Genomic DNA, 55075 nt, shown 5'->3' with positions numbered 1-55075 from the left:
CACAAGGCCGACGCCGAAGCCCTTGCCGCCCATCGGGCCTTCACGCAAGCGAAATACGCCGGCACACTTGCGCCATCCGACCCCACCTTCGACAGGCTGGCCGCCGATATCCCCGAGCTTACCCCCTACTACGCGATCGTCCGCGATGCGCTGACCGAATCCGGCGAGGAATAACCGGCGACGACGTCTTCTCACGCCTGATAATGGCGCACGGATGTTCCTTTATGAGCCGCTCGTTTCCAGGCGGCGCGCTTCCAGCGGCGCCTCCTGCCTGTATCCGTCGAAATAGCGGCCGCCATGCAAGGCAAGCTCCCGGTCGGCCAAAGCCAGGAATCGGGCGCCGTCACCCGCAGCCGCCAGACTGAACGCCGCGTCGAATTCGGCCGCCAATTGCGCGTCGAGCTCCCTGATCAGACGTGGCGCCCACTTTCTCCGGCCAGCCCACGCGCCACGTCCGAGAAGCATCAGGTCGGCGAGCTTCTGATAGAGCAGCGCCGCGATGGCGGCGATCTCTTCGGGTGGGCGCGTTCCGCGCAGATCGTCGGCCAGATCGGTGACCTGATAGCGCAGCAAGTCGTAGTCTGCCCCGGCAAGAGGCTTCGGCCCCGCCGCCAGCATCCTTGCCGCCCATGCCTGCACGACGCGGGCGTTGTCGATATCCGAGCCCAGTATGCTGCCCGTGACAACCATGTTGACCATGATGGGATAACCGCTGTCTGCATCCTGATGGAGATAATGCGCCAGCGTCTGCGGATCGTGAACGAAGGCCTCAACCGGGAAGCCGTCCTCAGTGAACGATTCCCGCCAGGCTCTTTCGAGCGACGGGAACACGACGACCAGATCGATATCCGAAAAGGTGGTGCCTTCGCCGCGCATGATGGAGCCGGCGACATAGGCGAATGCGGCCCTGGGATAGCGGCTGGCGATGCAGTGGCGGGCGACGGCCAGCGCCCGCTCCGCAAGAACATGTTTCTGGATATCGTCCACGATCTCGTCCTCGAATACGGGAAACGAGCGGGAACAAAAAACCCGCTCGTTTTTTCCGGCGGGTTGGTTTCAGCAGCAATGAACAGATTTCAGTTCACGCGTCTACCTCCCACCGCGGCGCGGTGGTCGTAGACGTCGTCGAAACTGCAAAAGTCCTGTGCATGGCAGTAACGATACCGCTGGATAGTGACAGCGTCAATGCACCGAAGTCGGACCCCAAGGACGCTTCCCCGGCGCGATGTTTTCCGTCTAAGATGGCGCAAAGACTCGTAAACAGGAAGAGCCCGCCAATGTCCGATCCCGTCACCGTCATCCCGCTTCCGCAACCGGTGCTGCTGCCGGTCGAGGGCAGCGCCGAGTGTTTTCCGGTGCGCCGCGTCTATTGCGTCGGGCGGAACTATGCAGACCATGCGATTGAGATGGGCCACGATCCCAGCCGCGAGCCGCCCTTCTTCTTCCAGAAGAATGCCGACAACCTGCTGCCGTCGGGTAAGGCTTTTCCCTATCCGCCGCTGTCATCAGACGTGCATTATGAGGTCGAGTGCGTGCTGGCGCTGAAATCGGGTGGCGCGAACATCGGGGCCGCGGACGCGCTCGACTGCATCTACGGCTATGCCGTCGGCATCGATTTCACCCGCCGCGATCTACAGGGCGAGGCAAAGAAGCTCGGTCGTCCCTGGGAAGTCGGCAAGGCCTTCGAACATTCCGCCCCCGTCTCGTCGATCGTTCCGGCGGGCCGTCTCGGCCACCCCGCTGAAGGTAAGATCTGGCTGGAACAGAACGGCAAGCGCGTGCAGGACGGCGATCTCAACCAGATGATCTGGAAGGTGCCGGAGATCATCGCCGAACTGTCGAAGCTCTTCACTCTCGCACCTGGCGATATCATCATGACCGGCACGCCCGCCGGCGTCGGCGCAGTGGCCAGGGGCGATCGCATCAATTGCGGCATCGACGGCGTCGCCACCCTATCGGTCGAAGTCATCTGAGGAGAGAGCCATGCCCGTCTATGCGCTTGGCGGATCGACGCCGAAACTGCCCGCTGCCGGCCTCTATTGGATCGCACCGGATGCCAATATCATCGGCCAGATCGAGCTCGGCGAGAATGTCGGCATCTGGTTCGGCGCCGTGCTGCGCGGTGACAACGAGAAGATCACCGTCGGCGAAGGCACCAACATCCAGGAAGGTGTGATGGCCCATACCGACATGGGCTTCCCGCTGACAACAGGCAAAGGCTGCACCATCGGCCACCATGCCATCCTTCACGGCTGCACCATCGGCAACAACACGCTGATCGGCATGGGCGCAACCATCCTGAATGGTGCGAAGATCGGCAACAACTGCCTCGTCGGCGCTAATACGCTGGTGACCGAAGGCAAGGAATTCCCCGACAATTCGCTGATCGTCGGAGCACCCGCCCGGGTCGTGCGGGTGCTGGATGAGCAGGCTGTCGAGAGCATCCGTCGCTCGGCGGAAAACTACGTGGCGAATTGGCAGCGGTTTGCGCGGGATCTCAGGCAGATCGGGTGAACCAGGCAACGCGACCGGTGGCTTGTTCTCTGACGCGGGCAAGGGTTGACGAGAGTGGTATGCCCTATATTTTGCCCCTCGCTTGCGCTCACTGCATTCGCGGCTTTGCCGCTCATCCCCCTCATCCGACCCTTCGGGCCACCTTCTCCCCGCTGGGGAGAAGAGGGAGAGCAAGTCGCTTTCGCTCGTTTCCGCAAACGGCGCAGTCAGGAAGGGCAAGACGCCGCCACGATTCCGCTTCTCCCCGGCGGGGAGAAGATGCCGGCAGGCAGATGAGGGGGATGAGCGGCGAAGCCGCGAATGCACTGAGCGCAAGCGAAAGGGCAAATAACTGGACGTACTCCGGACACGCGAGCCGCTTACCAAATTCCCGGAATCCACCGCCAGCGCACACGCTCCATGTACTCAGCATAGCCTTCGAGCCCCTTGCGCAATTCTGCCTCCTCTCCCAGCGTGCGGCCGAAGAGTACAATGATGAGCAGGCCGGCGGGGATCAGCGCGTAGAGCGATCCAAGCGACAGTGCGATGCCGACGCTGAGCACGACAGCGGTTGCGTATCCGGGATGGCGGATGGCGGCATAGGGTCCGGTATCGATTACCTTGTGGTCGCGGTCGGTCTGAATGCGCACCGTCGGCTCGAAATGCCGGTTGACCGATTGCGCCCAGGTCAGGCCGAGATAGCCTACTGTCATCAGCAGATAGCCGATGAGGACCACCCAATCTGGCTGCGGCGCCCAGTGGAAACGCCCGTCGTCGAACGCGCCGACCGGAAGTATGGCGACAAAGAGAATGATTGTCAGCGTCGCCACCACCGCGTCCCAGGGCTTGGTGCCTTTCTGATATCGGCTGCGCGCCGCAAACAGCTCCGGATTTGTCCGCCAGATCCAGATGATCGCGACACATGTCAGTGCAAGGAAGAGACCGAGAAAGATCCAGCCACGCGGCCAGTCGAGCGTGCCGGCCGGCCAGAATAGCGCGGCAAACATCACGGCAATGGTGATGGCGAGCGAGCCGAGCGATGGCGCCGTCGCTGCAAATGCGTGATTGGGCCGAGTGTTCTGCTCTGTCATGACCGCTTCCGTTCAACCGGGAACGAGCTGTCTGCATCCCAACGGATGCCGCTTAAGTCTAACACAACCGCACCGGATTGAGGAGACGGAAAGCACCCGATGGCAGCGTAGCGAACGAAAGCCGCGCTTGATCGTAGCGACGCTTTTGCATCCAGCATTCGAGATGTCGGAAAAATTCTGCCGTCGCCGCAATGATGGTTGAAGGCGGATTTCGGTAAAGAGCCGCCCTACTCGGCAGCTTCGAGAAACTGGCTGTTTCGTGAGGAAGAGGCAAGCGCCTGAACCCTGGCTTCGGCCTTGGCGATCAGTTGATAGAATTCGTCCTGTGCTTCGACATCCAGTTGAATGACGGCATTGACGTCATCAGGCGTATCGCAAACGCAGGCGACCGCAGAAATGGGACAGATGCCGCCGGGATAACGTCTGCCGGTGCCGATATAGGCGCGGCGGCCCCAACGCTCGGAATAGACCGTCTCTTCCCGCTCGAGCTGCAGGATCGTTCCCTTGCAGGCGGTCACGATAGCCGCCTTGCCGTAAGCGAACCAGTGGTAGTTCAGCCTCCGGAGAATATATTTGCCGGTGATATCTTCGCCAGCCAGTTCGGCGGGGTTTTCAATCATTCTAATCATGACGGCTTCCTCAACGTTTAAACAATATCCGTCATGTCTTCGCGCGCAGCAAGTCAAAAAACGCAGCTTTTGGAGACACTTAGTCACAAAGTGTTTCCGATTCTTACATTAACCACGCACCGCGCACCCCCTTGCGCGCACAATTCTTTGTCGAATTTCTCGTACTCTGCTACCGATTTCGTCATTGTCCGAAATGGCAGTCACGTCGATGTCCCCTTGTGTTTTTCGGCGCGGCCCCGATATGTCTCTCTGACAGGCCCGAAGACTGCGCCGTTTTCATTCGGGGAAACGGCTGGCTGTTTCGCCGGTTCGCCATGGAGCATGATGCCGAAAAGCGTAAGCCATCTTCGGACAACATCATCCTCTAACTATTTAATTTAGAATAGGATTCAGATTTTTGGGCCGAGCAAGCCTAAATCATCCTGTTCCAGCAGGAGAGCATCATGGTCGACGCGATCAACCCCATCTCCGCCACCGCCCCGTCCGAACCTACCAAGGTCGGCACCAGCACCTCGATCGGCTCCGAACCCGACAATGCCTGGGTCGCTGCCCGCCAGTCGCAGATCACGGCCGATCAGCTGGCAGCGAAGAAGTCCACAGAAAAGGAAGCCGCAAGCGGTCTCATCCCGCACGCGGATCTGATCGTCGATTATGAGCAGCATCCGCAAAAGCGGGACGGGCATGCGGCATCGGACGAAAGGGAAGAGGCCGGCGAACAGGCGGAACAGCCGGTGTTGTCAGGCGAAAGCGATCGGATCGGCACCCGCAATTTCGACGACGACACGCCCTTCGGCGAACGCGTCGCCATCATCTGATCGAAACACAGACCGGAAGCCGCCCGCGCGATCAATTCGAGCTCGCAAGCTGGGACTCGATCGCCGTCTTATCGATGACCGACCAGACTTCGACGATCTTGCCGCCGCGAAATTCGTAGATGACATTTTCGGTGAAGGAAAGGCGCCTGCCGTTTACATCGAGGCCGAGGAATTTTGCCTTCGGCCTGCAATCGAAGCCGAGCCGGCAGGCGATGTATGGCGGATCGCAAAGGAGCATCAGCACCTTGAAATAGAGATCGGGAATCTCATCGAAGTCCCGCTCGAGCATGGCGGCGTAACCCGGCAGCCCGAGGCGCAGGCCGTTATGAACTGCATCGTCGCCGACGAACTGCCCGAGATTGGGCCAGTCCTGCCTGTTCAGGCAGGCGATGTAGCCGCGGTATATCTCCGCGAGTTCGGTCTTCGTCACGCGGTCGTCCCTGGCTTGGTTACTCCGGCAAAGATAGCGCCGGGATCTGCGCCGGCCAGCGGCGAACGCGTCGCCTCGAGACTTTCAGTTCAAGAGAACTCGCCTGCACGGGGACCAGCAAGCGTCACGCGCCAGCCCGTTCGCGATTGGAAATCCTGAGTGGCCAGAAACGTATAGCCTGTCGTGCGCCAGAGCCTCACGGCGCCGGTCAGATTGTCGAGCACATAATCGCCGCCGTCCGTCCGGGCAATGAGAACGACATGGTTTTGATCCTGCGGTCCAATCACCACGGAAAGCGCCAACCTGTTCGATGGAAAACCAGCTTCGATCAGGTCCTTCATCTTCTGGAGAGCGTAGTCCTCACAATCGCCATGGCCGGCAACCGGCAGAGACCAGACATCCCTATTTCGGGAAGACGGGCGATCTTCCGCGGGAATGATACGTCCATTTACGGCGCGATTGACCTTTTGCAGAAGCGCCATGCCTGCCTGATCGTTCAGCTGTTGCGTCGCCATCCTGCCGCACAGCCACTTGTACTTGGCGCAGGCTGCGGCGAATCCCACGGGTGCGCCGATGCTTCGCGTTACAGGAAGCGATGATCCCGCAACAGCTTGAAAATGCAGAAGAATGAATAAAAAGCCAGCGAGCGAAAAGAGGCGCTTCATAGCCGATTCCTTTTATTTGTCGTGAGACGATAACATAGGCAGAATAAAAATTTAGTAAAATTTTATACTTGCAAATTTAACTGTATTAAACGATTGAGACAGATTAACCATCATCTATTCTTCGTGTTAATTGATTGTTAGTGTAGGAGTTCTCCCCATTAACATTCGGTTAACCTTCGGAGATGGATTGAAATGATCAGCAGAGCAGCGAAATTCAGCATCGCCGTTGCTTCCCTTCTGGCAAGCAGCAGCTTGGCAACGGCAGCCCCGGCAGTCGTTAATTGCAAGGCCGCAGTTCGCGGTACACTCGAATACAGGCTGTGCATGCCGACCAGTGCAATTCGGTCCGATAGCAGGTTCAATCCGAACGATAACGATCGCGGCAACCAAAACATTGGCGGCGGCAAGAAGACATCCAGCAGCGGTTCACTCGCCAGCAATGGGAATGCTGGCGATAATGACAATGGCGATGGCAACGGCAACGGGAACGGGAACGGCGACGATGCCGGCAGCGGCAATGGCGACGGCAGCGGCAATGGCGACGGCAGCGGCAGCGGCAATGGCGACGGCAGCGGCAGCGGCAGCGGCAATGGCGACGGCAGCGGCAGCGGCAGCGGCAGCGGCAGCGGCAGCGGCAGCGGCAGCGGCAGCGGCAGCGGCAGCGGCAGCGGCAGCGGCAGCGGCAGCGGCGGCGGCAGCGGCAGCGGCGACAATGGCGGAAAGGACGATCACGGCAAGGGCCATGATCATCACGGCGGCGGCAAGGGCGGGAAAGATCACGGGCACGGCAAGGACGGCCATGGCCACAGTGGGAAAGACGATCACGACGGCAAGGACCGCGATCATCACGGCCACGACGGGGGCGGAAAAGATCACGGTCATGGCAAGGGTGGCAATGACGGCCCGGGCAAGGGTGGCAACGACGGTCCCGGCAAGGGCGGCAATGACGGCCCCGGCAAGGGCGACACTGACGGCGCTGGCAAGAGCGACAACGGCGGCTCCGGCAAGGGCGACAATGGCGGCTCCGGCAAGGGCGACAATGGCGGCTCCGGCAAGAGCGACAACGACGGCTCCGGCAAGAGCGACAATGGCGGCTCCAGAACGAGCGACAACGGCGGCTCCGGCAAAAGCGATAATGATAGCTCCGGAAAGAGCGATAATGGCGGCTCCGGCAAGAGCGATAACGGCGGCTCCGGCAAGGGCGATAACGGCGGCTCCGGCAAGAGCGACAACGGCGGCTCCGGCAAAAGCGATAATGATAGCTCCGGCAAGAGCGACAATGGCGGCTCCGGCAAGAGCGATAATGGCGGCTCCGGAAAGAGCGACAACGGCGGCTCCGGCAAGAGCGATAATGGCGGCTCCGGCAAGAGCGATAACGGCGGCTCCGGCAAGAGCGACAATGGCGGCTCCGGCAAGAGCGACAACGGTGGCTCCGGCAAGAGCGACAATGGTGGCTCCGGCAAGAGCGGCTCTGAATCCAAGCCGGATTAAGCTTATCCGCACAGAAATGCAAAAGGTGAGGCCGTTCTCGCGGCCTCACCTTTTTGAATCATTGATTTGTGTATCGATCGGCAGCAAAGAAAGCGAGGAAACCAACGCGTGGATGGTCACCTTCGGGCACGCCGCCTCCCCGCCCTCGCTCATTCCTGTCCTCGGGCTTCGACCCGAGGGATGTCACAGCAATGAGGGTGGAGATGATGGCGCCCCGTCAAAGTCCCGTCGGTGAGTTAGGGTAGGTCGCCGACGGATAGAGCGGCCGCTTACGCCGCACAAGCCTTGCACAAACCGCGAATCTCGATCGTCGTCTTCGCTGGTTTGAACTTCTGCCCCCGCACCCAGCCCATCAGCCGGTGGTCGACCTCGTGATCGTGGAACTCCATCACCTGACCGCAGCTTTCGCAGATGGCGAAGGCGACTATGCCGTGGCTGTGGCAGTCGTCGCCCGGATGGGCGCAGGCAACGAAGGAGTTGATGCTTTCGAGCCGGTGCACGACGCCGTATTCGAGCAGCTTCTCCAGCGCCCGGTAGACCTGCAGGGGTGCACGAAAACCGTGGTCGCGCAGCTTGTCGAGGATGGTGTAGGCGCTGAGCGGCCCTTCGGCCTTTTCAAGCACGTCGAAGACCAGCGACTGGTTCTTGGTCAATTGCGGTGTCGTCATGAGCCTTGTCCTTGCATGACCGCGCGGTGGCGCCTGACGGGAAGCAGGCTGAGCATGAAGAGGATCAGCGCCGCGACCACGATCGAGGGGCCGGAAGGTGTGTCGTAGGTGAGCGAGCCGAACAGCCCGCCGACGACGGCGGCGGCCCCGATCAATGAGGCGAATACCGCCATGATCTCCGGCGTCGCCGAGAAGCGCCGCGCCGCAGCCGCCGGAATGATCAGCAGCGAGGTAATCAGCATGATGCCGACGATCTTCATGGCAATGGCGATGACGACGGCCATCAGCAGCATGAAAAACAGCCGAGCCCGCTCCGGCTTCAGCCCCTCGGCCTCGGCGAGCTCGGCATTGACGGTTGCCGCCAAGAGTGGCCGCCAGAGCCAGGCCATTGCCACGAGCACAAACAGCCCGCCGCCCCAGATCAGCGCGATGTCGGTGGTGGAAACGGCAAGGATATCGCCGAACAGGAAGGCGATGAGATCGATCCGCACCCAGCTCATGAAGGCGACCATGACGAGGCCGATCGCCAGTGTGGCATGCGAGAGAATGCCGAGCAGCGCATCGGCCGACAGCGCCTGGCGTTTCTGCAGGAAGAGCAGCAGCACCGACACGAGCGCGGCAACGGCAAAGACGGCCAGTGTCAGGTTGAGTTCGAAGAGCAGCGACAGTGCGACGCCGAGCAGCGCCGAATGGGCGATTGTATCGCCGAAATAAGCCATACGCCGCCAGATGATGAAGCAGCCGAGCGGCCCTGTCGTCAGCGCCAGGCCCACGCCGGCAAGGATGGCGCGCACGAAGAAATCGTCAAGCATGGCGCTCTCCCTCCGCATGCGTGTGCGGATGGGCGTGGTCATGTTCGGCATGCCCGGGGTCATGGCTATGGTCATGCCCGGGATGGCCGTGATCGTGCTCATGACCGGCATGGCCATGTTCATGGTGATGACCGTCATCGGGGAAGCAATGATCCGTCACCGTGCCGTCGGCATGCTGCACGCGCCCATCAGGCAGATGCGTATGATCGTGGTGATGGCTGTAGACGGCAAGCGTCTGCGCCGCCCGGCTGCCGAACAGGCGCACATATTCCGGGCTGCGACTGACGGATTCAGGCGTGCCGCGGCAGCAGACATGGCCGTTGAGACAGATGACGGTGTCGGTCTCGGCCATGACGACGTGGAGATCGTGCGAGATCAAGAGGATGCCGCAGTCGGTGGCGTTACGGATCGACTTGATCAGGTCGTAGAGAGCGATCTCGCCGGAAAAATCGACCCCCTGCACCGGCTCATCGAGCACCAGCAGATCGGGTTTGCGGGCAATAGCGCGCGCCATCAGCGCCCGCTGGAATTCGCCGCCGGAGAGATGCTGCACCTCGGCATCGAGCATATGGGCGATGCCGGCGGATTCGAGTGCCGAAAGAATGTCGCGCTCCGGCAGCGGCCCGGTCAGCGTCATCAGCCGGCGCACCGAAAGCGGCAGCGTCCAGTCGATCGTGAGCTTCTGCGGGACATAACCGACCTTGAGGCCGGCGTTGCGCTCCACCCTGCCCTCGTTGGGTTTCAACACGCCGATCGCTGCCTTGGCGCTGGTCGACTTGCCCGAGCCGTTTGGCCCGATCAGCGTGACGATCTCGCCGCGCGAGACGGAAAAATCGACGCCACGCACCAGCCAGCGGCCATTACGCAGGATGCCGACATTTTCAAGCGAAACCAGCGGTTCGGCCCGGATACCAGCGGGGGTCTTTGCGGGAGAGAGCATCAAATTTTCCGAAAGTGCTGTTGCGTCCTGCTATTGCACACGTTATAGCATAACGCAATTGATGTAATAACATAACAACTGCAATTCAAGCGGAGCATATTGATGAAACGCGCCCTGAGGCCTGCCCTTAAAATCCTGGCCCTCAGAATGCCGGCCCTCGCAATCCCGGTCCTGGCGATCCCCGCCCTTCTCTTCACCGGCACTATGCGAGCAGCAGACGCGCCTGTCGTCGTCACCTCGATCAAACCGATCCATTCGCTGGTGTCGGCGATCATGCAGGGTGTCGGCGAACCGGAGCTGATCGTCGATGGCGCCGCCTCCCCGCATACCTACAATCTGAAGCCGTCGAATGCTCGCGCTTTGCAGGATGCCAAGGTGATCTTCTGGGTCGGCCCCGGCCTCGAGGGCTTTCTCGAAAAGCCGCTGCAGGCGCTGGGCCGGGATGCCAGCATCGCCGAACTCGACAACGCCCCCGGCCTCGTCACGCTGCCTTTCCGTGAGGGCGGCGCCTTCGAAGCGCATGATGATGGTGACGAGCATCATGAAGCCGACGCCGCGCATAGCCCCGACGCTGACCACGACGATCACGAGCATGGCAGATTCGACACGCATCTCTGGCTCGATCCGATGAACGCCAAGGCGATGGCCAGCGAGATCACCACGACGCTGGTTGCCGCCGATCCCGCCAATGCGCTGACCTATCAGGCAAACGCCAAGGCGCTGGACGACAGGCTGACGGCGCTGGACAAGGAAATCACCGCCACCGTCGCCCCGGTCAAGGGCAAGCCCTTCATCGTCTTCCACGACGCCTACCAGTATTTCGAGCACCGCTATGGCATCCGCGTCGCCGGCTCGATCACCGTCAGCCCGGAAACTATTCCCGGCGCCGAGCGTGTTTCGGAAATCCACCGCAAGGTCGGTGAACTCGGCGCCACCTGCGTCTTTGCCGAACCACAGTTCGAGCCGCGCCTCGTCAATGTCGTCATCGAAGGCACGCGCGCCAAATCAGGCGTGCTCGATCCCGAAGCGGCAACACTGAAGGCCGGCCCCGATCTCTACTTCACCCTCATGCGCAGCATCGCCAACAGCATGAAGGACTGCCTCTCCAGCGCATAACTTTCATGCGCCGCTCCGCGCGTCCTATCGGACACGCGACGCTCCGGAGAGAGCTGAGGCGGAAAAGGCGGACAACCCCGTTCCGCCTTTTTTCGACGCATCGAATGTAATGATATAACATTAAGACAAACCTTGTGAGGCTCTCATGGACAACAGACTTCCCGTCACGGTGCTTTCAGGCTTCCTCGGCGCCGGCAAGACGACGCTGCTCAACCACGTGCTGAGTAATCGCGAGGGCTTACGCGTCGCCGTCATCGTCAACGATATGAGCGAGGTGAATATCGATGCTGCCCTGGTGCGCGACGGCGGCGCCAATCTCTCCCGCACCGAGGAAGAGCTGGTCGAGATGACCAATGGCTGCATCTGCTGCACGCTGCGCGACGATCTGCTGAAAGAGGTGCGCCAGCTCGCCGATCAGGGCCGCTTCGATTACCTCTTGATCGAATCGACCGGCATCGCCGAGCCCCTGCCCGTCGCCACCACCTTCGAATTTCGCGACGAGAATGGCCAAAGCCTTTCCGACGTCGCAAGGCTCGACACCATGGTGACCGTCGTCGACGCCGTCAATCTGCTTGCCGATTATGCCTCGGCCGATTTCCTCGCCGACCGCGGAGAAACGGCCGGTGACGGCGACAACAGAAACATCGTCGACCTGCTGGTCGAGCAGATCGAATTCGCCGACGTCGTGGTGCTGAACAAGATCGGCACGGCAAGCGAAAAGGAGCGCGACGCCGCCCGCAAGATCATCATCGGCCTCAATCCCGATGCGCGGCTGATCGAGGCGGACTTCGGCCAAGTGGCGTTGCGGGAGGTGCTCGGCACCGGCCGCTTCGACATCGACAGGGCCGAAACCCATCCGCTCTGGTACAAGGAACTGCACGGTTTCAAGGATCATATGCCCGAGACAGAGGAATACGGCATCCGCTCCTTCGTCTACCGCGAAAAACGCCCTTTCCATCCGGCCAAGCTGCAGGCCTTTCTCGACACGGCATGGCCGGGCGTGGTGCGCGCCAAAGGCTTCTTCTGGCTGGCGACCCGCCCGCATCACGTCGGCGAGATCAGCCAGGCGGGCGCGATCGTCCGCACCGGCAAGATGGGCCTCTGGTGGGCCTCCGTACCGTCCGAGCAGTGGCCCGAGGGGCCGACCTTCATGAACGCCATCGGCCCCTATCTCGACCCCGTCTGGGGCGACCGCCGCCAGGAAATCGTCTTCATCGGTGCCGATCCCATGGACGAAGCCTGGATCAGGAAGGAACTCGACGCCTGTCTTATCAGGACAGATGCCTTCGTGCCCGAGCGCTGGCGCGACCTGCCCGATCCTTTCGCCAACTGGAACAGGCAGGCGGCATGAAGGCGAAGGCAATCAAACGCACTCTCTGCGTCTGCACCGAATGCGAGCCGCTACCGCCGATCGAAGGGCTTCATCCCGACACCGTCGAGGCAGCAGGCGAACGGCCCGATCGGCAACGACGATCCGGCAGCCTGTTCCGAAGCCTCGCCGAGCACATCGTTCCCTTCAGGAAGCCCTTCTGACGAGAGATTTGCCTGCCGGCAGAGGAAAAGGGCGGTCGAAGCCGCCCTCTTCCCGTTCATCTGCCGATCAGCGACTGGCAATAACGCTGGAGATAATACCGCTGGTGACGCCGATCAGCAGGTAGTCGTGATCGGCCCTGACCCAGCGATAACCGCGTGGCGGTGGCGCCAGCCGGTAGCGGCGATAGTCGTTGACATCGGAGAACCGTCGACGCTCGCTGGTATTGACGCGGTATCCCTTTTTCCAGTGCGACCGGACGACTACCTTCTTCTGCACGGCGACGGGGGGACGGCGATGATCGTCGGCGCTAGCCTGGGAAACAATCATCGGGGAAAGAAGGAAGGAGGCGGAAAGAAGGGCTGCAAAAATCTTTTTCATGTGGGGTTCCTCGTGTTGGACACCGGGGCAAACTAGGGCCGAGAAGATGAACCGAAACTGAAATAGAAATTAAACTTTTGTAATGGAATCCAGTAGCTACATGTCGAAGCTTATACTTTAGATTAGACTTATACACGATGATCTGGCGCGGCAGGCTGGCTTCGTCCAATGAGGCCCTTCGGCTTTTGCTGCTCATCGCCTGGAAGGCGCGGCCGTGGAGGGTTGTCCCGCTGCTGGCGGCGGGCGGCATGCTCTCGATTCGATCTGGTCTCGCCCAAAGGCGCTCGGCGATTTGGCATAACGAGATGCATAAAAAAACTTGAAACGGGCGCATAATCGAGTTTCGAACCGACGCATCCTAGGAACAGGAGAGTTCTGGATGTTCCCGCGAGGGGACGATCAGATCAAGACAACGAAGACCCCAATGGAGGAAAACATGCCTGGTATCAGCATGCGCTACATCGTCGACGACGTCGACGCCGCGGTGGAATTCTACACGAGACATCTCGGCTTCTCCGTCGCACTTCGCCCCGCGCCGAGTTTCGCCATCCTGACCAGAGACGGTTTTCGTCTGTTCGTCAGCGGCATGACGGGACCTGGCGGAGCATCTCAAGCAATGCCAGATGGGCGAAAGCCGGAGCCCGGCGGTTGGAATCGCATCCAGATCGAGGTCAAGGACCTGGAAGCAGAAGTCGCCGCGCTGCGTCAGGCCGGCGCGCGTTTCCGCAACGAGATCGTGCAGGGCATAGGCGGCAAGCAGATCCTGGTCGATGATCCGGCCGGAAACCCGATCGAGCTCTTCGAACCACCCAAGCGGTGAATGGCGCGACGCCGGTCATGCGGTTGCCACGCATTTGCGGTCATCCGCAAACCGACGCAGTATTTCGATCACGGTCTCTCGCCGCGAGGCTGGCTGGAACGCCTTGCCACCAGTGTGCGAGCGTGTAGTTTCGGACTCCCATCAACTCGAAGGCAGGGAAAACATGTCCGATTCCGCCGGCGGGCTCTCCGACTATATCGGGATACTAGCCGTGTTTCTTCTCGTCGCCGCCAATGGCTTCTTCGTTGCCGCCGAATTCGCCCTGGTGTCGGTCAGGCGTAGCCGCGTCGCCGAACTCGCTGCGGCAGGCCGCATGAACGCCTCGGCACTTCAGCGCGCCGTCGATAATCTCGACTCGAATCTTGCGGCCACCCAGCTCGGCATCACTATCTCGTCGCTTGCCCTCGGCTGGGTTGGCGAACCGGCGCTTGCCCACCTGATCGAGCCGCTGCTATCATGGCTGCCTGGGCAATGGGCGACGGCGGGCGCGCATACTGTTGCCGTCGTCGTCGCCTTCGTCATCATCACAGCACTTCATATCGTGCTCGGCGAGCTCGCACCGAAGAGCCTGGCGCTTCAACGCAGCGAAGCCACTTCGCTTACCGTTGTGCGTCCGCTCGGTCTGTTCCTGGTGCTATTCAAGCCGGCGATCTTTGTTCTGAACGGCATGGGCAACCTCGTGCTGCGGGGTGTGGGTCTTCGCGCCGGAACCGGCGAATCGTCGTTCCATTCGCCGCAGGAGCTCAAGCTTTTGGTTGCCGAGAGCCAGGAGGCCGGCCTTCTCAACCAGGTGCAGCAGCAGCTCGTCGAGCGGGTGTTCAACATCGGCGACAGGCCGATCTCCGACATCATGACGCCGCGCCTCGATATCGAATGGTTCGACGCCGACGACAGCGAGGCCGAGATCCTGAAGACCATCCGCGAATGCAGTCACGAACAATTGCTGGTCGCCCGCGGCTCGATCGACGAGCCGATCGGCATGGTGTTGAAGAAGGACCTTCTCGACCAGGTTCTCGACGGCGGCAAGATCCGGCCAATGGAGGTGATCAAGCAGCCGCTGGTGCTGCATGAGGGCACCTCGGTCGTCCGCGTGCTCGACAGTTTCAAGGCCTCACCCGTTCGCCTCGCCATCGTCATCGACGAATATGGCAGCCTCGAAGGCATCGTCACCCAGACCGACCTGCTCGAAGCCATCGCCGGCGACCTGCCGGGATCCAACGAAGAGCCCGACATCGTCGTCAGGGAAGACGGGTCGCTCTTGATCGACGCGATGATGCCGGCCTTCGACGCCTTCGAACGGCTCGGCCTGCGCGATCGTCCGGACGCCGATTTCCATACGCTGGCGGGTTTCGCCCTGCATCAGCTCCAGCACATCCCCGAAGCCGGCGAGACCTTCGTCTTCGACAACTGGCGCTTCGAGGTTCTCGACATGGACGGCATGCGTATCGACAAGATGCTCGCGACGCGCATTTCCGCGGATGGGGTGGAGGCCTAGCGCATCGGCCCGAAAATCGGAATCGATTTTCGGAAAGCACGATGCGTAGATTCAAAGTGTTAGAGCGTCCTTTGTGCGTCCGAAAGGACGCACGGCGCTCTAATTCACCGCCAGCGTCCAGAGCATCCCTGCGGCCGCGCAGGCTAGCAGCGTCGCGATCACGGAAGCCTTGAAACGGAAGATCGCGATGGCGGCGGCGGCAGACAGCGCCATTGCCGCTGGCACGGCCGATTGCAGTACGGGGATATCGAGCCGTAAGCCGCCAAGGTGAACGGTCGCAACCTCAGCAAACAGCGTGTGCAAGGCAAACCAGATAGCGAGGTTGAGGATGACCCCGACCACCGCGGCTGTTATGGCCGACATCGCGCCGGCGAGCGCGATGTTGCCGCGCAGTTTTTCGATGAATGGCGCGCCGAGGAAGATCCAGAGGAAACACGGCACGAAGGTGACCCAGCTCGTCAGGACCGCCGCAAGCGTTGCAGCAAGCATCGGATTCAAAGCTCCCGGATCGCGGTAGGCGCCCATGAAACCGACGAACTGGACGACCATGATCAACGGCCCCGGCGTCGTCTCGGCCATGCCGAGACCATCCAGCATCTCGCCGGGTTTCAGCCAGCCGAAATGCTGCACGGCCTCCTGCGCGACATAGGCAAGCACGGCATAGGCCCCGCCAAAGGTGACGACCGCCATCTTGCTGAAGAACAGGCCAATCTCGGTAAAGACGCTATCGGCGCCGAAGGTTGCGTAAAGTGCTGCGAGCGGTGCGAGCCAGAGGGCAAGCAACACGGCCGAGATGCGCAGCGACCATGCAAGATTCGGGCGCGCATGCGCCGGTATGCCCTCGCCAAGCGCCGACTCCGCGTCCGACAGTGTCGGGCCGCTTCCCGCCTTGTGGCCGCCGCCCGTCCGGAAGGCGGCAAGCCCGAACCTGCCGCCGAGGAAGCCGGCAATGCCGGCGGCGAGCACGATCAGCGGGAACGGGACATGGAGAAAGAAGATGGCGACGAAGGCCGCGGCCGCGATACCGACCATGACGCGATTTTTGAGCGCCCGGCCGCCGATGCGGATCACGGCCTGCACGACGACTGCGAGCACCGCTGCCTTCAGCCCAAAGAACAGGCCGACGACGATGCCGACGTTGCCGTAAGCCGCGTAGATATAGCTGAGACAGAGGATCGACAGGAACCCAGGCAGTACGAACAGCAGGCCGGCGACGAGACCGCCCACTGTCCGATGCATCAGCCAGCCGATATAGATGGCGAGCTGCTGCGCCTCGGGTCCGGGAAGCAGCATGCAATAGTTCAGCGCATGCAGAAAACGGTGCTCACCGAGCCATCGCTTCTCGTCGACGATGATCCGGTGCATGACGGCGATCTGGCCGGCGGGGCCGCCAAAACTCAGGGCGGCGACGCGCAGCCACACCCTGAAGGCCTCGCCAAACGAGACGCCGTGATGGTGCTCCTCTCGCGCGTCGTCCTCCGTCATTTTGCCGCCGGGAGCACTATCCGTCATCTCAACCATCTCATACCCTCTTCTTTGGCGCCGGCCAATTGTGGGTTTCCTCGGTCGCATCGCGGCACCAGCGGAAAAAAGCGTCGTAGAGAAGCATCCCGGCCTCGAGTTGCTCCAGATCGTCGGAATACATCCTGGAGAGGCCGAGCGATGCCGCAAGCAGTCCCGCCGCCTCAGGGGCGAGGTCGAGCCTGGCGGTATCCGCCGCCCTGACGATACGCGCCAGGCGCAGAAGCGGTTCCGACGCCAGCCCGAACTCCTCGATCATCACGTCGAAGGTACAGAGCTCGCCGCGATGGCTCCAGAACACATCCTCGATATCGAAGGGCGTCGCCGCGAAACGCTCGCCGACGGCCAAAACCTCGGGCGCCGGCACGAACAGGAACACGGCATTCGGATCAACGAAGCGCCGGATCAGCCAGGGACAGGCGATGCGATCGATCTTCGGCCGCGCCCGCGTCACCCAGACGGTGCGCTCCTCAGCGTCGCGTTGCGGCAGCTTTGCATCGGGCACGGCCGGTCCGCCCGCGATCCAAGCCTCGAAGCCACCTTCGAGGCTTTCCGCGTCGACCCCGACATGGCGGAGATAGGCGGCAACACCATGACTGAGCTTGCCGCCTCTCTGGCAGACCACGACGACGGCTTCGGCATCGACGTCGCCAACCCAGGACACGACATCGGCATAGGCGCGCCGGATCGAGCCCGGCACCAGGCGTGGATCGAGCGCGAAGTCCTCCTCCGTGCGCACGTCGATAATGACGGGAGCCCCAGGCGTCCCGATGAGGCGGCTGAGCTTTTCAGGTGAGATTTCTAGAAATGACGGCATGACGCGTCCCTCCGTTGATCGGTTTTACTGGACGCGATTCTTCAGCATGACGCCTCGTGGGGTGATCGCGACCCCATGTCTGAACCATGCGCAAACAGACCCCATCGTGTCAAGCGCATTGCGCCATGGCGGCTTGCCGTCCGCGGCAGCGGCCTGCCATCCACCACGGCACCCGATCAGCCGGCAGGTCTTCCACCCGGTCTCTGCCGGTCGCCTCCAGGCAAGCCGGCGGGCAGATGAGAGGTGAGTGGCAAAGCCGCGAATACACGGAGTGCCAGTGAAGAGCGCGAATGAAGGTAGGAAAACCCAGTCAGTACAAGCGCTTCGGCCCAGAACGGAACAAAAAGCCCGCTTCGGCATTCTTCTCTGACCGAAAGAGGAGAAAGTACCATGACGTACGACCCCAATAATGCCAACGACCCGAACCGCCCGCTGAACCCAAATTTGGATCTGCGCACCACGCCGAGCACGCGCAGCAGTAATACGTGGATTGTCTGGGTCGCTGCATTGGCCGTGATCGCTGTCGCTGCATTCGCCTATTCGCAGTGGGGCACCCCCGGCACATCGCCGGACACGACAGCCTCCACGACCCAATCCGAGCCGGCGCCGGCCAAGCCGATCGCTCCGACCAATAACAGCGCAACGCCCGCACCAGCACCAGCACCGGCCACTCCGCCGCCGGCTGCCCCGGCACAGCAGTAATCGCTGCCCGGCCAGAAGAAGCCGGCCCAGTGCCGGCTTCCTTTCTGCTGCGAGCGCTTGAAGATGTTTAAGCAAACCCTATTTAAGGGATGCTAAATCTGTCTCTGACGGCTGACCACGGAGGTACTGGCAGCCGTTATCGAGACTGATCGAGGAAGGTCGGCGCGAATTTCGCCCGGCCTTTTTTCTTGACCTCATCATCCATACCGAACAGCCGTACTGGCAACGCCTGATCGGGATTATCTGGGAATCCTGTTATAGAAAGACTGCGGATCGTACACGCACTCGTAATCGAGGAGGCAAAGCTTGCCATTGGCATCCCTCACCCTTGCGGTGTCGTACTTGTCGCCGAGATTGCACCTGGCCGGCGGATAACGGAAGCTGCGACCGCCAAAGCCCATCCGCACAAAAACCGCCTTGTCCTTGCGGATGATCTGCGCAAGCTCTTCGCAACTGTGATCCCTGGCATTGACCTCCACCGCCTCGACGGCAAGAGCGACGGACGGAAACAGCAGTGCGACGGCCAGAACAACGCTTTTCATGGAAACTCCTGAATGTGATAGAGCGAAGTTAAGGCATCGCACCCAATGCCGCCAGTCCGCAAACCTTCCGAATTATACATCTAAGCAGCCCTGCCCTTCTGCCTCCCGGCACGCTCGATAACGGCGCGTGTCGAAACAGAAATTGTCGAATGAGCGACCAACCGCGCGGGCTCTTTGAGACAGCGAATCCAGGTGGACGGGACACTCCTTCGCTACTCCACAAGGATGTTGCCGCATCCCCATCCATTAAGATGTTTGGTCTATGCTGCCGGCCATGAAACCGACGTTTGGGCGTAGACACCTTGCAGAGCCGGAGCGGACAAGGACCGTTCCAGCACAGAAGGTCGATGCGCCACCCGCCAGAAGCTTCGATTGGCCGAAAATCAGGCGTTACGCCAAAAACGCGACCTTGGCCCTGCTGATCGCGATCAAACTTGTGGTTGTGATTATTTACGTCATCAGACTAAACGCCTCGCATTCCTTCCAGGAATACGCACCGCCCATAGCAATGATGGCGGTACTGTCGCTTTTCATCGTCGCCGCTCTCTGGCTCGCCGGCATGAAACTGAGCGGCAGCGATTGACGTAACCTCGGTTGGCGCCGTCTGAAGTTGACCGCCGCCCGCACTTCCCGCTCGCTCCCTCTCACAACGGAAGCGTCCAGAGCATGATGCCGAAAAGGGTGAGCAGTTTTCGGACGACATCCTGCTTTAACTCTTTAATCTGGAAGAGGATTCGGATTTCAGGCCGACCCGGCCTAAAATCATCCCGTTCTAGGGAAAGTTATAGGGCGACGCGGGGTCGAAGACGCAGGAATAATCAAGGATGCATTGCTTTCCCTCGCCATCGCGCAAACTGGTCGTGGTGCGCTTGTCACCCATACTGCACTGGGCGGGCGGATAACGGAAACTGCGGCCGCCGAAACCGATGCGAACAAAGACCTTTTTGTTCTGGCGAATGATCTGAGCAAGCTCGCTGCAGCTATGTTCGCTCGCTTTGACGTTCATGACGCCTGCGCCAAAGGCCGGTAACGGCAGAGACAAGGCAACGACTAGAATGACGCTTCTCATGGGACCCTCCCAGTGTGTGAGGGAAACTAGCGCGCACAGATCACTGCGACCAGTCATTTGGGCAAGGCTAGCAATATCGCCCGCTTCCAGCAGGCCGGAAAATCCGGCCTGATTTCAAATACATCAATCTTTTCAAGAGATTTGGTGGGTGATGTAGGGCTCGAACCTACGACCCGCTGATTAAGAGTCAGCTGCTCTACCAACTGAGCTAATCACCCGTTCGCGCTTGGCTGCGCGGTGTGACGGGGCGTATAAACAGGATCGGCAGGCTTGTCCAGCGCATAGGCGAAATTTCTTTGGTTAATCGCGAAGATTTTTCGGCATGGCTGAAATACAGCGCAGAAGCCCGAAAATCGGAATCGATTTTTGGGAAGGATTATGCGCCGATTCAAAGTGATAGAGCGTCCTCAGCGCCCGTGAAATCAAAGGTCGAGCGTGCCGCTGGCCAGCCGTACCGCCTGGCCGCCGATCCGCGCGTTGGAGATCGCTCCCGCGTCGACATCGATATGCAGGTGGATGAAGGACGGCCGGCCCATCTCGACGCCCTGCTCGATCATGATCGGGTGATGCCCGTCCGTCAGTCGGTCGAAATGGTGGATGGCGCCGGAGAGTGCGGCCGCCGCCGAACCGGTGGCCGGGTCTTCGACGATACCCATGCCGCTGGCGAACATGCGCGCATGGAACTTCGCCACGTGGTTGACGCCGCCGCGGCAATAGGCATAGGCCGAGGCAAGCGCGCCATCGACGAAGGGCACGATCTTTTCCCAGAGTTGCGGATCGAATTCCACTCGCTGCGTGGCGCCGACATCGTGCACCGGAATGAGCAGGAAGGGAACGCCGGCGCTCCAGACCGACGGGACGTGATTTTCGAAGCCGATCTCAGTCACCTTCAGCGATAGCGCATCGGCGATCCCGAGCTTGTCGAGCGGCATGATGGCGGGCTGCGATTTCCGCGGCAGGTCGAATTCGGCAAAGCTCGCCTCACCCTCTCTCAGCCGCACCGCGCAACGCACCGGCCCGACATTTTCCTCGAGCACCGTGACGAGATCGCGCGTCGCAGCACCGTGCACCCGTTCGGCCAGCGCGACCGCCGTGCCGACCGTCGGATGGCCGGCAAAGGGCAGCTCGCGCCCAGGCGTGAATATCCTCAGACGCGCCGCATAGGCAGGGTTGGTCGAAGGTTGCACGAAGACCGTCTCCGAGAGATTGATCTCGCGGGTGATTGCCTGCATCGCCTCGTCGCTGAGATTGTCTCCGTCGAAGATCACCGCCACCGGGTTGCCCGCAAGCTTTCGATCGGTGAACACGTCATAGACGCTGTAGCTTCGCGCCACATCGGCCTCCTTGAATCGTCATCGCGCCGCCAACCTGCCCGACCGGGCGAACGAGTGCAAGGCGCTAAAACGCGTCACGTCAACCGGAATCACATGACGCGCTTTCGATCTTTAGGTGATGCATGTCGTTATCCCGAAACGCTACATGGCTTTGGGGGGCATACATCAACTCCGCTCGGCCTTGCCGAAATACCAGTCGATCACGGGCAGCATGGCGATATTATAGGGGTGCGCCGAGTGATCGGCCGAGCGGATCGCCGCTGCACCCGCGATCTCCTTGTCCTCGGCCACGAGCATGTGACTCTCGATCCGTTCGACCATCTCGTCCGCCGTCATATCGAAGCGGAAGAGCCGCAACAGTGTCACCGTCCGGTTGGAATGGCTGGCGAAGAGCCCGTGCCCCGCCACCGAACGGCTAAGATCCAATCCGGTTTCTTCATGGACCTCGCGGCGCATGTTTGCCTCGATGTCGCAGCGCCCGTCGACGATATCCTCCGGCTCCAGCGAACCGGCGGCGAAATAGACCTGGCCGGGATTGGCTGTATGGGCGCCCATACGGATCGCCACAAGCGCACCGTCCGAGGTTTCCAGCACCGGATAGGCGAAGATGTGAATGCCGCCCTGACGCTGCGGCTGCCGGCGCCACCACATGAAGGCGGAAAAGGGAATGACGTGGCCCTCGCCCGCAATCCCGTTTTCACTGAGCGAGAGCCGCTGCTGAAACACCATGCGCCCATCGAACAGCGCCGGATTGGCGGCCGTCTCCCTGGCCCAATTCTCCCGGATCGCCGCTTGTTCGGCGACGGCGAAGGGATGGGGACCGGGCAGGATGCGCAGATCAACGCCGGCGATCGGGAAGACCGTGGCTTCCGGGGGCCAGCCGGCGAAATCGGAAAAATCGGTATTCGGAAAATTCATGTTCAAATTCGTTTTCATGGGAGATCCAGTGTCATGACGACAGGGCAGTGATCGGACGCCTTCGGCCTGTCCCAGCCGGTGCGCGGATAACGCTCCACCTCCTGCCCCGGCGGGAACATGGTGCGGTAGGGCTGGCCGCTGCGGATGATTTCGGGCAGGCGGCCGGCATTATGGGCGGCAAGTGCTGGCGAAAGCCAGAGATAGTCGAGTTGGCAAAGCCACTGCTCCTGTGGCCCGCGAGCGTGATAGAGCGTCCAGCGGTCGAGAGGTTCGCGGCGGCGCACCACATTTTCGGCAAAGCCGTCGCTACTGAAAACGTCGAGCGCGCTTTCGGACTCGTCGTGATGTTCGAAGCGATAGCCAGTGCCCCGGCGGCCGATGACGTCGACGCGCTCCTGATAGTCGTTCATGTCTCCACAGATGGCGAAGCTCTTCGTGCCGGCTTGATCCGCACCGAAGCGATCCTCGATGATGCGGCGCACGGCGCGCGCCTCGGCGCGACGGATCGGCATGGTCGATTGCCGCCCGTCCAGCCCGTCGCGCGGATTGCCCATTGACTTGAAATGCACGACGTAGAGCGAAAACGGCCGGCCGCCGATCAGAAGATCGAGCTCCAGGCAATCGCGTTTGAAGATCTTGTCGTCAATACGGTTGGTGAGCGCCAGTTCATCACTGAAGAGATCGAGATCGCGATAGGTCGTCATCGCATGGCTTCTGATATCCTTGAGCTCGATCTTCTGGCCGTCGCGCGTTTCCTCACGCATCAAGACGGCAACATCGATGCCGCGGCTGTCATTGCCCTCGACCAGGTATTTCTGGCGGTAGCCGTTTCCGACCATGCGGAAGAGATAGCCGTATTCGAAGGCCTGAAGGGCAGCCATGTTGTCGATTTCCTGCAGGCAGAGGATATCGGCGTCAGCATCGGCGATCGCGAGCGCCGTCATCTGCCGGGTATCGTCGGCGGCGGCAATCACCCGGGCCTGCTCGAGCTGCTGATAGACGCCCTCGCTCGACACCTGGAAAAGCTTGATAACGCGATCCTGGCGCAACTGATTGCGGAAGCCGGTAAAATCGAAACGGGTCAGCAGATTTTCGACGTTGAAGGTGGCGAGGCGAAGCGACATGGCAGGAGTCCGGTTGCGTGCAGTACCTTAACCGGCAATGGCCGCAGGAAAAGACGGCGGACGCAAGAAATATACGGACAAGTGCCGTCTGCGCCCTAGATACGGCTGGGTGGGCTTGAAGTGGCGCTGTCATGAGGTTGGCTGTGCCCGCCATCAGGACTGCTCGACGAGCCCCCATTGCTCGAACCGCGGTATAGGTCACTTGGGCTAAATGTGGGTTCGTTCGCCCCGCTCCAAAGATGGGCATCCCTGGAGAACGCTCGCAGCGCTTAGAAGAGCCGCCGAAAGCACGAAAACGGGTCGAATACGCTTTACTGGAGTTGGCATATTAATATGTCCTTTCAATTAATCGATTATCGCGCGCGCTTTACTCGTCCCATGCGCTTCTGCAAATTCAGTCCGTTGCTCGGCACCACGAGCCGGAAGAACTATTCAACCTTACGGTGATTCGAAAGAAGACTTGGGTAATTTTCAACTTCTATTATCGAGCTTCCATTGCTGTCATAGACGCCGACTCTCGATCTATCAAAGCCGCCAGCCCGCGCGGATGACGGCGCGCACCGTCTCGCCCGCCTCGACGACCACGCGGCTGTATGCGCGTAGCGTCTGGCCATTGCCGAGGATCAGTTTCACGGCATGGCGCTCGCCCTCGAACAGCACGGATTCGACGATTGCCGGAGGCCCCTCGCCGCCGATGATCACATCCTCCGGCCGCACGAGGATATCGGCGCCATCGGTATTGGCGGCCTGGAGCGCATCCTGCAGTTCATTCCATTCCAGCTGGCGTTCGCTGCCCATTACCGGCAGTGTCAGGATCGCGCCTCGCCCGATCAGCCCGCCGACGACGCGGCCTTCCGGCCGGGCATAGATTTCGGTCGGCGGCGCTACCTGCAGCAGGTGGCCTTCGGACATGACAGCGACATCGGTCGCCAGCGCCATCGCCTCGCTCTGGTCATGGGTGACGTAGATCATCGTTGCGCCCGAGCGCTGGTGGAACTCGCGAAAAGTCTCCTCCATCTCCTGTTTCAGATGCCGGTCGAGATTGGCGAGCGGCTCGTCGAGTAGCACCACGTCGGGTGATGTCACCAGGCAGCGGGCGAGCGCGACGCGCTGGCGCTGGCCGCCGGAGAGATCGGCTGGAGGCCGTTCGGCATAGTCGGCAAGCCGCACGATGCCGAGCGCGTCGCGCACCTTCGTCCGGTAGACCTCGCCCGAAATGCCGCGCACCTTGAGGGGATACCCGACATTGTCGGCGACACTCATATGCGGCCAAAGCGCATAAGACTGGAAGACCATCGCCATGTTGCGCTTTTCCGGCGGCAGCGACTGCGTGGCATCGGCAAGCAATCGCTCGCCGAGATGGATGGAGCCGTCGCTCGGCGTCTCGAAACCGGCGATCATGCGCAGTACCGTCGTCTTGCCGCAGCCGGAAGGCCCAAGCAGCGCCAGGAAGCCGCCCTCGCGCACCTCGAGCGAAAAACCGCTGACGGCGGCCCGGCCTGTACCAAAATCCTTGCCGAGCTGGTTGAGGGTCAGCTTCGCCATGGGACCACTCCTTTCGGCAGCCGTTTCGCCAGAATTTCGAGCAACAACATCAGCACGATGACCATGAGGACGACGAGCACCGAAAGCGCCGAGGCAAGGTCGGAGCTGCCGCTGTCGTCAAGATTATAGATGGCGACGCCGAGCGTCTGCGTGCCGGCCGACCAGAGCAGCGCGGAAATCGTCAGCTCGTTGCAGGCGATCAGGAAGACGAGGATGACCGACGCGCCGGCGGCGGGCGCAATCAGCGGCACGATGATATCGAAAAGCCGGCGGAAGAAGCCGGCCCCGGAAAGCCGCGCCGCCTCTTCCAGCGCCGGATCGAGCTGGTGGAAGGCGCTGACCACCGGCTTCAGGCTGACGGCAAAGAAGGAGGAGAAATAGGCGATCAGGATTATCCAGATCGTGCCGTAGAGCGAGACGTGCAGGATTGGAATCGGTGCTGCGAACACCAGGATGAAGCAGACCGCCATGACGATGCCGGGCAATGAATAGGGTATCTCGATCAGGCTCGAGACGATGCGGGAAGCCAGATCCCTGCGTCGTGTCAGCGCATAGGCCGCAAGCATCGTCACCACGAGGAGACAAAGCGCGGTCGCGCCGGCAAGTGACAGCGAGTTGATGAAGGCGGTGCGCGTCACCGCCTGCCGGAACAGGATCTCCTGAAAAGCATGCAGTGACATGGTTTTAAAGGTGAGCGGCACGCCATAGGCCGGCACCAGCGCGCCGGCGACCAGCGCGAAAAAGGGCGCAGCCAGCATGACCAACAGGGTAGTCCAGACGAGTGGCGTGAACACGAAACGCCAGGCGCCGAGCTCGAAGGCCGCACTCGCCCCAGATAACCCGATGACGCGGTAGTCGCGACCGCGCAGCGCCCGGTCCTGGATCGTCAACCCGACGACCGAGATGCTGGCGATGATTGCCGAGAGCACGGCGACGTCGCCAAAGGTACGGCTGGTAAAGGCGGAAAACTTGGTGAAGATCAACGTCGGCAGCGTGAAGATCGAGGCCGGAATGCCAAGAATGGCGGGAATGCCGAAATTGCCGGTGCAGGAGACGAAGGAGATCGCCGCACCCGCGATGATGCCGGGCAGCGACAGGGGCAGAATGATGTCGCGGAAAACCCGCAGGCTGGAAGCGCCGGAAAGCCGCGCGGCTTCGACCCCGTCGCGCGGCAGCGTCATCAGCCCGGCTCGGAGCGCCAGATAGACCAGCGGCGCATGCTGCACGCCATAAAGCAGCGCGATGCCGCCCACCGAATAGAGCGGCTGCGGCGAGCCGAGCGGCGGAGCGATGTGCAGCGCCTTCAACAGCGGGCTGGAGGGGCCTGACATCTGCACCCAGGCCAGCGCCGTCACCTGCGGCGGGATCATCATCGGCAGCACGAACAAGAAGCTGAGCGCCCCCTTGCCGCGGATATCGGTCAGCGTCAGCAGGAAGGCGAAGAGGCAGCCGATGACAAGCGAAATGATCGTGCCCAGAATAGCGGTGACGACGGTGTAATAGGTCGCCGACCAAAGTGACGGTTCGCTCAGAACCGTCATCACGCCGCCATTGGCGAAAGCCGCGATCCCGACCATGGCAAGACGGGCGAGCGGCAGCACGCTGAGCATCAGGACGATGATGACGACAAAAGGAAACAGCCAGGCGGGCTGGCTGTTTCGGGTTTTGATGTATCCGTGCATGAAAGGATCAGTTCGAGCGGTAGATGCCCGAGAAGGTTTTGAGATCCTGATCGGTATTCTTCAACGCTTCGGCCGCCTTGATCGGCAGGATCTTGATGGTGTCTCGCGCCGGAAAGCCTTCCGGCAGCTTCATGCCGTTGCGGGCCGGGATGTAGCCGAGCTTCAGGAAGCCTTGCTGGCCCTTTTCGGAAAGCACGTAATCGACGAACGCCTTGGCGGCATCGGCGTTCTTGGTGCTGGCAAGGATACCGACCGGCTCGGTGACGGCCGAAACGCCTTCGCTCGGAAAGACGAACTCGACCGGAGCGCCCTTGGCCTTCTCGCGGATCGGCAGGTAATCGACGACCATGCCGTAAGCCTTCTCACCCGAGGCGACGGACTTCAGCACGGCGCCGTTGCCGCCGGCCGCGATTGCGCCGTTTTCCGCGAGCGACTTGTAGAAGTCCCAGCCAAGGCCGGGAACGGCGGCGAGCGTCTGGGCGTGGATGAGGGCCGCACCCGAGGCAAGCGGGCTCGGCATGGTGACGAGGCCCTTGGCTTCCGGCTTGGTCAGGTCCTTCCAGCTCGCCGGCTTCATCGCGGCCGAGGTATTGTAGATGATGCCTGTCGTGATCAGCTTGGTCGAGTAGTAGTAACCGTCGGCGTCGTAGAGGGCGGCGTCGTACCCTGCGGCTTCCGGCGACTTGTAGGCCATGAGCTTTCCATCTTGCTTGAGGCGCTCCACCGTCACCACGTCGGCAATCAGCAGAACATCGGCAACCGGGTTGCCGGCCTGAATCTCGGCCTGCAGCTTGGCCATGATCTTCGGCGTGCCGTCGCGAACCCAGTCGACCTTGATATCGGGATTGGCAGCCATGAAGCCGTCGACCGTCGCCTGTGCGTCTTCGTTCGGCTGGCTGGTATAGAGAACGAGGTTTGCGGCGGACGCCGGAATGGCAAACAGGCTCGCGGCGAGAAGCGCTGCGGCGGAAACGATGGTTTTCATGGGGAAGATCCTCGATTTCGATACCCCTCCCTTATTAGGGGTCGTTGACAGACATGTGACAGGGCGCCGCAGCCGACGCGGGCCATTCCCACAACCTTCCTTGGTGGTTCGCCTGCCCTGCCGACAATACAGTTGATCGCCCCCCCGATTTCTGGAATCGCCTATGAACGCGGCCCGATCCGGGCCGATTCGAGGGGATGGCAAGAATGAGACGGACACCCTGGCGCGCGCGCCTGCGCTACCAGTTCGACAAGAGCATGGCCGCCGGCCCGATCGCCCTGATCGGCTGGCTGGCGGTGATATCGCTGGTTGTCATCATCGCTGCAGGTCTGCTGCTTGCGCTGACCGGTATTGCGCCCGACGGCGGCGAGCATATGAGCTTCGTTGAGGGTGCCTGGGAATCGCTGATGCGCACCATGGACGCCGGCACGATGGGCGGTGATATCGGCTGGCCCTTCCGCGGCGTCTCCCTTGTCGTCACCATATCGGGCATCTTCGTATTCTCGGCCCTGATCGGCGTGCTGAGTTCCGGCATCGAGGAAAAGCTGGATGACCTGCGCAAGGGCCGCTCGCAGGTGCTCGAAAACGACCATACGATCATCTTCAACTGGTCGCCCTCAATCTTCGACGTCATCTCCGAACTCGTCATTGCCAACACCAGCCGGCGCCGCCCGCGCATTGTCATCATGGCCGCCAAGGACAAGGTGGAGATGGAGGACGAGCTTGCCGACAAGATCGGAAATCTCAGGAACACCCGTATCATCTGCCGCAGCGGCGATCCGACTGATCTTTACGACATCAACATCGTCAACCCGCACACCTCGCGCTCGATCATCGTGCTGTCGCCGGAAGGCGACCATGCCGATTCCGAAGTGGTCAAGACGGTGCTCGCCCTCGTCAACGATCCCGGCCGCCGCAAGGAGCCCTACCAGATCGCCGCCGAAATCCGCGACACCAGGAATGCCGAGGTGGCGCGCATCGTCGGCGGCAAGGAATTGCAACTGGTGCTTGCCGACGACCTGATCTCGCGCATTGTCGCCCATTCCAGCCGCCAGTCGGGCCTGTCAGGCGTCTATTCCGAACTGCTCGATTTCGAAGGCTGTGAGATCTATACGCTCGAGCAGCCCGAACTCTCCGGTAAAAGCTTCGGCGCCGCGGTGATGATGTACGAGACCTCGACGCTGATCGGCTTCTGCGACAACGAGGGCGCGGTCCATCTCAACCCGCCGGGAAACCGCATCTTCCTGCCCGGCGAGCGCGCCATCATCATCGCCGAAGACGATGCCGCCATCAAAAGCGCCGCCGCCGAGATGCGTGTCGACAAGGAGATGATCCGGGCTCCAGTGACACGCGAGACAAAGGCGGAGCGCACGCTGATGCTCGGCTGGAACCGCCGCGGCCCGATCATCGCCCGCGAGCTGTCGCGTTATGTCGCCCCGGGTTCGCAACTCACCATCGCCGCCGACACGCCCGATATCGAAGAGGAGGTTCGTGGCCTGACGTTTGCAAGCGACAATATGGCGGTCACCTGCCGCGTCACCGACACCAGCAGCCGCGCCGAACTCGACGACCTCGATATTCCCGGCTACGACCACGTGCTTGTGCTTGGCTACTCCGACCACATGGCCGCACAACCCGCCGACACCCGCACGCTCGTCACCCTTTTGCAGCTACGCCGGATCGCCGAGAAGACCGGCCGCCACATCGGCATCGTCAGCGAGATGATCGACGTGCGCAACCGTGAGCTTGCCGCCGTCACCCGCGCCGACGATTTCGTCGTCAGCAACAAGCTCGTCAGCCTGATGCTGGCGCAGGCCTCCGAGAACGGCCAGATGGCGGCGATCTTCGACGAACTGCTCGACGAGGACGGCTCGGAAATCTACATGCGCCCCGTCACCGACTATGTTTCGATCGACAAGCCGCTGACCTTCTATACGATCTGCCTTGCGGCGCTACGCCGCGGCGAGGTCGCGATCGGCTATCAACGGCAGCGGCAGGGAGAAGCCGACGCCCGCAATCTTTCCGGCGTCGTCGTCAATCCTGGGAAATCGGATCTTCTGGCCTTTGCCGAGGCCGATCGCCTGATCATCCTCGCCCGCCAGTGAACCCGCGTGTGAGAGTTCACGCAGGCGTGAACGCGCGGCAATTTGCCATTGCCGTGCTTTGCGCTACGTCACTCACATTTCGATGAGGGAGGAATTTCAATGGAATATCGTCTGCTCGGCCGTTCCGGCCTGAAGATCTCGACTTTGACCATGGGCACGATGACCTTCGGTGGCGTCGGCTGGGCAAAGACCGTCGGCGACCTCGGCGTCGCCGAGGCGCGCAAGATGATCGACATATGCATCGATGCCGGCATCAACCTGATCGACACTGCCAATGCCTATTCATCGGGCGAATGCGAAAACATCATCGGCGATGTACTCGGCGGCAAGCGGCCGCAGGGCGTGTTGCTCGCCACCAAGGCCCGCTTCAGCATGGGCGACGGCCCGAACGACCAGGGCCTGTCGCGCTACCACCTGATCCGCGAATGCGAGGCGAGCCTCAAGCGCCTGAAAACCGATGTCATCGACCTTTACCAAGTGCATGAATGGGACGGCCAGACGCCGCTGGAAGAGACGATGGAAGCGCTCGACACCCTGATCAGGCAGGGCAAGGTGCGTTACGTCGGTTGCTCGAATTATTCCGGCTGGCACATCATGAAGGCGCTCGGCATCGCCAACGAGCACCGGTACCAGCGCTTCGTCAGCCAGCAGATCCACTATACGCTGGAGGCGCGCGACGCCGAATACGAGCTGCTGCCGATCTCGATCGATCAGGGACTCGGCGTGCTGGTCTGGAGCCCGCTCGCCGGCGGCCTGCTCTCCGGCAGGCATCGCCGCAACCAGGCAGCGCCCGAAGGCACGCGCCAGTTCGCCGGCTGGACCGAACCGCCGATCCGCGACGAGAACCGGCTCTGGAATATCGTCGAGACGTTGGTCGCGATCGGCGAAGAGCGCGGCGTTTCGGCGGCACAGGTGGCGCTCGCCTGGCTGATCGGCCGCAAGGCCGTGACCTCGGTCATCATCGGCGGCCGCACCGAAGCCCAGTTCCGCGACAACATCGCCGCTGCCGAGCTGAAACTCACGGACGACGAACGCAAGCGCCTCGACGCGGTCAGCTTGCCGCCGGTGATCTATCCCTATTGGCATCAGCTGAACACGGTTAGCGACAGGCTTGGTGAAGCCGACCTGGAGCTTTTCGGCCCGCATCTCCAGTAATAGGCGATAGCGGATCCGGCGTTGCACGGCGGAAGACAAAGCATGTCGCGCAAAAGTATGCAGCGGTTTTGCGACCGCGACATGCTCAAATCAAAGACCTAAAGTGTGGCAGGCGAATCTGAAAGATCGCGCCATACTTTAGCCGTCACAAAAGATGCGCTTTCGCCGTGTTATCGTAAGACCCCGCCACTCGCCGCGAGGTTCTCCATGCTGAAGAATTACAACGTCCTGAAGGGTACGGCGAGCGCACTCGCTCTTGACGACGACAACGATCCGCACATCGAGATCCGCATTGAGGCGAACGGCGTCAGCTACCGCATCGCGCTCAACGTCCGCTCCAAGGAATCGCCACACGACTTGCTCTACGCCAATATCGTCGATTTCAAGCACCCGGCGCTGACCGAGGCGCTCGAAGCCCTGCCGATGGGCCTGACCGACATCCGCAAGGACCGTCCGGAGCTTGCCATCGACTATGTCCGCGGCGGGCTGATCGAGCGCGAGGACATGAATGTCGCGCCCTTTCAGCTCACCGGCCCGAAGAACGACCTGCGTGACTTCATCGAGCCGATCGTCCAGGAGGGCATTGTCGATTCCGACGTACACTTCTACGCCTTCGGCGAGGCCTGGGGGCCTGAGAACAACAAGCCGGACCAATATTTCGACTTCGAACCGGGCAACGGCATCCACGACATCCACATGAACCAGGGCGACGGCGGCAGCTTCAAGGCCACCAACGGGCCGAACCAGGATGGCGCCCTGCTCGTCCATTTCAACGATACCGACGAATGGGCGGCGATCTTCCTCTGCTTCCAGTCGCAGAACTGGAACACCGATGCGATGACCGGTCATCCGCTTTCCGACAGCCGCGGCGGCCAGGGCCGCGGCGAAGGCACACGCCGGCCGCAGCCGATCGTCGCCTCGTCGCTGCGCATCGTCGCCGCGCTGATCAACCCGGTGAACGGCGAAGGCGGCACCGAGGCCGAAACGGTAACGATCATCAACCGCTCCGACATGGAGGCATCGCTCGACGGCTGGAAGCTGGAGGACGAAAACGGCAGGAGCCAGACGCTGTCGGGATCGCTTAGCGCCGGCGAGTTGCGCACCATAGCGCTCGATGCCGCAGCCGGCGGCCCGCAGCTTGCCAACAGGGGCGGCGACATCATCCTGCGCAATGCCGACGGCGCCGTGGCCGACCGGGTCGGCTACGGCAAGAGCGAGACGGCGAACGAAGGTTGGACGACGATCTTCTGATCGGCGCCCTGGCTGCCTGGTTTGCAAAACGGGGAGCCTATGGAGCTGTATGGCTTGTGCCACATGTTGCTCTTCGCCTGCGCTCAGTGCATTCGCGGCTCTCTGCCGCTCACCCCCTCAACCGGCTGCCGCCACCTTCTCCCCGCTGGGGAGAAGAGATTCGCGGCAACGCCTCGCCTCCTCGAAAGCGTTCGTTATGGAAGCGAAAGCTTACGGCTTGCTTCCTCTTCTCCCCAGCGGGGAGAAGGGGGCCCGAAGGGTCGGAAGGGGGCCGCACGGCACGCCCTCTCCTCAACCTCTCACGTCAGCCGCCGATTTCGGCCGAGATCAGCGCGCTCAGGCGGCCGATGCCGTCTTCGATCATCTGCTCGTTGGCGCAGGAGAAGCTGACTCGGAAGGTGTTGGCGCCTGAACCATCGGCGAAGAACGCCTTGCCGGGCACGAAGGCGACCTTGGCGGTTTCGAGTGATTTCGCCAGCAGCTTGGCGCCGTCCATGCCCTCGGGCAGCGTGATCCAGATGAACATGCCGCCCTCCGGCTTCGTCCAACTGGTGCCTTCCGGCATGTATTTGTCAAGTGCGGCCAGCATGCAGTCGCGGCGCTTGCTGTAGGCGGCCTTGATCTTGGCGACCTGCGCATCGAAGCCGCGCTCGGCGACATCTGATATCGCCATCTGGTTGATCGTCGAAGAATGCAGGTCGGCCGCCTGCTTCATCAGCACCAGCTTGCGGATGACGGGCGCGTTTGCGACGATGAAGCCGACGCGAAGACCGGGTGCCAGCGTCTTCGAGAAGCTGCCGCAATAGATCGTGCGCGTATCGTTGATATGGCCCTTCTCGGCGATCTCGAGCGCCAGGATCGGCGGGATCGGATCGCCGTCGTAACGCAGCGACTGGTAGGCCGCATCCTCGATGAGGGCGATGTCGAGATCTTCTGCCAGTGCCAAGACCTTTTTGCGGCCGTCGAGATCGACGGTCTCGCCGGTCGGGTTGGAGAAGTCGGCGGAAAGATAGGCGAACTTCACCTTGCCGCCGGCAGCGGAAGCGGCCGCGCGGTAGGACTCGGGCGTCCGATTACCGTTCGGCGTCAGCTGGTCGTAGGCTGGTTCATAGGCGTTGAAGGCCTGCAGCGCGCCGAGATAGGTCGGCCATGTCACGAGTGCGGTGTCATCAGGCGACAGGAAGAGCTTGCCGAGATAATCGAGACCCTGCTGCGAACCGGACACGATGAAGACATTGTCGAGCTCGCAAGGGATGCCGAGAGCCGCCATCTGCCCGACCAGCCATTCGCGCAGCGGCTTGTAGCCCTCGCTGACCGAATATTGCAGCGCCGAATTGACGGCGGCGCCGTCGAAGATATCGGCATAGGCCTGCTTGAATTCCCGATCCGGAAACAGCGCCGGATCAGGAATGCCGCCGGCAAAGGAGATGATGTCGGGCCGGTCGAGAAGCTTTAAGAGCTCGCGGATTTCGGATGCGCGCATGCGCGACGAGCGCGACGCAAACATGGTGTCCCAGTTCAGCATGGAGTTTCCTCGTATTTTCTATACCGCCGACAAATCATGCCGCGGAAATTATGTCAATAATACTGACCTATTTTCTTGTCACGGTGACAAGTGTAGACGCCATCCGATATCAAGGCGCTCGATCCAGAATTTGCTGCTCGATGTCAGCCCCATCAAGCGATTATTCCGCTGATCAAAGCCGAAACCGGCCGATTCAGACCTTTCCAAGACCAGCCCGGCGGCAGTAGTGTCGCCGCCACTATTCAATGTACTATCAAGGTGCCAGCAATGACCGCGACGACGCCCCTCCTGAAATCAAAATCGAACTCCACAAGTCTCCCGTCTCCGACGCCGACCGCATAAAGGCACTGGCGACGCCCGGCTTCGGCAAGGTCTTCACGGATCATATGGTCCTGGCACGATGGACTGCCGACAAGGGCTGGCATGATGCGAAGGTTACGCCGAGGCGTCCTCTGGAGCTCGATCCTGCAAGCGCCGTGCTGCACTATGCTCAGGAAATTTTTGAAGGCATGAAAGCCTACAAGGCAGATGATGGCCGGATCCTGCTCTTTCGGCCTGAAGAGAACGCCCGCCGCTTCATGCAGTCGGCAAACCGCATGGCGATGCCTCCCGTGCCGGAAGAACTCTTCCTGAAGGCGGTCGAAGAACTGGTCCGCGTCGACAAGGCCTGGATTCCGTCCGGCGACGCCAGCCTGTACATTCGCCCCTTCATGTTCGCCAACGAGGCGTTTCTCGGCGTTCGTCCGGCTCAGGAATATATCTTCTGCATCATCGCCTCTCCGGTCGGCGCCTACTTCAAGGGCGGCGCGAAGGCCGTCTCCCTTTGGGTCGAGACCGAATACACCCGTGCAGCCAGCGGCGGCACGGGTGCGGCAAAATGCGGCGGAAACTACGCAGCCAGCCTCGTGGCGCAAGCCGAGGCGTCGAAGAAGGGTTGCGATCAGGTCGTCTTCCTGGACGCCGCAGAGCACCGCTGGGTCGAAGAACTCGGCGGCATGAACATCTTCTTCGTGATGAACGATGGATCAGTAGTGACCCCGCCCCTTGGCGGCACGATTCTGCCGGGCATCACCCGGGCCTCCGTGATCGTACTCGCCGAAGAAAGGGGCTTGCGCGTCGAGCAGCGCCCCTACTCGTTCGCGGAATGGCAAGACGACGCTGCCAGTGGCAGGCTCGCCGAAGCCTTCGCTTGCGGCACTGCCGCGGTCCTGGCGGGCATCGGCCTGGTTCGACATGCCGGCGGCGAATTTCCAGTCGGAGACGGACACACCGGCAAGTTGACCAGCGAACTGCGCCAGCAGCTCGTCAGTCTGCAGAAGGGCGTAACGAACGATGAGCACGGCTGGACGCGCCTCATCCCGGCCTGAAATCCGGACGTTCCACACCAACGGCGGCGTCAGCACCGACATGGTGGAGGCGCGCCGCTTTCCGCCTCGCCCGGAAAGCCGTCGGGCTGGCGATCTATTCCGCCCTCGTCGGAGTTCGTTTCGATCTGCACGATACATTACGTATGTTCTTCGAGCCGACAGCCATTAAGCAATCCGCGGATCGCTTTCGAAACGGACGCCGCCCGGTTTTTTGGGGCCAAGTCAGCCGGGAAAAACCATCGTCAACTTCCCATTTGGCGACAGAAATAGTACCGACGCCAAAACGGTTCGCCATTGACCGATGCCAAGTGATTTCTTACTATCTATTAATCGATAGAGGAAAGGTAAGAATGGCAACCGCAACCCTCTCTACAAAATTCCAGATCTCCATTCCCAAGGAAGTGCGCGAACAACAACACTGGTCGGCGGGACAGGAATTCGTGTTCATTCCCAAAGGCAAAGGCGTATTGCTAATGCCGGTCCCGACGCTTGCCGATCTTCGCGGCATCGCCGAAGGTGCAGACAAGACAAACTACCGCGACCGGAACGACCGTTTCTGATGCGCGTGATCGACAGCTCCGCATGGATAGAATGGCTGACGAAAAGTGCTGCTGGAATCCAGCTGCAGGCCGAAATCCCGGAACGCGATCAATGCATCGTTCCGACGATCGTGCAGCTCGAGCTTTCCAAATGGCTGGCACGCGAAAAGGACGAGGAAGCCGTCGACAGCTTCATCGCTTATACCGCAACATGCATGGTTGTTTCTCTCGACACGACGCTTGCTCGCCGTGCTGCCGAAATATCGGCAGCCCATAAACTCGCCACCGCCGATGCGATCATTTATGCAACCTCGGAGCGCCACGATGCCGATATCCTGACCTGCGATGCCCATTTCAAGGATCTCGAACGCGTCATCTATATCGATAAAAAAGACTGATCCGCATGTGACCCAAGCCCTCGACGGCTGGGCACAACGGTTCTATCACAAACCGGGAAATGATAATCTGGCATCTGGAATGGCTGAAAACCGGCATGTGCAGGCGGCACCGAATCCAATGGCGAAAATGACGATCTCGCTTCCGGATAATCTGGCGGAATACGTCGAAAACCGTGTCGCAAGCGGCAGATACAGCAGTGCTGACGCATTCCTGACAGAGCTCATTCTGAAGGACCAGCTCCATCACAAGCTTGACGACGACGAACTGCGCAACATCCTGAGACAGGCTGAGGAAAGCGGCCCGAGCGATCGACGCATTCCCGACATCCTGTCGGAAACGAAGGCGAAGCTGCGTGACAATAGCCTATAGGCTGACCCGAAAGGCGGACGCGGTGCTATCAGGCATCGACGAATATGCTTGCCTCAACTTCGGCGAGGCGCAGGCAGACGCCTATCTTCTCGACTGGGACAGGATTTTCGTGCTTCTTTCCCATGCTCCCTCCATGGGAGAAGAGTGCGACGAACTCGGCGTCGGCCTTCGCCGCCTCCTCCACATGCGCCACGTCGCCTTCTACCGGGTGACATCGGCAGGGATGGTCGTCATTGACATCATCGACGCGGACCGGCTTCCCGAAAGACATCTTCAATCCAACCAACGCCCGCGATCGGCCGAACAGCATGCCTCTTGAGCGCACCTTTTACTTCTATGAGGAAAATGCCGAGACCTACGCCAACCGGGCGCGCGGCCTGCCAAAGCAGCAGCTCGATGCCTTTCTCGCTGGGCTTGCGCCGGGTGCGGCCATCCTCGAACTCGGCTGCGGCGGCGGGCAGGACAGCGCCTACATGCTGGCGCACGGTTTCGACGTGACGCCGACGGATGGCTCGGCCGAGCTTGCAAGAAAGGCCGAAGTGCTGATCGGCAGGCCGATCAGGGTCATGTTGTTCCAAGAGCTCGACGCCGATAGCGCCTTCGACGGAGTCTGGGCACAGGCAAGCCTTCTCCACGTCCCGAGGCCCGAGCTGCCCGCCGTCTTCGCCCGCATCCGGCGTGCCCTGAGGACTGGCGGCATCATTCACGCGACATTCAAGGCAGGCGATGCGGAAGGCCATGACGGCTTCGGTCGTTATTACAACTACCCCTCAGCCGAATGGCTGTCGGAGCTTTTGACGAAGGGCGGCTGGCGGAATATCGCCATCGGCGAAAGCGACGGCGGCGGCTATGACGGCAAGCCGACCCGCTGGCTCGTGGTGGGCGCGCAACGATAAAGGCCAGAGCTTCCGCCCTATGTTCGGCACGCAGTTCTTGGCGCCGTCGCGATTTCAGGTGAAAACGCCGCTCCCCCTCCGTCAATAGAGAACAAACCCTTCTCCTTGAGTGTGTTGGCTCCCAGTCGTTTCGTGTCGGCTGAGACATCGAGAAACTCGCGCACGATCGTCGGATTTTTCTTCTTCAGCGGGAACCGAAAACCATCAAGGGGGTTCGATCACAATCTGACGAAGCCGGCTATAGCTGAACATGCCGCAGGTATCTCAAAAGCGGACGAGGATTGGACGGGGAGATACCAAAGATCTCTTGTTGACCACCTGTCTCCCAGGATGGATTGCCCGTTCGCTCGCCAGAAGCGGAATTCACCGAATGAGCCAATTGGCAGACATGAAGAACGCCGAACTTCTCAAACTCTCGGGGATCGGCCCTCGGTCCGTTGAGCAGATACGGTCGGCTGTTAGAAAATTCAAGCGCAACCGAACACACATCTCGGCGGCGCATTCTAAGGAATGATCGACGCTGCGATTGGAGTAAGGAATGAATGAGAAAGCTCGACTGGAAAGCGACATCGCAGCCCTGAGGCCATGGTTTCACAATCTGCGAATTAACGGCGTTCAAACCGCGCCGGATCATTTCCTCGGTGACTATCCGTCCTTCAAATGGGCACACTTTCAGCAGGTTGTGCCTGAAGATCTCAACGGATGCAGCGTTCTGGACATCGGCTGCAACGCCGGGTTCTACTCGCTTGAAATGAAAAGGAGAAATGCCGGGCGGGTCGTCGGAATCGATTCCGACCCGCATTATCTCAGGCAAGCTGAGTTCGCAGCCAGAGAGACAGGTGAGGATATCGAGTTCAAGCTGATGTCGGTGTACGAGGTGGAAAAACTCAGGGAGAGATTTGACCTGGTCCTTTTCATGGGTGTCCTTTATCACCTGCGGCATCCGCTACTGGCACTCGACCTTCTGCATGAGCATGTTGTCGGCGGAAAGATGCTGTTTCAATGCATGCAGCGGGGTGAAGAGGAAGTCGCGGCACTCGAGGAAAATTACGACTTCTCCGACGCGACAATATTTGAGCAGCGCGGCTTTCCGAAGCTTTATTTCGTGGAAGAACGTTACGCCGGCGACCCCACCAATTGGTTCATTCCGAACAAGGCGGCGGTCGAAGCGATGCTGAGAAGCACTGGCTTTGTCATTCGTGCAAATCCGGAACGGGAAGTTTATCTGGTGGAACATGGGACGCGCCATCCCATGGCGGAACCGCCTCCGGCACTTTGCTGATAGAAATTCAGGTCCCAAACCGCTTCTGCAGTCAAATATCGATCAATTGGGGCAGGCGGTCCAGGTAACGTTTGATGGTGCGTTCAATGCGCGCTGTCTCGGCGCAGTCGACGCTGCCCCTAGCCTGCGACCACAGTCCTATCTGAAAACCGAGATAACAAGCCTCAAAAAACCTGAGTACATCGTCGCGCAAGTCGCAATCCGCTTGCCGAGCGACGAGATCGGCAAGACGTTCGCGCTCCTTGCTCGACAGTTCGAACTCCACGCAAGCACCCACGACGTCCCAGGCGATGTCCTGGCACCCAATCAGATCATGGGCCGCATTGTGGTCGAGCGCATCCGTTTTTATGATCCGCCCGGTGGTGCTCGTCAGCCATTCCCATGGGTGAAGCCGGTTGTCCGTATCGACCCGTCGCAATCGTCCGGCTAGCCGCTCGGGCATGCCTATTGCGCGCCTCAATATTTCTGCTGTGTTCGATCCTGCCGCTTCCGCGATATTGAAAATTGCCATTTCGCAAAGTTTCTGGATCGACGCGCCGCCGTTTCGTGCCGGGAGGTGACGGGCCCGAAAACCAAGATAACGTCCGAGGTGATCCACCATGTGGCGCCTGCCTACACCGCTATTGTCGAGGGGCGTTCCATCTATCCATTCTTCGATGATGAATCCGTAACAGGTGCCGACAATCCTCGGAATAAAGCCGGCTTCGCTCAGCAAAGAGCCTCTGCGCGCCTTGTCCACGTCGCTCCCGCAAAGCCCGGCAAACTTGACGTGCCAGGCTTCTCCTTCGGCTTCCATCAGGAACTTGCGTTTTTCCATCTGCATGTGGCTCGGCGGCCAATGCGAAGGATCGCGATACCGAACGCCGCGCCATGCGCCACCGGACAGATCCCGCCACGACGATCTCGCAACGCTAACGACATCGGCCGCCCATGTGTGCAGCCGATGTTTTGGGTCTTGGGCCTTCAGAGTAAGATCATCGAAGCTGACGACATGGCGTGGTCGGTCTCGCCAACGGGTCAGATGCGTCTTGCTCGCATGCGGACCCGGCTCACCGGCGTGACTTGGGAAAAAGTGAAGCCGACCGGACGCCACGCCATTTGCCTGCAACCAGTCCCCGACACAGCCGAACGAACTCCCCGATAGCCCCGGCCCCTCATCGACGATAGCAAAATCGGTATCGGGATGGGCAAGGATGCGCTTGGAAAAATCGGGCGTAGCATTTACCTGCCGCTCGAACGGGTGGCCCGTCGGCCGCAGCGAATAGGCAGGCTCGGCACCCAAGGCTGCGGAAACCATGGCCGCCAGTCCGGTCCCGATGCTCCGTATCCCGATGACGACCGTCTGAGGCGTTAGTTTCGAGATCGAAGCCGCTTCGATATAGCTCTCGGGATACAAAGCATAAAAGGCGTAGCCCTCTGCCCGCTTCATCCGTACCGGATCGGTGCTGTCTAAAGATTCGAGTTTGGCTGTCCAATCTTTTGGAAAGGACAAAATCCCGGCAAATCCGTCTCGCCACGACTGCATGACCTCCCGCGCCTGCATGAGCAAAAGTTTCGCGCCGGCGTCCTGAAGCTCGGACACATCGTCGGCGCCTTTTTTCCCGAATTCTAGATCGGCCAGTGCCTGGACCAATTCTCCGGTCAGGATGAACGCCTGGACTAGAGTTTCGTGGCGCTGACGGCTTGGCTGCATTTCGATACACGCCATCATCAATCCTCTGATCGATGCGCGCACCGCTGCTGCGCTCTCGATGTGCTCGACATCGCCATAGACCAGCATCCGGTCCTCCTCTTTGCCACGTTGCCTGCCCGAACTGGCTGGATGATCGTTAGTCGCAATTGAAAAAATCGGAAGAACTGGGAACCGTTGCGGCTCCCGCTTGTTAGCTTTGTAGATGCCTCAGAAAGCAGCCCCTGGAGGGAACCATGCGTTCGAAATCCATTCGCGTTGGATTGGTGGGAGTTGGCAATTGCGCCTCGTCATTGGTTCAAGGACTTACATACTATGATAACGCCCGGGAAAACGAGCCGGTTCCAGGCCTCATGCATACTGATCTCGGCGGCTATCATGTGCACGATATTGAGATATCCTGCGCCTTCGATGTTGCCGCTTCAAAGGTAGGGCGAGATGTCGCGGAAGCGATCTACGCCGAGCCGAACAACACTCACCGTTTTGCAGATGTCACTCCGATTGGCGTGGAGGTAAGGCGCGGCAGGACGATGGATGGGATAGGGAAGTATCTTCGGGATCGGATCGAGGAATCGACCGAGCCTTCAGCGAACGTGGCGGAAATCCTCAGGCAAAGCCAGACGGAAGTGCTAATTTCCTATCTTCCCGTTGGCTCGGAAGAGGCAACGAAGTGGTACGCCGAACAGGCGCTGGCGGCAGGTTGCGCCTTTATCAATTGCATTCCGGTATTCATAGCCTCCAAACCGGAATGGCAGCAGAAGTTCGCTGCCCGAAAGCTGCCGATCATCGGCGACGATATCAAGAGCCAGGTGGGGGCAACGATCGTCCACAGAATGCTCGTGAATCTCTTCCGCGAACGGGGCGTCCGTGTGGACCGCACCTATCAGCTCAATTTCGGCGGAAACACCGATTTTCTCAATATGCTGGAACGCGAGCGGCTGGAATCGAAGAAGATCTCCAAGACCCAGTCGGTCACCAGCCAATTGGATATTCCGCTTCCAGCAGACGATGTACATGTCGGACCGAGCGACCATGTCCCTTGGCTCACCGATCGGAAATGGGCTTATATCAGGCTTGAAGGCACCACTTTCGGCGGCGTGCCGCTCAACGCAGAGCTCAAGCTTGAGGTGTGGGACTCCCCCAATTCCGCTGGCGTGGTCATCGATGCGATACGCTGCGCGAAATTGGCCCTCGACCGAGGCGTTGGCGGAGCCCTGACAGGGCCGTCGAGCTATTTCATGAAATCGCCGCCGCAGCAGTTCACTGATTACGAGGCCCGCCGGCGAACGCAGGATTTCATCGATGACCTGGAGGATGTTTTGCGCGGGGCCGCGGAATGACGGTAACGTTCTTCCTGGTCCGCCACGCCGCCCACGACAATGTCGGGAATTTCCTGGCCGGCTGTACGGCCGGGATTTCGCTTGGCGAAGCCGGCCGCTCGCAAGTTCAGGGTCTCGGGCAGAGGCTGCGCCGCGAGGACATCACTGAGATCTACACCAGCCCGCGCGAACGTACACGGGAGACGGCAGAAGGTATCGCATCGGCCTGTGGTCTGTCTCTACCGCAAACAGACAATGCTTTGGACGAGGTGAATTTCGGCGACTGGTCCGGAAAGACGTTCGAAGTCCTTAATGACGATCCTCTGTGGCGGCGGTGGAATACCACACGTAGCCTCACCCGCACGCCAGGAGGCGAGACGATGCTGGACGTTCAAACTCGGATCTTCGGCCTAATGGAGACTTTGGCCAGCGGCGGTGACAAAAACCGAATAGCTCTGGTCTCTCATGCCGATGTCATCAAGGCGGGTGTGAGTCACGTCCTGGGATTGCCGATCGATGCTTGGCCCAGATTTGATATTGCGCCCGCCTCCGTCACGACAGTTGTGATCGGTGACTGGGGTGCAAAAGTGATGACGCTCAACGAAGTGACCTTATAACCCGTTCGTTAAATCCTGCCCGGGGAAGTCAAATGATCGAAGCTGCAATGATCTGGAACGAGCCGAACAACAAATCGCACTGGGATCCGGAAATCGATCCTGAATGGAGCCTATTTGCGCAAATGGCAATCCTCGCCGCCGATGCCATCGGAGCCAAGAATCCGGAACTGACGAAGGTACTCGGCGGGATATCTCCAATCGACCCCCTCTTCATCAGCCGCATGAAAAATTACGGCGTGCTCGATCACCTCGATGCCGTCGCGCTGCATGGATTCCCGCTCGACTGGAACCTCTGGCAGATCCATGAGTGGCCGGAGAAGATCAACGAAATTCGCGCTGTCACCGATCTGCCGATCTGGGTCAGCGAAGTGGGTGTCTCGACATTCGGCGCCGAGGAAGTGCAGTTGTGGGGTTTGCAACGAACTGCCGAGTTGCTCAAGGGTAAAGTCGAGCGCTTGCAATGGTACAGCCTCTACGACCTCCCCCGATCATGGGAGGCAACCACCCGTCATCGCGAAGCCGAAGGCTCCTCCTATTACCGGCACTACTATATGGGCATTCTGCGTGAAGACGGAACGCCCAAACCGGCGCTTGAGGAGTTTGCCAAACACACGCCGGATTTCGGGCTGGTGCAATGGTTCCACTTCGAAGACCCGCGGCTGGATGAAGCCGCCGCCTGGATGAAGCGCTTGGGAGTAAAATCTGTGCGCACCGGGCTTTCCTGGGCGGACCGATTCCGGCCCAATGCCCTCGACTGGTTCGACCGGCAGATGCGTGCCCTCGAAGACTTCGACGTAACGGCGACATTCTGCTTCACGCCCGAGCATAGAGGTATCGCGCCGCACCATACGAGTCCGCCTCTGGTGCCCGAAGAATTTGCCGGGTTCTGCGAGGAAATGGTTGAGCGCTACGCACCGCGCCAGGAAAGCGGACATATGTCACGCGTTGCCAAGTCAGCTGCCCGATTGCTGGGCCTCGAATCACGTGCGTCCCTCGGAGCCGGCTAAACCCAGGCTCCGGGCTATCCTGCCGATCGGCCCTCGGGAATAAGCCACCCCCTGATAGCATGCCAAGGCCGCACGAGCCCACAGGATGTAAAGTCTGGGGCTGCGTAGGAAACGGGCGATTGAAAAGACCCGGTGACTCCAAAAGCTGATCCAGTAGCGCATGATGTAGACCGCCTTGCGCTGCGAAGACAGACTATGGCTGCCGGCACGGACACGTTTGCGCGGGCGCATACCCTTACGTGGCCAGGTCAAACGGAATGAGAGGCCCTCGCGACGCTGACGGAATCCCGCAGCTTGGGTCGCTACAACAAAATCGGCGTCGACGTGAGACAGTGCGATCCTCTTGTCATCTATCCCCGCAAAGATCGCATCCAGAAGGGCCTTTGAGCGGACGATAACCACATTCGTCCCGCGTCCATCCGAGGAATAGGGCTCCTTCCAGGCATCCCCGAAAGCGATATCGGCCGTTTCCGCAACGACGTCGTCGCAGAAATTGCAGGCGGAATTCTGAAAAAAGCCCGCCCCCCAGTCCCCATCGGCCAGATGCCACCAGTCTTGGGCACGCGTATCTCCGTTTTCGAGTGTCAGTTGCGTCCGATACCAATTCGCAGGTCGATCCGGGGACTTTATCCTGTAGTCGAGCCGTTTAACCTTTCCGATATCCTCACCCATCTGCCACGCGAAGCTTTCAGCCATGCGCGCGCTTTTCATATGGCCGCAAAACAGCCCAAGCGTGAAGGCAATGCGCTCCTTCAATATTGGGTCATCGGCACAGGCTAGTCGCACCGCCTTGATGAAACAGGGAATACCAACCACGGCATACCGGCCGGGCGCCTCGCGAATGGACTGAAGCACTCCGGAAAGTTCGACTGGATAATATCGAGATTTGGCGCCGGCCTGAAGTTCCTGCAGATTGCGTGACAGCAAATAATGAAACAGGCGCCCTTCCAACAGCGGATCATCGCTCTCCTTGACGTGAGCCACACCGTCAACCAGCCCCAGGCGCAGCAGCTCCGCCGCCACCCAGGTGACCATGCCCCCGGAACTGCCCTTCGAACGGTATTCCCCTTCCTCGACATGGCCGACAAAAGCAGCCTCGAAACGACCCAGTAGAGGGTCTTGGTTTTTCGCGCGGGGAAAATATTCGGCCGCCAATTCGTCCTCGTCGCGAGCCATTGGCGAAAACGGGCAAATTCGGGCAAACTCTTCATCACCGCCCTGCAACCAAGTCCGTGGGGCTGTGGGCTTCATCTGCCCGTATCGGTCGAGTCCCATGCGCACATCAGGCCGTGCTGACTTTGCGACGCAGGAGCCGCAGCCGATGCAGAGGCCGGAGGCCGCAATATCCCCGGGGCCGATGCCCGCAGTGAGATGATCCTGCTGCTGGGAGCTATTGCAAGGCATGGCTGAGATAGGCGGTGGATCTATGACGCAAGGAAGTTATTTGTTGCGAGATAGCCGCGGGAAGTGGGTTATCAAGAATAACATCTAGATGCGATGGAATCATATCCTCGGTGAGGACATGATGCTCGGCGCGGACAAGCTGCATCAGATCGCGAATCTTGTTGGAGCGATAATCGGAGAGGACGCATGCAAACGGCTTTTCGTTGACAAGCGAAAACACGCACCCATGAAAGAAGTTCGTCACGACAGCCTTAGCGTCGGATATGAACCTGGCGAAGTCCTCCGGCCCGGCATCGATCCATTGCTCGTCGGCCCAATCGTTCCGATAGCCGATGCTGACGAGCGGGTAGCCCCGATCTCCTGCCCACCGGCGCACCGCATTTTGGAACCAGGTTGGAAAACTGTGCCCGTAAACGGCTATATAAGATGCCGCATCCCCGTCATCTCTGCTCGCAGTCTTCATCTGCGGAAATTGCAGACACGGGTCGAGAACGAGTTCTGGCTCCCGTCCCAACGTCTCGCGGATGATCCGCTCCGAATGGAGATCCCGGACTGAAATATGAGAAAACTTTCGCAACTTTTCCGCCCAACCCTCCAGCCGCTCCGACGATGCCAGACTTCCAAATGTCGCGGCATAGGAGATAGTGCGCCCGCATCGCAGGCCCTCACCATAAAACACTGGATACCCGCCATACCAGGGATGGCGAAGGTTCCACACCTCGTCGCTGCCGACGACGACGAGCGAAAACTCGTCCATTGCGGCCGGATTCTCCAAGGGAAAAGGCGATGAAAGAGGTAAGCTGGCAAAGGAGTGAAAGAATTTCCGGATCTTCGCTTTATAGAGCGGGTGGTCTTCCTTCGGCGTTGCAACAGGAAGCAGCGGTTGCAGCGCGCATTGCCATTCGGCGCGGTTCACGCGATCGGACATGTGTTCCAGGAGAACGGCTTCGACTCCCATGGACGCGAGGCCTTCGGCCAGACAGCGTGCCTGCCAATAGGAGCCGTAGTTTATGCAGCGATGAAAGGTAAGAATCCCGACCTTAAGCATTTGGTCCCTGAAGCATATCGAATACCCTCCGATAACCGTTCAGTTCCAGTTCCGTTCCCAACAAACCGAAGCTCGCCTCTTGGTCCGCGACGAGAAGTTCTCCTGAGAGCGCCAATTCGCATCGAACCGGCGGAACCTGTCGCGGCGTGACGTGACCAGCCGGTGCGCGATTGCCGCCTGTTCGGGAGCCGTTTCTTCTGCATGTCGCGATGAAGTAGATAACCCCCAGCTCAGCCGGGGGTTGTCAGCAGTCTGGAGGCCGGAGCTTTCACTCCGACTTTCTCATTTTATGTCACAGGACCGCTTAGTTGACCGACTTGTCGACCAGCTTGTTCTTACCGATCCAGGGCATCATGCCGCGCAGCTTGGCGCCGACTTCCTCGATCTGGTGGCTGTCGTTCAGGCGGCGGATGCCCTTGAAGCGCGAGCCGCCGGCGCGGTATTCCTGCATCCAATCGGACGTGAACTTGCCGGTCTGGATGTCCTTGAGGACACGCTTCATCTCGGCCTTGGTCTCGGCGGTGATGATGCGCGGACCGGAGACATATTCGCCCCATTCGGCCGTGTTGGAGATCGAGTAGTTCATGTTGGCGATGCCGCCTTCATAGATCAGGTCGACGATGAGCTTCACTTCGTGCAGGCACTCGAAATAGGCCATCTCAGGCGCGTAACCGGCTTCAACCAGCGTTTCGAAACCAGCGCGGATGAGCTCGACCAGACCGCCGCAGAGAACGACCTGTTCGCCGAACAGGTCGGTTTCGCACTCTTCGCGGAAGTTGGTTTCGATGATGCCGGAACGGCCGCCGCCGACACCGCAGGCGTAGGAGAGCGCCAGTTCAAGCGCATTGCCGGACGCGTTCTGGTGAACGGCAACGAGGCAGGGAACGCCGCCGCCCTTCTGGTATTCGCCGCGAACCGTATGGCCCGGGCCCTTCGGTGCGATCATGACGACGTCGACCGAAGCCTTCGGCTCGATGAGGCCGAAATGAACGTTGAGGCCGTGAGCGAAGGCGATGGCTGCACCGTCACGGATGTTGCCGGCGATGTCAGCCTTATAGATGTCGGCCTGCAGTTCGTCCGGGGTGGCCATCATCATCAGGTCTGCCCAGGCGGCAGCTTCGGCAACCGTCATGACCTTGAAGCCGTCGGCTTCGGCCTTCTTGACGGTCGGCGAACCGGCCTTCAGCGCGATGACGACGTTCTGGGCGCCGCTGTCCTTGAGGTTCAGCGCATGGGCACGGCCCTGCGAACCGTAGCCGATGATGGCGACCTTCTTGGCCTTGATGAGGTTGAGATCGGCATCACGATCGTAATAGACGCGCATTTGAAGTTCCTTCCCTTTGCTTGTCTTGTTGACTGTCATTAAAGCGGAATCAGCCGAGAACCGGCATCTCCGCCAGAACCTTGTCCGTGCCATAGAGCCTGAGGAAGGCGGTCACCGCCCTCTCCGCCTGGCGCGCGGTATCCTTGAGGCCCGGTTCGCCGAGCAGCATGCGCACATGCAGGTCGGAAACAACAAGGCCGTAAAGCGTGTGATAAGCCTCGTCGGCATCGGAAAAACGCAGGAGCCCCGCCCGCTTCCCGGCATCGATCAGCGCCATGGCGCGCCGGTCGATCTGGCGGCGGCCGCGCTCGAGCAGCAGCTTGCCGAGTTTCGAGCCGTCGCGGTTCGACTGGCCGATCGCCAGCCGGTTCAGCGCCAGCGAGACGTCGCCGGCGAGCACTTCCAGCAAGTCACGCGCAAAAATGACGACATGGTCGTGCAGGCTCGCCGCCGTCAGCCGCTCGCCGTTGCGCTCGAAGGTGCGCACCTTGCTCGCCTGGTAGGCGATCATCGCAGACAGCAGCCCGTCGCGATCACCGAACCATTTATAGAGGCTTTCCTTCGAACAATTGGCGGCGCGCGCCACACCCGAAGTCGTCAGCGCCTTCTCGCCGCCATCGACGAGCAACTGCAACGCCTGCTCCAGAACGGCGTTCTGGCGCGGCGAAAATTCGCTCGGCTCTGCGGTATCGACGGACACGATCATGGCTCCCATATACGTACCGTACAGTACGGTTCGTGAGGTTTATGCGATAAACCGATCAGCTCGTCAAGAAGTCCTGATTGATTTTTTTAATAGGGGAAACCGCGATGAAACACCAGAATTGGATAGGCGCGAATCCTCGGCGATCGCATAATGTCGCGCTATACCATTTGCCCGGAGGCTTCGATGTCACGCCTGTCTGCAGCTCTTCTCCTACTCGGAGCAATTCTCCTTGGCGGCTCAGGCGCTTTCGCGCAGTCCAACAGCGACGTCTATAACCGCATCGAGGAACTGCACGGCGATGCCGCGGGCTTCGACCGGCCGCTGCGCCAGCTTGTCAAGGCGATGCGCTCAGGCGACGCCGAGACCATCGCCGGCCTTGCCGAATACCCGCTGACGATCAAGGCCAACGGCGAGACCTACGATGTCGAGAACGCTGAGGATTTCATCGACAATTTCGACGATCTCGTGACGCCGGGAACGCGCCGCGCCGTCGGGCGCCAGCAATACGAGGATCTCTTCGTCAATAGCGACGGCGTCATGCTGGCCGGCGGCGCCGTCTGGATGGGCGCGGTCTGTGAGGACAACAGCTGCGAGGCGAGCCATTGGGCGATCATCGCGATCAACAATTAAAATCCGGCGATGAGGAAAAGCCGATGAAATACCAAATAGCCGCCGCGGTCATGATTGCAGCTCTTGTCGTCGCAGCCAATGCGCGGGCCGCCGAGACCCGCTGCGGCTGGATCGAGAATCCGACGCCCGCCAACTGGTGGCTGGAGGACGCGGAGAACACCTGGACGATCATGACCCAGGGCGACGATGCCGGCGAGGTCGAAGGCATGGAGCTGATCCCCGACATCTCCGAACATGATTATGTCAGAACCAACGGTACTTACGGCTACGCCTGCGCCTGCGTGAGTGTGGAAACGGATGGCAAGGACCGCATCACGCGCATCCTCTCCTTCCGCCAGCTAAAGCTCGCCAAATGCCGTGCCGACAGGGCCCTGAAATTCCCCGGCTAACCAGCGCCTCACCCGAAAGCCGGATACGGTTTTCGGGTATGCGCCGTTTCAAAGTGACGGAACGTCTTGGGGTCCTGCCGCCGCGCGCGGCCTCTATTCCGCCGCCATGACGTCGCGGGCGCCGTCGACATCGCGAGCTGGCGAGGCGCCGTAGAGGCGGCTGTATTCACGGCTGAACTGCGACGGGCTTTGATATCCGACGCGGTGGCCGGCCGTGCCCGCATCGAGGCGCTCCACGAGCATCAGCCGGCGTGCCTCGTGCAGGCGAAGCTGCTTCTGATACTGCACCGGCGTCATCGCCGTGACCGATTTAAAGTGATGATGGAAGGACGACACGCTCATGCTGACGCGGTCGGCAAGGTCTTCGATGCGCAGTGGCCGCGCGAAATTCTCCTTCAGCCATGCGACGGCGCGCGCGACCCTGTTGCTGTGGCTGTCTGCAGTGGCAATATTGATCAGCCGCGCGCCATCCGGCCCGGTCAGCACCCGGTAGAGGATTTCCTGCTCGATCAGCGGCGCCATGGCAGGAATGTCGCCTGGACGATCGAGCAAGCGCAGCAAGCGGACGGCAGCATCCAGGAGCTCCGGTGGAGCGACGTTCACCGCCATCCCGCGCTGTCCGTCAGTATCGGCGGCTGGGCGCGGAATATCGATCCGGCTGAGCAATTCCAGCAGTTTTTCCGAGTCGATTGCCAACCCCAGGCAGACATGCGGAACCTCAGGGCTTGCCTCCGTGACGCGCCAGGCGACCGGCAGGTCGAGCGAGGTCAGCAGATAGTCGCCAGTCCCGTAGCTGATAAGTTCCGTGCCGAGGCGCAAGCTCTTGGCGCCCTGCAGGACAAAGGCAAAACAGGGCCGGTAGCTGCTGTGCAGCGGATCGCTGGGCTTGGACCGACGGCTGATGTGAAGATTGCCGATATCAGTCGCAAACTCGCCGTCACCAGCCGCGAAGCGCATCGCGATATCGACAATTTCCTGATAGGGGCTGAAGGGCAAAGTCATGCGGCAACTCTTTCTGTCAATTGTCTGACGCCGGCGATACCGCTCTTATCTAGAGTGCCTTGGCCATTTCACAAACAGGCCGGCGCCTCACTTTTGCAGGATCGTGCAAAAAGCTGAGAGGATCGCTCTAACTCTCTGCCGCCGTTCCGGGCAATAGTCCACCATCTCTTTCAACCCCCACCACAATCGAAAAGGATGGTTCCCATGCCTATTGCAAGAGGCTACGCCGCGACCGACGCTTCCAAGCCGCTGACCCCTTTCACCTTCGAACGCCGCAACCCGAACCCCGACGACGTCGTTATCGACATCAAGTTTGCCGGCATCTGCCACTCGGACATCCACACTGTCCGCAACGAATGGAAGAACGCCGTCTATCCGATCGTGCCGGGCCATGAGATCGCCGGCATCGTCTCGGCCGTCGGTTCCGATGTGACCAAATTCAAGGTCGGCGATCGCGTCGGCGTCGGCTGCTTCGTCGATTCCTGCATCGGCTGCGCCGAGCGCGACCTTGATCGGGAACAGTATATGCCGGGGCTCGCCGGCACCTACAATGACTTCGAAGCCGACCGGAAGACACGCACCCAGGGCGGCTATTCCGACTCGATCGTCGTTCGGGAAGGCTATGTCATGTCCATTCCGGACAATCTGCCCCTCGATGCCTCCGCGCCGCTGCTCTGCGCCGGCATCACGCTCTACTCGCCGCTGCGCCACTGGAATGCCGGCCCCGGCAAGAAGGTTGCGATCGTCGGCATGGGCGGCCTCGGCCACATGGGCGTCAAGCTCGGCGCCGCCATGGGCGCCGATATCACCGTTCTCTCCCAGAGCCTTTCCAAGAAGGAAGATGGGCTGAAGCTCGGCGCCAAGGAATATTACGCCACCAACGACCCGGAAACATTCACGAAGCTCGCCGGGACTTTCGACTTGATCATCTGCACCGTCAGCGCCGAGATCGACTGGAATGCCTATCTCGGCCTGCTGAAGGTGGATGGTTCCTTCGTGGTGGTCGGCGCCCCGGAAAACCCGATCCCCGTGCATGCCTTCTCGATCATCCCCGGCCGCAAGAGCATATCAGGCTCGATGATCGGTTCGATCAAGGAAACCCAGGAAATGCTCGACTTCTGCGGCGAGCACAACATCGTCTCCGAGATCGAGAAGATCAACATCCAGCAGGTCAACGAAGCCTATGAACGCGTCCTGAAAAGCGACGTCCGCTACCGCTTCGTCATCGACATCGCCTCGCTGGCGGCTTGAAGAATGGGCGGCGACTCCTTCGGGAGCCGCCGCCGGACAGGCGACTAGATCGGCCTCCAGCGAAGCCAAAACCTACGGCCAGGCGACTGGATCCAGATGGCGATGAGGTGCGCCGCCAATAATGACAACGGCAAGAGGAACACGGCCAAGGAAAGAGCGTCTCGGCTGCATTCGCCACCCCACGAGGTATTTCCGAGCCCGAGATAATTGCGCAGAGCAAAACAATCACCCACTCCGAACGTTGCGAGCAAGATCAGTAGCGGTACGTGCGCGAGGTAGAGCGGGTAGGAAATTTCACCCATCCAGGTGGCGAAGCGTCCGAGCCGCGCGTTTCTTGCCAGCCCCAAGCCGAACCAGATGATCATGGGGTGAGCGATAAATATCAGAAGCAGATAGTATTTCCTCTCGGTGAGGATGAACCCCGAATAAAGCGCCGTGAGCGCGGCCACCAGAATCAAACTGGCCGAGGCGGCAAGCCTGATGCGGAAGCCTCGTCGCCAAAGATGACTGATAAGTACGCCGCCGTAAAAAGATACCAGCACCCGTGGAAAGCCTCCGAGAATATCGCCCCAGACGGAGCCCGGCGGGTACCGAAAGTGCCATAAAGCAAGGACGAATGCTGGCGCTGACAGCGCGACGATGAAAACAGCCACTCGGAGACGCGCCGCAGTAACAAGAAAGACCACGTTGGCCACGACTTCAAAAAACAACGACCATGCCGGTCCGTTCAAGGGCAGAATGCCGAGGACGGTGTCAGACGGCGCCGGAAGCATGAGCAGGCTGGTAACGGAGGAAACGGCAAAAGTGTTGATGCTCCAGTTTTCGAGATGGCCAATCAATGGGAAAACCGAAACAGCGCCCAGCAATGTGCAGGCGAAGTAGACGGGATACAGTCGGGCAATGCGGTGATTGATGAAGTCTCGGCGGCCGCCCGCCTGTAGCAGGCTCTCGCCGTATCTTTCCGCCAAAACGAAGCCGCTTAACATGAAGAAAAGATCGACAGCGGCATAAGCAACGGGAAACGCGTTGCTGGAATGATAAACGAGTACAAGTATTGCAGATGCCCCACGCAACAGATCGAGCATCCAGAAACGATGCTTTCCCTCAGCTGCTACGTCACTTGTCATGCAAAAATCTCACGCTCTATTCCAAGCCCGCGAGCTACCATTATTCGATGCGAAGACATTTGGCGAGGGAATAACCGTGCATCAACGCTCACTATACACCGCCGAACCACCTCCAGATCAGGGCTGTACTCAAATGGGGACACCCCGCAGACGCAGCAAATATTCGGCACCGTTAAACGGATCGGGGCCGGAGCGCTCACGCAAGCGCGGCTGGCCGGCAACCGGGGCGTAGTGATCGAAAGAGGTTTCCATGGTTCCGGCCCCGCTTGTCAGGCCCGGCAATTGCTGCTGAACGCTTTGGATCACCTGAGACGCCACGGTGCCCTCGAGCCGGGCGACGCCATCGGCGATCGCCGAATCCATCATCGCCGCTGCCGATTTCGCAAGCAAAGTGAGCACACCGCTCAAGCTCTCCGCGGGCGCTTCGAGATGAAAGCGGTCGATCGGTTCGCATAGGACGGTTTGCGCGGCCGACAGTGCATCTGCCAGCACCCAAGGCGTGAGTTGCCGGAAATCGGCGGCGGTGCTTACAGGCGAGCTGTGCCGAGCTGCCGTCATCGCCACGTGGCAATCAATAACCTGCCAGCCGAAAATCCCCTGCTTCAGGGTTTCGAACACGGTCTCCTCGACCGCTCGATAGAAGGCTACAGGCATCTGGCCGACATCCACTTCGAGCGCGAAGCTGTTGCCCGCCCCGGGAGGGCGCGGCTCGACGCGCAGGCCGACGGTTGCCAGGAAGGGATTGGGCTCCTTGAAGAGGACCTGCAGGCTTTGCCCGGTTCCTGCAAGCCTTTCCACTAAGATGACGGTGCTTTCCTCGAACCCAGCCTCGAGACCGAAATCCGTCAGCAGGGTCGATTGGACGACCTCCTTCTGCACCTCGCCATAGAGCGATACGAAGATTTCGTCGGCATCATCGTTCCGGCGCAGATTGATCAACGGGTCCTGCTCCGCCATCTGGTTCAGCGCCAGCCAGAGGGCCGCCTTGTCGGAGGGCCGCCGGGCAAGGACGCGGGTTTCGAGGCTGGGCGGGGCAAACTGCGGCCGCCCACCCGCGAGCAGGTCGCCGCCCACTGCATCCCCGATACGGGCGCCGGCAAGGCCGCTGATGCGCGCGATCTGCCCGGCGCGGAAGCTTGCGGCGCCATGAACCCGGCCAGCCTCGAAAACCTCGATCGCGGTCACTCTTTCCGGGCCTTTGGGCAAATCCAGATGTTGCCGGAGCCGGACCGTGCCCGACGTCAGATACATATAGGCCAGCTTTTCACCACCCCAACCGCGTTCGATCTTGAAGATTTTTCCGGCAATCGGCCCGTCCGGATCGAGGCGCCGGCCGGGCAATATCGTCGCGATGGCCGATGTCAGGGCCGGCACGCCGACGCCAGTCGTTGCCGCACCTGCGAAGACAGGATGCACCAGACCGCTCGCGACCTGATCGGCCAGGCAGCGTCCAAGCCTATCCGCCGTCAGGCGATCGGGCGCCAAGACGTAGTCGTCCAGCAGCGCCTCGTCATTCTCCGCGAGTGCTTCGCAGAGCGGCGTGAAAAGCGGTTCGCATCCGGGGGCCAACGCCTCCACTCTGGCAAGCCTGCTGCCGGCATCGATGACGGAAGACATGGCGATGGGGCGAACGAGCAATTGGCTGGCAAGAGCCTTCAGCACGTCCTCATATTGGGCGCCGAGACGATCGACCTTGTTGACGAAGAAGATGAAGGGAACGCCAAGCCGCCGCAACGCCCGCACCAGCACCCGCGTCTGGGCCTGCACGCCTTCGACCGCCGAAACGACGACGACCGCGGCATCCAGCAACCCGAGCACCCGCTCGACCTCGGCGATGAAATCCGGGTGACCGGGCGTGTCGATGAGATTGACAATCCTGTCGCCGACCGTGAACGACACCGCCGCGGTCCTGATCGTGATGCCGCGTTGCCGTTCGAGCTCGAGAGTGTCCGTCTGTGTATTGCCGATATCAACGCTGCCGAGCTTGTCGATGACGCCGGCGTCAAAAAGCAGTCTTTCGGTAAGGCTAGTCTTGCCTGCATCCACGTGGGCGAGGATGCCCAGATTCAAAGTGCGCATGAACCACCAACTTCTCAGAATTTCGAATGTGATTTTCGTGAGAAGTGAATCGGCGCATTGGAACCTCTACCTGGTGATGGCGACGGCTGGATGCAGAACCCCCGGTGTTCTTCGGAGGACGCGGGCGGAATGGTAGAGGCGTGTCGGGAGATATGTCAAGCTTGGGCGTATGACGTTCACGCGTGGCTGGTTTCCTGGACCGGCGTGCCGTGGCCGCCCCCCTCTTGACTGCGCGCAAACGGCTTCCCAAACAATCAGCGATTCAGCTCGGCTTTACATTCAAGATGCAGGAAGGTCATGCCACTTGTGATCTCCCCACCTGTGGGGGGTTCGAAGGACGGGTCGAGCCACGCGTCTCGACCCCAGGCCTGGCAGGACAGAGGGGGGTGCCCCCGCGGCATGCCCTCTCCTGCTGTCCCCAACATGACCCGAAAGAGAGTTTACCCCTCCTCCCGCATCGTCTCCCGCTGTGTAATCAGCCGCGCGCTGTGCTGGCCGCTCAGATAGATCCACAGCCAGCTCCAGGCGACGGAGAAGCGCGAGCGAGTGCCGATCAGGAAGTAGATATGAGCAAGTCCCCAGATCCACCAGGCGATCCAGCCCTTCAGCTTGATCCGGCCGAAATCGATAATCGCCGCACTCTTGCCGATCGTCGCCAGGCTGCCCTGATGCCAATAGCGGAAAGGCGCCGGCGCCGGTTTGCCGGACAGGCGGGCGCGGATCACCTTGGCGACGTAACCGCCCTGCTGCTTGGCGGCAGGCGCAATGCCCGGCACCGGCTTGCCGTCCTCGCGCATGACCGATGCGGTATCGCCGACGACGAAGACATCGGGCAGGCCCGGCGCGCTCAGATCCTTTTCGACGATGACGCGCCCTGCCCGGTCGGCCGGCACGCCAAGCCATTGCGCCGCCGGCGAGGCGGTGACGCCGGCTGCCCAGACGATCGTCCGGCTGGCAACGAAGGTCTCGCCGATCTTC

The 55075-nt window shown here is 60.7% G+C and carries 58 protein-coding genes and 1 tRNA gene (2 of these 59 only partly in view); 29 read left to right on the top strand and 30 right to left on the bottom strand.

Annotation, left to right across the window (positions count from 1 at the left end; translation table 11 throughout):
- Positions 1–174, top strand: the end of a protein-coding gene (locus tag ACS4RR_RS11195; protein WP_260296532.1) for a CHASE2 domain-containing protein. Its footprint begins 1809 nt before the window's first position; 174 of the gene's 1983 nt are visible here — the last part of the coding sequence; the start codon falls outside the window, past its left edge; its stop codon occupies positions 172–174.
- A gap of 48 nt (positions 175–222) precedes the next feature.
- On the opposite strand, the gene ACS4RR_RS11190 is transcribed toward ACS4RR_RS11195, so the two are convergent.
- Positions 223–987: a nucleotidyltransferase domain-containing protein gene (locus ACS4RR_RS11190; RefSeq protein WP_456190089.1), complete on the bottom strand. Its 765-nt coding sequence runs from the start codon at positions 985–987 to the stop codon at positions 223–225.
- A 290-nt stretch (positions 988–1277) separates the two neighbouring features.
- On the opposite strand from ACS4RR_RS11190, the gene ACS4RR_RS11185 reads away from it, so the two are divergent.
- Complete coding sequence (locus ACS4RR_RS11185) at positions 1278–1973, top strand: fumarylacetoacetate hydrolase family protein (RefSeq protein WP_017964955.1); 696 nt, start codon at positions 1278–1280, stop codon at positions 1971–1973.
- Positions 1974–1983: 10 nt separating this feature from the next.
- Positions 1984–2514: a gamma carbonic anhydrase family protein gene (locus tag ACS4RR_RS11180; RefSeq protein ID WP_017964956.1), complete on the top strand. Its 531-nt coding sequence runs from the start codon at positions 1984–1986 to the stop codon at positions 2512–2514.
- 359 nt (positions 2515–2873) lie between these two features.
- Here ACS4RR_RS11180 and ACS4RR_RS11175 read toward each other — a convergent pair whose 3' ends face one another.
- Positions 2874–3584, bottom strand: a complete 711-nt coding sequence (locus tag ACS4RR_RS11175) for a methyltransferase family protein (protein ID WP_222291443.1) — start codon at positions 3582–3584, stop codon at positions 2874–2876.
- Between the two features lie 227 nt (positions 3585–3811).
- On the bottom strand, positions 3812–4213 hold the full coding sequence (locus ACS4RR_RS11170) for a hypothetical protein (protein ID WP_032985118.1): 402 nt from the start codon (positions 4211–4213) through the stop codon (positions 3812–3814).
- Positions 4214–4656: 443 nt separating this feature from the next.
- On the opposite strand from ACS4RR_RS11170, the gene ACS4RR_RS11165 reads away from it, so the two are divergent.
- Positions 4657–5028 (top strand): hypothetical protein, encoded by a 372-nt coding sequence (locus ACS4RR_RS11165; RefSeq protein WP_017964960.1) that lies wholly within the window; start codon positions 4657–4659, stop codon positions 5026–5028.
- Between the two features lie 31 nt (positions 5029–5059).
- Here ACS4RR_RS11165 and ACS4RR_RS11160 read toward each other — a convergent pair whose 3' ends face one another.
- Together ACS4RR_RS11160 and ACS4RR_RS11155 are read right to left on the bottom strand one after the other, a co-directional pair.
- Positions 5060–5458 (bottom strand): ester cyclase, encoded by a 399-nt coding sequence (locus tag ACS4RR_RS11160; RefSeq protein WP_222291445.1) that lies wholly within the window; start codon positions 5456–5458, stop codon positions 5060–5062.
- Between the two features lie 89 nt (positions 5459–5547).
- Positions 5548–6123 (bottom strand): transglutaminase-like cysteine peptidase, encoded by a 576-nt coding sequence (locus tag ACS4RR_RS11155; RefSeq protein WP_017964962.1) that lies wholly within the window; start codon positions 6121–6123, stop codon positions 5548–5550.
- A gap of 192 nt (positions 6124–6315) precedes the next feature.
- Between ACS4RR_RS11155 and ACS4RR_RS11150 the strand changes: the two genes are divergently transcribed.
- On the top strand, positions 6316–7614 hold the full coding sequence (locus tag ACS4RR_RS11150; protein ID WP_456190088.1) for a hypothetical protein: 1299 nt from the start codon (positions 6316–6318) through the stop codon (positions 7612–7614).
- 269 nt (positions 7615–7883) lie between these two features.
- Here the strand turns inward: ACS4RR_RS11150 and ACS4RR_RS11145 are convergent, their stop codons facing one another.
- Genes ACS4RR_RS11145 through ACS4RR_RS11135 form a run of 3 tightly spaced genes read right to left on the bottom strand, consistent with a single transcriptional unit; the run spans position 7884 to position 10034 of the window.
- The gene (locus tag ACS4RR_RS11145) at positions 7884–8282 is read right to left on the bottom strand and encodes a Fur family transcriptional regulator (protein ID WP_017964964.1); all 399 of its coding nucleotides are present in this window, start codon (positions 8280–8282) and stop codon (positions 7884–7886) included.
- Positions 8279–9094 carry a zinc ABC transporter permease subunit ZnuB gene (gene znuB, locus ACS4RR_RS11140; RefSeq protein WP_170260719.1) on the bottom strand — a complete coding sequence of 272 codons (816 nt, stop codon included), beginning with the start codon at positions 9092–9094 and terminating at the stop codon, positions 8279–8281. Before znuB ends, ACS4RR_RS11145 begins: the two co-directional genes overlap by 4 nt.
- Complete coding sequence (locus ACS4RR_RS11135; protein ID WP_222384021.1) at positions 9087–10034, bottom strand: ATP-binding cassette domain-containing protein; 948 nt, start codon at positions 10032–10034, stop codon at positions 9087–9089. The genes znuB and ACS4RR_RS11135 overlap by 8 nt, the downstream gene beginning before the upstream one ends.
- 102 nt (positions 10035–10136) lie before the next feature.
- Between ACS4RR_RS11135 and znuA the strand changes: the two genes are divergently transcribed.
- From znuA to ACS4RR_RS11120, 3 genes are all read left to right on the top strand, one after another.
- Positions 10137–11150 (top strand): zinc ABC transporter substrate-binding protein ZnuA, encoded by a 1014-nt coding sequence (znuA, locus tag ACS4RR_RS11130; protein WP_311319290.1) that lies wholly within the window; start codon positions 10137–10139, stop codon positions 11148–11150.
- 145 nt (positions 11151–11295) lie between these two features.
- A complete protein-coding gene (zigA, locus tag ACS4RR_RS11125) occupies positions 11296–12501 on the top strand; it encodes a zinc metallochaperone GTPase ZigA (RefSeq protein WP_222291457.1) in 1206 nt (401 codons plus the stop codon).
- Positions 12498–12683, top strand: a complete 186-nt coding sequence (locus tag ACS4RR_RS11120; protein WP_170255063.1) for a hypothetical protein — start codon at positions 12498–12500, stop codon at positions 12681–12683. Before zigA ends, ACS4RR_RS11120 begins: the two co-directional genes overlap by 4 nt.
- Before the next feature lie 67 nt (positions 12684–12750).
- Here the strand turns inward: ACS4RR_RS11120 and ACS4RR_RS11115 are convergent, their stop codons facing one another.
- Positions 12751–13062, bottom strand: a complete 312-nt coding sequence (locus ACS4RR_RS11115; RefSeq protein ID WP_222291459.1) for an RcnB family protein — start codon at positions 13060–13062, stop codon at positions 12751–12753.
- A gap of 436 nt (positions 13063–13498) precedes the next feature.
- Between ACS4RR_RS11115 and ACS4RR_RS11110 the strand changes: the two genes are divergently transcribed.
- Together ACS4RR_RS11110 and ACS4RR_RS11105 are read left to right on the top strand one after the other, a co-directional pair.
- Entirely contained in the window at positions 13499–13882 is a 384-nt protein-coding gene (locus ACS4RR_RS11110) for a VOC family protein (RefSeq protein ID WP_162116162.1), read from the top strand.
- Positions 13883–14045: 163 nt separating this feature from the next.
- Entirely contained in the window at positions 14046–15377 is a 1332-nt protein-coding gene (locus tag ACS4RR_RS11105) for a hemolysin family protein (RefSeq protein WP_260296536.1), read from the top strand.
- A gap of 99 nt (positions 15378–15476) precedes the next feature.
- Here the strand turns inward: ACS4RR_RS11105 and chrA are convergent, their stop codons facing one another.
- Positions 15477–16898 (bottom strand): chromate efflux transporter, encoded by a 1422-nt coding sequence (gene chrA, locus ACS4RR_RS11100; protein WP_456190087.1) that lies wholly within the window; start codon positions 16896–16898, stop codon positions 15477–15479.
- 1 nt (position 16899) lies between these two features.
- Positions 16900–17715, bottom strand: a complete 816-nt coding sequence (locus tag ACS4RR_RS11095; RefSeq protein WP_456190086.1) for a chromate resistance protein ChrB domain-containing protein — start codon at positions 17713–17715, stop codon at positions 16900–16902.
- A gap of 390 nt (positions 17716–18105) precedes the next feature.
- On the opposite strand from ACS4RR_RS11095, the gene ACS4RR_RS11090 reads away from it, so the two are divergent.
- Positions 18106–18417 (top strand): hypothetical protein, encoded by a 312-nt coding sequence (locus ACS4RR_RS11090; protein WP_456190085.1) that lies wholly within the window; start codon positions 18106–18108, stop codon positions 18415–18417.
- 239 nt (positions 18418–18656) lie between these two features.
- Here the strand turns inward: ACS4RR_RS11090 and ACS4RR_RS11085 are convergent, their stop codons facing one another.
- Entirely contained in the window at positions 18657–18959 is a 303-nt protein-coding gene (locus tag ACS4RR_RS11085; protein ID WP_162116059.1) for a hypothetical protein, read from the bottom strand.
- 262 nt (positions 18960–19221) lie between these two features.
- Here ACS4RR_RS11085 and ACS4RR_RS11080 point away from each other — a divergent pair, with 262 nt between their 5' ends.
- Positions 19222–19542: a hypothetical protein gene (locus ACS4RR_RS11080; protein ID WP_456190084.1), complete on the top strand. Its 321-nt coding sequence runs from the start codon at positions 19222–19224 to the stop codon at positions 19540–19542.
- A gap of 189 nt (positions 19543–19731) precedes the next feature.
- Here the strand turns inward: ACS4RR_RS11080 and ACS4RR_RS11075 are convergent, their stop codons facing one another.
- The 8 genes from ACS4RR_RS11075 to ACS4RR_RS11040 all read right to left on the bottom strand — a co-directional run bounded on the left by ACS4RR_RS11075 (position 19732) and on the right by ACS4RR_RS11040 (position 27616).
- Positions 19732–20028, bottom strand: a complete 297-nt coding sequence (locus ACS4RR_RS11075) for a hypothetical protein (RefSeq protein ID WP_162116057.1) — start codon at positions 20026–20028, stop codon at positions 19732–19734.
- Between the two features lie 142 nt (positions 20029–20170).
- Positions 20171–20246, bottom strand: a tRNA-Lys gene (locus ACS4RR_RS11070).
- A gap of 204 nt (positions 20247–20450) precedes the next feature.
- Positions 20451–21362 (bottom strand): PhzF family protein, encoded by a 912-nt coding sequence (locus tag ACS4RR_RS11065; RefSeq protein WP_456190083.1) that lies wholly within the window; start codon positions 21360–21362, stop codon positions 20451–20453.
- A gap of 165 nt (positions 21363–21527) precedes the next feature.
- On the bottom strand, positions 21528–22298 hold the full coding sequence (locus ACS4RR_RS11060) for an NUDIX hydrolase (RefSeq protein ID WP_407766653.1): 771 nt from the start codon (positions 22296–22298) through the stop codon (positions 21528–21530).
- Positions 22295–23404, bottom strand: a complete 1110-nt coding sequence (locus tag ACS4RR_RS11055) for an endonuclease/exonuclease/phosphatase family protein (protein ID WP_456190082.1) — start codon at positions 23402–23404, stop codon at positions 22295–22297. The genes ACS4RR_RS11060 and ACS4RR_RS11055 overlap by 4 nt, the downstream gene beginning before the upstream one ends.
- Positions 23405–23929: 525 nt before the next feature.
- The gene (locus tag ACS4RR_RS11050) at positions 23930–24949 is read right to left on the bottom strand and encodes an ABC transporter ATP-binding protein (protein ID WP_456190081.1); all 1020 of its coding nucleotides are present in this window, start codon (positions 24947–24949) and stop codon (positions 23930–23932) included.
- Positions 24937–26631, bottom strand: coding sequence for an ABC transporter permease (locus tag ACS4RR_RS11045; RefSeq protein WP_407766031.1), 1695 nt, complete (start codon positions 26629–26631; stop codon positions 24937–24939). The genes ACS4RR_RS11050 and ACS4RR_RS11045 overlap by 13 nt, the downstream gene beginning before the upstream one ends.
- A gap of 7 nt (positions 26632–26638) precedes the next feature.
- Positions 26639–27616, bottom strand: coding sequence for an ABC transporter substrate-binding protein (locus tag ACS4RR_RS11040; RefSeq protein ID WP_407766032.1), 978 nt, complete (start codon positions 27614–27616; stop codon positions 26639–26641).
- A gap of 206 nt (positions 27617–27822) precedes the next feature.
- On the opposite strand from ACS4RR_RS11040, the gene ACS4RR_RS11035 reads away from it, so the two are divergent.
- The 3 genes from ACS4RR_RS11035 (at position 27823) to ACS4RR_RS11025 (ending at position 32127) form a co-directional block, all read left to right on the top strand.
- Complete coding sequence (locus ACS4RR_RS11035; protein ID WP_407766033.1) at positions 27823–29721, top strand: CASTOR/POLLUX-related putative ion channel; 1899 nt, start codon at positions 27823–27825, stop codon at positions 29719–29721.
- A 99-nt stretch (positions 29722–29820) separates the two neighbouring features.
- Positions 29821–30876, top strand: coding sequence for an aldo/keto reductase (locus tag ACS4RR_RS11030; protein ID WP_456190080.1), 1056 nt, complete (start codon positions 29821–29823; stop codon positions 30874–30876).
- 207 nt (positions 30877–31083) lie between these two features.
- Positions 31084–32127 carry a DUF2278 family protein gene (locus ACS4RR_RS11025; RefSeq protein ID WP_260109009.1) on the top strand — a complete coding sequence of 348 codons (1044 nt, stop codon included), beginning with the start codon at positions 31084–31086 and terminating at the stop codon, positions 32125–32127.
- Positions 32128–32431: 304 nt separating this feature from the next.
- On the opposite strand, the gene ACS4RR_RS11020 is transcribed toward ACS4RR_RS11025, so the two are convergent.
- Positions 32432–33652, bottom strand: a complete 1221-nt coding sequence (locus ACS4RR_RS11020) for an aminotransferase-like domain-containing protein (RefSeq protein WP_170260736.1) — start codon at positions 33650–33652, stop codon at positions 32432–32434.
- Positions 33653–33897: 245 nt separating this feature from the next.
- Between ACS4RR_RS11020 and ACS4RR_RS11015 the strand changes: the two genes are divergently transcribed.
- The 8 genes from ACS4RR_RS11015 to ACS4RR_RS10980 all read left to right on the top strand — a co-directional run bounded on the left by ACS4RR_RS11015 (position 33898) and on the right by ACS4RR_RS10980 (position 38504).
- Positions 33898–35019, top strand: coding sequence for a branched-chain amino acid aminotransferase (locus ACS4RR_RS11015; RefSeq protein WP_456190079.1), 1122 nt, complete (start codon positions 33898–33900; stop codon positions 35017–35019).
- 350 nt (positions 35020–35369) lie between these two features.
- Positions 35370–35579 (top strand): AbrB/MazE/SpoVT family DNA-binding domain-containing protein, encoded by a 210-nt coding sequence (locus tag ACS4RR_RS11010; RefSeq protein ID WP_017964988.1) that lies wholly within the window; start codon positions 35370–35372, stop codon positions 35577–35579.
- On the top strand, positions 35579–35956 hold the full coding sequence (locus ACS4RR_RS11005) for a type II toxin-antitoxin system VapC family toxin (RefSeq protein WP_017964989.1): 378 nt from the start codon (positions 35579–35581) through the stop codon (positions 35954–35956). Before ACS4RR_RS11010 ends, ACS4RR_RS11005 begins: the two co-directional genes overlap by 1 nt.
- Positions 35957–36074: 118 nt before the next feature.
- Entirely contained in the window at positions 36075–36326 is a 252-nt protein-coding gene (locus ACS4RR_RS11000) for a ribbon-helix-helix domain-containing protein (RefSeq protein ID WP_260109012.1), read from the top strand.
- A complete protein-coding gene (locus tag ACS4RR_RS10995) occupies positions 36310–36645 on the top strand; it encodes a type II toxin-antitoxin system RelE/ParE family toxin (protein WP_260109013.1) in 336 nt (111 codons plus the stop codon). The genes ACS4RR_RS11000 and ACS4RR_RS10995 overlap by 17 nt, the downstream gene beginning before the upstream one ends.
- Positions 36635–37222 carry a class I SAM-dependent methyltransferase gene (locus ACS4RR_RS10990; protein WP_456190078.1) on the top strand — a complete coding sequence of 196 codons (588 nt, stop codon included), beginning with the start codon at positions 36635–36637 and terminating at the stop codon, positions 37220–37222. The genes ACS4RR_RS10995 and ACS4RR_RS10990 overlap by 11 nt, the downstream gene beginning before the upstream one ends.
- A gap of 250 nt (positions 37223–37472) precedes the next feature.
- On the top strand, positions 37473–37736 hold the full coding sequence (locus tag ACS4RR_RS10985) for a DNA-directed RNA polymerase subunit alpha C-terminal domain-containing protein (RefSeq protein WP_407751652.1): 264 nt from the start codon (positions 37473–37475) through the stop codon (positions 37734–37736).
- A gap of 24 nt (positions 37737–37760) precedes the next feature.
- The gene (locus ACS4RR_RS10980) at positions 37761–38504 is read left to right on the top strand and encodes a TIGR04290 family methyltransferase (RefSeq protein WP_162116044.1); all 744 of its coding nucleotides are present in this window, start codon (positions 37761–37763) and stop codon (positions 38502–38504) included.
- 31 nt (positions 38505–38535) lie between these two features.
- Here ACS4RR_RS10980 and ACS4RR_RS10975 read toward each other — a convergent pair whose 3' ends face one another.
- Positions 38536–40284, bottom strand: coding sequence for a hypothetical protein (locus tag ACS4RR_RS10975; protein WP_260109015.1), 1749 nt, complete (start codon positions 40282–40284; stop codon positions 38536–38538).
- Positions 40285–40430: 146 nt separating this feature from the next.
- Between ACS4RR_RS10975 and ACS4RR_RS10970 the strand changes: the two genes are divergently transcribed.
- From ACS4RR_RS10970 to ACS4RR_RS10960, 3 genes are read left to right on the top strand one after another with little or no spacing between them, the layout of a single operon-like run.
- On the top strand, positions 40431–41534 hold the full coding sequence (locus tag ACS4RR_RS10970; protein WP_260109016.1) for an inositol-3-phosphate synthase: 1104 nt from the start codon (positions 40431–40433) through the stop codon (positions 41532–41534).
- Positions 41531–42130, top strand: a complete 600-nt coding sequence (locus tag ACS4RR_RS10965) for a histidine phosphatase family protein (RefSeq protein ID WP_170255044.1) — start codon at positions 41531–41533, stop codon at positions 42128–42130. The genes ACS4RR_RS10970 and ACS4RR_RS10965 overlap by 4 nt, the downstream gene beginning before the upstream one ends.
- A gap of 32 nt (positions 42131–42162) precedes the next feature.
- Positions 42163–43137 (top strand): beta-xylosidase, encoded by a 975-nt coding sequence (locus tag ACS4RR_RS10960; RefSeq protein ID WP_017964997.1) that lies wholly within the window; start codon positions 42163–42165, stop codon positions 43135–43137.
- Here the strand turns inward: ACS4RR_RS10960 and ACS4RR_RS10955 are convergent.
- The 4 genes from ACS4RR_RS10955 to ACS4RR_RS10940 form a co-directional block, all read right to left on the bottom strand.
- Positions 43111–44412 carry a Coenzyme F420 hydrogenase/dehydrogenase, beta subunit C-terminal domain gene (locus ACS4RR_RS10955; RefSeq protein WP_260109017.1) on the bottom strand — a complete coding sequence of 434 codons (1302 nt, stop codon included), beginning with the start codon at positions 44410–44412 and terminating at the stop codon, positions 43111–43113. The genes ACS4RR_RS10960 and ACS4RR_RS10955 overlap by 27 nt on opposite strands.
- Before the next feature lie 115 nt (positions 44413–44527).
- The gene (locus ACS4RR_RS10950; protein WP_260296549.1) at positions 44528–45589 is read right to left on the bottom strand and encodes a polysaccharide pyruvyl transferase family protein; all 1062 of its coding nucleotides are present in this window, start codon (positions 45587–45589) and stop codon (positions 44528–44530) included.
- A gap of 304 nt (positions 45590–45893) precedes the next feature.
- The gene (gene ilvC, locus ACS4RR_RS10945) at positions 45894–46913 is read right to left on the bottom strand and encodes a ketol-acid reductoisomerase (RefSeq protein ID WP_026154226.1); all 1020 of its coding nucleotides are present in this window, start codon (positions 46911–46913) and stop codon (positions 45894–45896) included.
- Positions 46914–46962: 49 nt separating this feature from the next.
- Complete coding sequence (locus tag ACS4RR_RS10940) at positions 46963–47628, bottom strand: TetR/AcrR family transcriptional regulator (protein WP_018074237.1); 666 nt, start codon at positions 47626–47628, stop codon at positions 46963–46965.
- Positions 47629–47769: 141 nt separating this feature from the next.
- Here ACS4RR_RS10940 and ACS4RR_RS10935 point away from each other — a divergent pair, with 141 nt between their 5' ends.
- Together ACS4RR_RS10935 and ACS4RR_RS10930 are read left to right on the top strand one after the other, a co-directional pair.
- Positions 47770–48249 carry a hypothetical protein gene (locus ACS4RR_RS10935; protein ID WP_260109019.1) on the top strand — a complete coding sequence of 160 codons (480 nt, stop codon included), beginning with the start codon at positions 47770–47772 and terminating at the stop codon, positions 48247–48249.
- Between the two features lie 23 nt (positions 48250–48272).
- Positions 48273–48638 carry a DUF4087 domain-containing protein gene (locus ACS4RR_RS10930; RefSeq protein WP_222383997.1) on the top strand — a complete coding sequence of 122 codons (366 nt, stop codon included), beginning with the start codon at positions 48273–48275 and terminating at the stop codon, positions 48636–48638.
- 93 nt (positions 48639–48731) lie between these two features.
- Here the strand turns inward: ACS4RR_RS10930 and ACS4RR_RS10925 are convergent, their stop codons facing one another.
- Positions 48732–49640, bottom strand: a complete 909-nt coding sequence (locus ACS4RR_RS10925) for an AraC family transcriptional regulator (RefSeq protein WP_260109020.1) — start codon at positions 49638–49640, stop codon at positions 48732–48734.
- A 204-nt stretch (positions 49641–49844) separates the two neighbouring features.
- Here ACS4RR_RS10925 and ACS4RR_RS10920 point away from each other — a divergent pair, with 204 nt between their 5' ends.
- Positions 49845–50891 (top strand): NAD(P)-dependent alcohol dehydrogenase, encoded by a 1047-nt coding sequence (locus tag ACS4RR_RS10920; protein ID WP_011652713.1) that lies wholly within the window; start codon positions 49845–49847, stop codon positions 50889–50891.
- Between the two features lie 44 nt (positions 50892–50935).
- Here the strand turns inward: ACS4RR_RS10920 and ACS4RR_RS10915 are convergent, their stop codons facing one another.
- The 3 genes from ACS4RR_RS10915 to ACS4RR_RS10905 form a co-directional block, all read right to left on the bottom strand.
- Complete coding sequence (locus ACS4RR_RS10915) at positions 50936–52018, bottom strand: acyltransferase family protein (RefSeq protein WP_170260746.1); 1083 nt, start codon at positions 52016–52018, stop codon at positions 50936–50938.
- Between the two features lie 129 nt (positions 52019–52147).
- The gene (locus ACS4RR_RS10910) at positions 52148–54097 is read right to left on the bottom strand and encodes an elongation factor G (protein ID WP_260109023.1); all 1950 of its coding nucleotides are present in this window, start codon (positions 54095–54097) and stop codon (positions 52148–52150) included.
- A 440-nt stretch (positions 54098–54537) separates the two neighbouring features.
- A protein-coding gene (locus tag ACS4RR_RS10905) for an NAD(P)/FAD-dependent oxidoreductase (RefSeq protein ID WP_260109024.1) crosses the window boundary here: on the bottom strand, positions 54538–55075 show its final stretch. It continues 728 nt past the right edge of the window; the window shows 538 of its 1266 coding nt (coding positions 729–1266); its start codon lies off the right edge, out of view; it ends in the stop codon at positions 54538–54540.

The organism is Rhizobium zaerense, assembly GCF_051810725.1.
In the GTDB taxonomy this organism is placed as follows: Bacteria; Pseudomonadota; Alphaproteobacteria; order Rhizobiales; family Rhizobiaceae; genus Rhizobium; species Rhizobium leguminosarum_I.
Note: the sequence above shows the minus strand (reverse complement) of the source record. Positions and strands in the feature narration are given on the sequence as shown.

Coding starts and splice junctions, on each gene's coding strand:
- ACS4RR_RS11185 (WP_017964955.1), top strand. CDS start 1,278: ATGTCCGATCCCGTCACCGTCATCCCGCTTCCGCAACCGGTGCTGCTG.
- ACS4RR_RS11180 (WP_017964956.1), top strand. CDS start 1,984: ATGCCCGTCTATGCGCTTGGCGGATCGACGCCGAAACTGCCCGCTGCC.
- ACS4RR_RS11175 (WP_222291443.1), bottom strand. CDS start 3,584: ATGACAGAGCAGAACACTCGGCCCAATCACGCATTTGCAGCGACGGCG.
- ACS4RR_RS11170 (WP_032985118.1), bottom strand. CDS start 4,213: ATGATTAGAATGATTGAAAACCCCGCCGAACTGGCTGGCGAAGATATC.
- ACS4RR_RS11165 (WP_017964960.1), top strand. CDS start 4,657: ATGGTCGACGCGATCAACCCCATCTCCGCCACCGCCCCGTCCGAACCT.
- ACS4RR_RS11155 (WP_017964962.1), bottom strand. CDS start 6,123: ATGAAGCGCCTCTTTTCGCTCGCTGGCTTTTTATTCATTCTTCTGCAT.
- ACS4RR_RS11150 (WP_456190088.1), top strand. CDS start 6,316: ATGATCAGCAGAGCAGCGAAATTCAGCATCGCCGTTGCTTCCCTTCTG.
- ACS4RR_RS11145 (WP_017964964.1), bottom strand. CDS start 8,282: ATGACGACACCGCAATTGACCAAGAACCAGTCGCTGGTCTTCGACGTG.
- znuB (WP_170260719.1), bottom strand. CDS start 9,094: ATGCTTGACGATTTCTTCGTGCGCGCCATCCTTGCCGGCGTGGGCCTG.
- ACS4RR_RS11135 (WP_222384021.1), bottom strand. CDS start 10,034: ATGCTCTCTCCCGCAAAGACCCCCGCTGGTATCCGGGCCGAACCGCTG.
- znuA (WP_311319290.1), top strand. CDS start 10,137: ATGAAACGCGCCCTGAGGCCTGCCCTTAAAATCCTGGCCCTCAGAATG.
- zigA (WP_222291457.1), top strand. CDS start 11,296: ATGGACAACAGACTTCCCGTCACGGTGCTTTCAGGCTTCCTCGGCGCC.
- ACS4RR_RS11120 (WP_170255063.1), top strand. CDS start 12,498: ATGAAGGCGAAGGCAATCAAACGCACTCTCTGCGTCTGCACCGAATGC.
- ACS4RR_RS11115 (WP_222291459.1), bottom strand. CDS start 13,062: ATGAAAAAGATTTTTGCAGCCCTTCTTTCCGCCTCCTTCCTTCTTTCC.
- ACS4RR_RS11110 (WP_162116162.1), top strand. CDS start 13,499: ATGCCTGGTATCAGCATGCGCTACATCGTCGACGACGTCGACGCCGCG.
- ACS4RR_RS11105 (WP_260296536.1), top strand. CDS start 14,046: ATGTCCGATTCCGCCGGCGGGCTCTCCGACTATATCGGGATACTAGCC.
- chrA (WP_456190087.1), bottom strand. CDS start 16,898: ATGGTTGAGATGACGGATAGTGCTCCCGGCGGCAAAATGACGGAGGAC.
- ACS4RR_RS11095 (WP_456190086.1), bottom strand. CDS start 17,715: ATGCCGTCATTTCTAGAAATCTCACCTGAAAAGCTCAGCCGCCTCATC.
- ACS4RR_RS11090 (WP_456190085.1), top strand. CDS start 18,106: ATGACGTACGACCCCAATAATGCCAACGACCCGAACCGCCCGCTGAAC.
- ACS4RR_RS11085 (WP_162116059.1), bottom strand. CDS start 18,959: ATGAAAAGCGTTGTTCTGGCCGTCGCACTGCTGTTTCCGTCCGTCGCT.
- ACS4RR_RS11080 (WP_456190084.1), top strand. CDS start 19,222: ATGCTGCCGGCCATGAAACCGACGTTTGGGCGTAGACACCTTGCAGAG.
- ACS4RR_RS11075 (WP_162116057.1), bottom strand. CDS start 20,028: ATGAGAAGCGTCATTCTAGTCGTTGCCTTGTCTCTGCCGTTACCGGCC.
- ACS4RR_RS11060 (WP_407766653.1), bottom strand. CDS start 22,298: ATGAAAACGAATTTGAACATGAATTTTCCGAATACCGATTTTTCCGAT.
- ACS4RR_RS11055 (WP_456190082.1), bottom strand. CDS start 23,404: ATGTCGCTTCGCCTCGCCACCTTCAACGTCGAAAATCTGCTGACCCGT.
- ACS4RR_RS11050 (WP_456190081.1), bottom strand. CDS start 24,949: ATGGCGAAGCTGACCCTCAACCAGCTCGGCAAGGATTTTGGTACAGGC.
- ACS4RR_RS11045 (WP_407766031.1), bottom strand. CDS start 26,631: ATGCACGGATACATCAAAACCCGAAACAGCCAGCCCGCCTGGCTGTTT.
- ACS4RR_RS11040 (WP_407766032.1), bottom strand. CDS start 27,616: ATGAAAACCATCGTTTCCGCCGCAGCGCTTCTCGCCGCGAGCCTGTTT.
- ACS4RR_RS11035 (WP_407766033.1), top strand. CDS start 27,823: ATGAGACGGACACCCTGGCGCGCGCGCCTGCGCTACCAGTTCGACAAG.
- ACS4RR_RS11030 (WP_456190080.1), top strand. CDS start 29,821: ATGGAATATCGTCTGCTCGGCCGTTCCGGCCTGAAGATCTCGACTTTG.
- ACS4RR_RS11025 (WP_260109009.1), top strand. CDS start 31,084: ATGCTGAAGAATTACAACGTCCTGAAGGGTACGGCGAGCGCACTCGCT.
- ACS4RR_RS11020 (WP_170260736.1), bottom strand. CDS start 33,652: ATGCTGAACTGGGACACCATGTTTGCGTCGCGCTCGTCGCGCATGCGC.
- ACS4RR_RS11015 (WP_456190079.1), top strand. CDS start 33,898: ATGTACTATCAAGGTGCCAGCAATGACCGCGACGACGCCCCTCCTGAA.
- ACS4RR_RS11010 (WP_017964988.1), top strand. CDS start 35,370: ATGGCAACCGCAACCCTCTCTACAAAATTCCAGATCTCCATTCCCAAG.
- ACS4RR_RS11005 (WP_017964989.1), top strand. CDS start 35,579: ATGCGCGTGATCGACAGCTCCGCATGGATAGAATGGCTGACGAAAAGT.
- ACS4RR_RS11000 (WP_260109012.1), top strand. CDS start 36,075: ATGGCGAAAATGACGATCTCGCTTCCGGATAATCTGGCGGAATACGTC.
- ACS4RR_RS10990 (WP_456190078.1), top strand. CDS start 36,635: ATGCCTCTTGAGCGCACCTTTTACTTCTATGAGGAAAATGCCGAGACC.
- ACS4RR_RS10985 (WP_407751652.1), top strand. CDS start 37,473: ATGCCGCAGGTATCTCAAAAGCGGACGAGGATTGGACGGGGAGATACC.
- ACS4RR_RS10980 (WP_162116044.1), top strand. CDS start 37,761: ATGAATGAGAAAGCTCGACTGGAAAGCGACATCGCAGCCCTGAGGCCA.
- ACS4RR_RS10975 (WP_260109015.1), bottom strand. CDS start 40,284: ATGCTGGTCTATGGCGATGTCGAGCACATCGAGAGCGCAGCAGCGGTG.
- ACS4RR_RS10970 (WP_260109016.1), top strand. CDS start 40,431: ATGCGTTCGAAATCCATTCGCGTTGGATTGGTGGGAGTTGGCAATTGC.
- ACS4RR_RS10965 (WP_170255044.1), top strand. CDS start 41,531: ATGACGGTAACGTTCTTCCTGGTCCGCCACGCCGCCCACGACAATGTC.
- ACS4RR_RS10960 (WP_017964997.1), top strand. CDS start 42,163: ATGATCGAAGCTGCAATGATCTGGAACGAGCCGAACAACAAATCGCAC.
- ACS4RR_RS10955 (WP_260109017.1), bottom strand. CDS start 44,412: ATGGGACTCGACCGATACGGGCAGATGAAGCCCACAGCCCCACGGACT.
- ACS4RR_RS10950 (WP_260296549.1), bottom strand. CDS start 45,589: ATGCTTAAGGTCGGGATTCTTACCTTTCATCGCTGCATAAACTACGGC.
- ilvC (WP_026154226.1), bottom strand. CDS start 46,913: ATGCGCGTCTATTACGATCGTGATGCCGATCTCAACCTCATCAAGGCC.
- ACS4RR_RS10940 (WP_018074237.1), bottom strand. CDS start 47,628: ATGGGAGCCATGATCGTGTCCGTCGATACCGCAGAGCCGAGCGAATTT.
- ACS4RR_RS10935 (WP_260109019.1), top strand. CDS start 47,770: ATGTCGCGCTATACCATTTGCCCGGAGGCTTCGATGTCACGCCTGTCT.
- ACS4RR_RS10930 (WP_222383997.1), top strand. CDS start 48,273: ATGAAATACCAAATAGCCGCCGCGGTCATGATTGCAGCTCTTGTCGTC.
- ACS4RR_RS10925 (WP_260109020.1), bottom strand. CDS start 49,640: ATGACTTTGCCCTTCAGCCCCTATCAGGAAATTGTCGATATCGCGATG.
- ACS4RR_RS10920 (WP_011652713.1), top strand. CDS start 49,845: ATGCCTATTGCAAGAGGCTACGCCGCGACCGACGCTTCCAAGCCGCTG.
- ACS4RR_RS10915 (WP_170260746.1), bottom strand. CDS start 52,018: ATGACAAGTGACGTAGCAGCTGAGGGAAAGCATCGTTTCTGGATGCTC.
- ACS4RR_RS10910 (WP_260109023.1), bottom strand. CDS start 54,097: ATGCGCACTTTGAATCTGGGCATCCTCGCCCACGTGGATGCAGGCAAG.